The sequence below is a fragment of the Caballeronia hypogeia genome, from assembly GCF_001544875.2.
Taxonomy (GTDB): Bacteria; Pseudomonadota; Gammaproteobacteria; order Burkholderiales; family Burkholderiaceae; genus Caballeronia; species Caballeronia hypogeia.
In genome coordinates this window covers 1-57,671 of record NZ_FCOA02000031.1, presented here as the reverse complement: position 1 = coordinate 57,671, position 57,671 = coordinate 1, and the positions used below count along the sequence as shown (strand labels likewise).

49 protein-coding genes and 2 pseudogenes (1 of these 51 running past the window's edge) are annotated in these 57,671 nt (G+C 59.2%); 10 read left to right on the top strand and 41 right to left on the bottom strand.

Going from position 1 to position 57,671, the window contains the following annotated elements; genetic code table 11:
• The 26 genes from AWB79_RS30925 to AWB79_RS30805 form a co-directional block, all read right to left on the bottom strand.
• Positions 1-51, bottom strand: the 5' end (the start) of a protein-coding gene (locus AWB79_RS30925; protein WP_232471073.1) for an NAD(P)/FAD-dependent oxidoreductase. Its footprint begins 1,281 nt before the window's first position; the window shows 51 of its 1,332 coding nt (coding positions 1-51); the start codon lies at positions 49-51; its stop codon lies off the left edge, out of view.
• Positions 17-316: a hypothetical protein gene (locus tag AWB79_RS39785; RefSeq protein ID WP_157695887.1), complete on the bottom strand. Its 300-nt coding sequence runs from the start codon at positions 314-316 to the stop codon at positions 17-19. The genes AWB79_RS30925 and AWB79_RS39785 overlap by 35 nt, the downstream gene beginning before the upstream one ends.
• Positions 317-710: 394 nt before the next feature.
• Entirely contained in the window at positions 711-2,186 is a 1,476-nt protein-coding gene (locus AWB79_RS30920; protein WP_061171248.1) for an aldehyde dehydrogenase family protein, read from the bottom strand.
• 457 nt (positions 2,187-2,643) lie between these two features.
• The gene (locus AWB79_RS30915) at positions 2,644-2,994 is read right to left on the bottom strand and encodes a cupin domain-containing protein (protein WP_061171247.1); all 351 of its coding nucleotides are present in this window, start codon (positions 2,992-2,994) and stop codon (positions 2,644-2,646) included.
• Positions 2,995-3,007: 13 nt separating this feature from the next.
• A complete protein-coding gene (locus tag AWB79_RS30910; RefSeq protein ID WP_061171246.1) occupies positions 3,008-4,390 on the bottom strand; it encodes an NAD(P)/FAD-dependent oxidoreductase in 1,383 nt (460 codons plus the stop codon).
• A gap of 178 nt (positions 4,391-4,568) precedes the next feature.
• A complete protein-coding gene (locus AWB79_RS30905) occupies positions 4,569-6,041 on the bottom strand; it encodes an aldehyde dehydrogenase family protein (protein WP_061171245.1) in 1,473 nt (490 codons plus the stop codon).
• A gap of 103 nt (positions 6,042-6,144) precedes the next feature.
• On the bottom strand, positions 6,145-6,987 hold the full coding sequence (locus AWB79_RS30900) for an ABC transporter permease (RefSeq protein ID WP_061171244.1): 843 nt from the start codon (positions 6,985-6,987) through the stop codon (positions 6,145-6,147).
• A gap of 10 nt (positions 6,988-6,997) precedes the next feature.
• Complete coding sequence (locus AWB79_RS30895; protein ID WP_232471072.1) at positions 6,998-7,837, bottom strand: ABC transporter permease; 840 nt, start codon at positions 7,835-7,837, stop codon at positions 6,998-7,000.
• On the bottom strand, positions 7,837-8,937 hold the full coding sequence (locus AWB79_RS30890; protein WP_198399131.1) for a quaternary amine ABC transporter ATP-binding protein: 1,101 nt from the start codon (positions 8,935-8,937) through the stop codon (positions 7,837-7,839). The genes AWB79_RS30895 and AWB79_RS30890 overlap by 1 nt, the downstream gene beginning before the upstream one ends.
• 88 nt (positions 8,938-9,025) lie before the next feature.
• Positions 9,026-9,877: a glycine betaine ABC transporter substrate-binding protein gene (locus tag AWB79_RS30885; protein ID WP_061171274.1), complete on the bottom strand. Its 852-nt coding sequence runs from the start codon at positions 9,875-9,877 to the stop codon at positions 9,026-9,028.
• Positions 9,878-10,246: 369 nt separating this feature from the next.
• A complete protein-coding gene (locus AWB79_RS30880) occupies positions 10,247-11,392 on the bottom strand; it encodes a porin (protein ID WP_061171243.1) in 1,146 nt (381 codons plus the stop codon).
• A gap of 676 nt (positions 11,393-12,068) precedes the next feature.
• On the bottom strand, positions 12,069-12,674 hold the full coding sequence (locus AWB79_RS30875; RefSeq protein WP_061171242.1) for a short chain dehydrogenase: 606 nt from the start codon (positions 12,672-12,674) through the stop codon (positions 12,069-12,071).
• 117 nt (positions 12,675-12,791) lie between these two features.
• Entirely contained in the window at positions 12,792-13,400 is a 609-nt protein-coding gene (locus AWB79_RS30870) for a helix-turn-helix domain-containing protein (RefSeq protein WP_082862522.1), read from the bottom strand.
• A 1,524-nt stretch (positions 13,401-14,924) separates the two neighbouring features.
• Entirely contained in the window at positions 14,925-15,284 is a 360-nt protein-coding gene (locus AWB79_RS30865) for a cupin domain-containing protein (RefSeq protein WP_061171241.1), read from the bottom strand.
• Between the two features lie 39 nt (positions 15,285-15,323).
• On the bottom strand, positions 15,324-16,952 hold the full coding sequence (locus AWB79_RS30860) for a phytoene desaturase family protein (protein ID WP_061171240.1): 1,629 nt from the start codon (positions 16,950-16,952) through the stop codon (positions 15,324-15,326).
• A 76-nt stretch (positions 16,953-17,028) separates the two neighbouring features.
• The gene (locus AWB79_RS30855) at positions 17,029-18,204 is read right to left on the bottom strand and encodes a porin (protein ID WP_061171239.1); all 1,176 of its coding nucleotides are present in this window, start codon (positions 18,202-18,204) and stop codon (positions 17,029-17,031) included.
• Positions 18,205-18,328: 124 nt separating this feature from the next.
• Positions 18,329-19,765 carry an IS5 family transposase gene (locus AWB79_RS30850; protein WP_082862521.1) on the bottom strand — a complete coding sequence of 479 codons (1,437 nt, stop codon included), beginning with the start codon at positions 19,763-19,765 and terminating at the stop codon, positions 18,329-18,331.
• A gap of 241 nt (positions 19,766-20,006) precedes the next feature.
• The gene (locus tag AWB79_RS30845; RefSeq protein ID WP_374728577.1) at positions 20,007-20,597 is read right to left on the bottom strand and encodes a MarR family winged helix-turn-helix transcriptional regulator; all 591 of its coding nucleotides are present in this window, start codon (positions 20,595-20,597) and stop codon (positions 20,007-20,009) included.
• Between the two features lie 92 nt (positions 20,598-20,689).
• On the bottom strand, positions 20,690-21,508 hold the full coding sequence (locus AWB79_RS30840) for an ABC transporter permease (protein ID WP_061171237.1): 819 nt from the start codon (positions 21,506-21,508) through the stop codon (positions 20,690-20,692).
• Position 21,509: 1 nt separating this feature from the next.
• Complete coding sequence (locus tag AWB79_RS30835; protein WP_082862520.1) at positions 21,510-22,427, bottom strand: ABC transporter permease; 918 nt, start codon at positions 22,425-22,427, stop codon at positions 21,510-21,512.
• A 2-nt stretch (positions 22,428-22,429) separates the two neighbouring features.
• Positions 22,430-23,494, bottom strand: coding sequence for an ABC transporter ATP-binding protein (locus AWB79_RS30830; protein ID WP_061171236.1), 1,065 nt, complete (start codon positions 23,492-23,494; stop codon positions 22,430-22,432).
• 37 nt (positions 23,495-23,531) lie between these two features.
• Positions 23,532-24,590 carry an ABC transporter substrate-binding protein gene (locus AWB79_RS30825; RefSeq protein WP_061171235.1) on the bottom strand — a complete coding sequence of 353 codons (1,059 nt, stop codon included), beginning with the start codon at positions 24,588-24,590 and terminating at the stop codon, positions 23,532-23,534.
• Positions 24,591-24,660: 70 nt separating this feature from the next.
• A complete protein-coding gene (locus tag AWB79_RS30820) occupies positions 24,661-26,019 on the bottom strand; it encodes an aminotransferase (RefSeq protein ID WP_061171234.1) in 1,359 nt (452 codons plus the stop codon).
• Between the two features lie 257 nt (positions 26,020-26,276).
• Positions 26,277-27,710: an NAD-dependent succinate-semialdehyde dehydrogenase gene (locus AWB79_RS30815; protein ID WP_061171233.1), complete on the bottom strand. Its 1,434-nt coding sequence runs from the start codon at positions 27,708-27,710 to the stop codon at positions 26,277-26,279.
• Between the two features lie 18 nt (positions 27,711-27,728).
• Complete coding sequence (locus tag AWB79_RS30810) at positions 27,729-28,115, bottom strand: PaaI family thioesterase (RefSeq protein WP_061171232.1); 387 nt, start codon at positions 28,113-28,115, stop codon at positions 27,729-27,731.
• Positions 28,112-29,062 (bottom strand): hydroxymethylglutaryl-CoA lyase, encoded by a 951-nt coding sequence (locus tag AWB79_RS30805; RefSeq protein ID WP_061171231.1) that lies wholly within the window; start codon positions 29,060-29,062, stop codon positions 28,112-28,114. Before AWB79_RS30805 ends, AWB79_RS30810 begins: the two co-directional genes overlap by 4 nt.
• Positions 29,063-29,390: 328 nt before the next feature.
• Between AWB79_RS30805 and AWB79_RS30800 the strand changes: the two genes are divergently transcribed.
• The 5 genes from AWB79_RS30800 to AWB79_RS30780 are packed head-to-tail and all read left to right on the top strand — an operon-like array spanning position 29,391 to position 34,800.
• Complete coding sequence (locus AWB79_RS30800; protein WP_061171230.1) at positions 29,391-30,155, top strand: enoyl-CoA hydratase/isomerase family protein; 765 nt, start codon at positions 29,391-29,393, stop codon at positions 30,153-30,155.
• Complete coding sequence (locus AWB79_RS30795) at positions 30,152-31,360, top strand: CaiB/BaiF CoA transferase family protein (RefSeq protein ID WP_232471071.1); 1,209 nt, start codon at positions 30,152-30,154, stop codon at positions 31,358-31,360. Before AWB79_RS30800 ends, AWB79_RS30795 begins: the two co-directional genes overlap by 4 nt.
• 30 nt (positions 31,361-31,390) lie before the next feature.
• The gene (locus AWB79_RS30790; protein WP_061171229.1) at positions 31,391-32,179 is read left to right on the top strand and encodes an enoyl-CoA hydratase/isomerase family protein; all 789 of its coding nucleotides are present in this window, start codon (positions 31,391-31,393) and stop codon (positions 32,177-32,179) included.
• Entirely contained in the window at positions 32,172-33,836 is a 1,665-nt protein-coding gene (locus AWB79_RS30785) for an AMP-binding protein (RefSeq protein WP_061171228.1), read from the top strand. Before AWB79_RS30790 ends, AWB79_RS30785 begins: the two co-directional genes overlap by 8 nt.
• A 16-nt stretch (positions 33,837-33,852) precedes the next feature.
• Positions 33,853-34,800 carry an NAD(P)H-dependent flavin oxidoreductase gene (locus tag AWB79_RS30780; RefSeq protein ID WP_061171227.1) on the top strand — a complete coding sequence of 316 codons (948 nt, stop codon included), beginning with the start codon at positions 33,853-33,855 and terminating at the stop codon, positions 34,798-34,800.
• A gap of 114 nt (positions 34,801-34,914) precedes the next feature.
• Here the strand turns inward: AWB79_RS30780 and AWB79_RS30775 are convergent, their stop codons facing one another.
• The 8 genes from AWB79_RS30775 to AWB79_RS30740 form a co-directional block, all read right to left on the bottom strand.
• Entirely contained in the window at positions 34,915-35,724 is an 810-nt protein-coding gene (locus AWB79_RS30775; RefSeq protein ID WP_061171226.1) for a MoaF C-terminal domain-containing protein, read from the bottom strand.
• A 224-nt stretch (positions 35,725-35,948) separates the two neighbouring features.
• Positions 35,949-37,436: an aldehyde dehydrogenase family protein gene (locus AWB79_RS30770; protein ID WP_061171225.1), complete on the bottom strand. Its 1,488-nt coding sequence runs from the start codon at positions 37,434-37,436 to the stop codon at positions 35,949-35,951.
• 34 nt (positions 37,437-37,470) lie between these two features.
• A complete protein-coding gene (locus AWB79_RS30765; protein ID WP_061171224.1) occupies positions 37,471-38,772 on the bottom strand; it encodes an NAD(P)/FAD-dependent oxidoreductase in 1,302 nt (433 codons plus the stop codon).
• Positions 38,773-39,013: 241 nt separating this feature from the next.
• Positions 39,014-39,952, bottom strand: a complete 939-nt coding sequence (locus AWB79_RS30760) for a helix-turn-helix domain-containing protein (protein WP_061171223.1) — start codon at positions 39,950-39,952, stop codon at positions 39,014-39,016.
• A gap of 632 nt (positions 39,953-40,584) precedes the next feature.
• Complete coding sequence (locus AWB79_RS30750; RefSeq protein ID WP_063963589.1) at positions 40,585-41,796, bottom strand: porin; 1,212 nt, start codon at positions 41,794-41,796, stop codon at positions 40,585-40,587.
• On the bottom strand, positions 41,732-42,031 hold the full coding sequence (locus AWB79_RS39780; protein WP_157695885.1) for a hypothetical protein: 300 nt from the start codon (positions 42,029-42,031) through the stop codon (positions 41,732-41,734). Before AWB79_RS39780 ends, AWB79_RS30750 begins: the two co-directional genes overlap by 65 nt.
• Before the next feature lie 258 nt (positions 42,032-42,289).
• Positions 42,290-43,009, bottom strand: coding sequence for a helix-turn-helix transcriptional regulator (locus tag AWB79_RS30745; protein WP_061171220.1), 720 nt, complete (start codon positions 43,007-43,009; stop codon positions 42,290-42,292).
• Between the two features lie 5 nt (positions 43,010-43,014).
• Complete coding sequence (locus AWB79_RS30740) at positions 43,015-44,454, bottom strand: APC family permease (RefSeq protein WP_061171219.1); 1,440 nt, start codon at positions 44,452-44,454, stop codon at positions 43,015-43,017.
• Positions 44,455-44,921: 467 nt separating this feature from the next.
• Between AWB79_RS30740 and AWB79_RS30735 the strand changes: the two genes are divergently transcribed.
• Positions 44,922-45,281 carry a cupin domain-containing protein gene (locus AWB79_RS30735; protein ID WP_061171218.1) on the top strand — a complete coding sequence of 120 codons (360 nt, stop codon included), beginning with the start codon at positions 44,922-44,924 and terminating at the stop codon, positions 45,279-45,281.
• Between the two features lie 80 nt (positions 45,282-45,361).
• Here the strand turns inward: AWB79_RS30735 and AWB79_RS30730 are convergent, their stop codons facing one another.
• Complete coding sequence (locus AWB79_RS30730; RefSeq protein WP_061171217.1) at positions 45,362-46,708, bottom strand: MFS transporter; 1,347 nt, start codon at positions 46,706-46,708, stop codon at positions 45,362-45,364.
• A gap of 137 nt (positions 46,709-46,845) precedes the next feature.
• Positions 46,846-47,805 (bottom strand): MBL fold metallo-hydrolase, encoded by a 960-nt coding sequence (locus tag AWB79_RS30725; protein WP_061171216.1) that lies wholly within the window; start codon positions 47,803-47,805, stop codon positions 46,846-46,848.
• Between the two features lie 162 nt (positions 47,806-47,967).
• On the opposite strand from AWB79_RS30725, the pseudogene AWB79_RS30720 reads away from it, so the two are divergent.
• Positions 47,968-49,600, top strand: a pseudogene (locus tag AWB79_RS30720) (IclR family transcriptional regulator).
• 1 nt (position 49,601) lies between these two features.
• Here AWB79_RS30720 and maiA read toward each other — a convergent pair.
• The 5 genes from maiA to AWB79_RS30695 are packed head-to-tail and all read right to left on the bottom strand — an operon-like array spanning position 49,602 to position 54,832.
• A complete protein-coding gene (maiA, locus tag AWB79_RS30715; RefSeq protein ID WP_061171214.1) occupies positions 49,602-50,261 on the bottom strand; it encodes a maleylacetoacetate isomerase in 660 nt (219 codons plus the stop codon).
• Positions 50,258-51,547, bottom strand: coding sequence for a fumarylacetoacetase (fahA, locus tag AWB79_RS30710; RefSeq protein WP_061171213.1), 1,290 nt, complete (start codon positions 51,545-51,547; stop codon positions 50,258-50,260). The genes maiA and fahA overlap by 4 nt, the downstream gene beginning before the upstream one ends.
• Positions 51,548-51,549: 2 nt before the next feature.
• Positions 51,550-52,878, bottom strand: a complete 1,329-nt coding sequence (gene hmgA / locus AWB79_RS30705) for a homogentisate 1,2-dioxygenase (protein WP_061171212.1) — start codon at positions 52,876-52,878, stop codon at positions 51,550-51,552.
• Positions 52,879-52,903: 25 nt separating this feature from the next.
• Positions 52,904-53,128 (bottom strand): DUF2783 domain-containing protein, encoded by a 225-nt coding sequence (locus AWB79_RS30700; protein WP_061171211.1) that lies wholly within the window; start codon positions 53,126-53,128, stop codon positions 52,904-52,906.
• A 6-nt stretch (positions 53,129-53,134) separates the two neighbouring features.
• Positions 53,135-54,832 carry an FAD-dependent oxidoreductase gene (locus tag AWB79_RS30695; protein WP_061171210.1) on the bottom strand — a complete coding sequence of 566 codons (1,698 nt, stop codon included), beginning with the start codon at positions 54,830-54,832 and terminating at the stop codon, positions 53,135-53,137.
• Positions 54,833-55,364: 532 nt separating this feature from the next.
• Between AWB79_RS30695 and AWB79_RS40215 the strand changes: the two genes are divergently transcribed.
• The 3 genes and pseudogenes from AWB79_RS40215 to AWB79_RS30680 form a co-directional block, all read left to right on the top strand.
• On the top strand, positions 55,365-55,742 hold the full coding sequence (locus AWB79_RS40215) for a hypothetical protein (RefSeq protein WP_061171209.1): 378 nt from the start codon (positions 55,365-55,367) through the stop codon (positions 55,740-55,742).
• Positions 55,661-56,824 (top strand): ISKra4 family transposase, encoded by a 1,164-nt coding sequence (locus AWB79_RS30685; protein WP_232471070.1) that lies wholly within the window; start codon positions 55,661-55,663, stop codon positions 56,822-56,824. The genes AWB79_RS40215 and AWB79_RS30685 overlap by 82 nt, the downstream gene beginning before the upstream one ends.
• A gap of 29 nt (positions 56,825-56,853) precedes the next feature.
• Positions 56,854-57,597 (top strand): annotated as a pseudogene (locus AWB79_RS30680) (tyrosine-type recombinase/integrase); the annotation flags it as partial.
• Positions 57,598-57,671: the final 74 nt, after the last annotated feature.

Sequence of the window (57,671 nt, the reverse complement as noted above, 5' to 3'; positions counted from 1 at the left end):
GGACACTGTGGGCTCTTCATGCGGCGGATCGATCAGGATGCGCTCGCTCAACGCTCTTGCGGCCAACTCTTTTCTCCTTAAATAAACCTATTGCTTTAGTTTCGGCGCCGAACAGATCCATTTGTCCGGTAGGCCTTCTCCGCCGGGCGTCTCCGAGCGTCGATCCTGGTGTGAACCACAGTTCTGTGACTGCGAACTCATCGAAATCCTGCAGCGTGTTTCCACTATAAAATTCGGCCAAAATTTTTTCAAGAAAAATTCCGATTGTTTTTTTCTTTTCAAAGAAATTTTGGATTTGCGCGAATGGAGTACTCACATAGAACCGCGAGACGGCCAAATCTCGCAGGGAAAACCCTAGCCTTGATTAGGTTTGCGTAAGAGTTTCGCGCTGGGTTGGACGGTTTTCCTCTGTCTCGACAAAGGTTCTCGTGGAATGGGGATCTACATTCGAGGGATGGCCTGATTACGTCGCGCGAAGCCGTCGCAATCAGCGTAAAAGAGTCGCGTCGATATCGCGCGCTTGCGGAAATTCGCCCGAACAGCAACGGGCCCCGCCTCAGCGTTGCCCGAACCTTTCGAAGACGCAGTGCCCTCTAACTGAGGGGCGGGGGAATGCCTCCCTCAAATCAGTCAGACCAAGTCCTTGTGCAGCTACGAGACAGCGGCCTGGCCGCGGTCCCGCACCTTTTGATTTTCTTCATCGAGCTGGGTTATTTGATGTACCAGCCCCACGGTTCTTCGCTGACGAACTTGGTGACCTGCTTCGTTTCGAGATAGTTATCGAGTCCCCAGCGGCCAAGTTCGCGCCCGATACCCGATTGCTTGTACCCGCCCCACGGCGCTTCCGTGAACGTCGGTTGCGAGCAATTAATCCAGACGATACCGGCACGAAACGCGGCAGCGACACGCTCCGCCCGTGCGTCGTTCTTCGACATTACCGCGGCTGCCAGGCCGAAACGCGAGTCATTAGCGAGCTCCACGGCCTCTTCCTCAGTCTCGAACGGACGTACGCAGACAACAGGGCCAAAAATCTCTTCGACCCATGCATCGCTTTCAAGCGGAACATCCGTCAAAACCGTTGGGCGCAGATAGTAGCCCTTGTCGAACCCATCAGGACGTGTTCCACCCGCCGCGACCGTCGCACCCGCAGCCTTCGCTGCCTCGATGGCTGCAACGACCTGCTCGTGCTGGCGCTTCGAGACGAGCGGTCCGAGAAGCACACCGTCGTCCAGGCCGTTGCCAATCCTAATGCGATCCGTTTCTTCGACCAACCGCTGCAGCAACTTTTCGTAGATCCCTTTCTGCACGAGGACCCGCGAGGTAGCCGAGCAGACTTGCCCCTGGTTCCAGAAGATGCCGAACATGATCCATTCAACAGCCTTCTCGATGTCGGCATCGTCAAACACGACGAAAGGCGACTTGCCACCCAGCTCCAGGCTCACACGTTTGATGTCACGAGCAGCGGCCGCCATGATTTGCGAGCCGATCGGACCCGAGCCGGTGAAGGCGAGCTTATCCACACCCTTGTGGTCGATGATTGCCTGACCGGCTACCGAGCCAGAGCCAGTCAGAATGTTCAACACGCCCGCCGGCAGTTCAGCTTCATGTGCGATTGCTGCCAGCTCCAATGCCGTCAGCGACGTGATTTCAGCGGGCTTGAGGACGACAGTACAACCGGCTGCGAGGGCCGGCGCGACCTTCCATGCCGCCATGAGCAAGGGGTAGTTCCACGGAATGATTGCGCCCGCGACACCGATGGGTTCCTTGACGGCCTTCGAAGTGAATCGGCCGTCCGAGATTTCAATCTTCTCTTCCGGGTGGTCGTCCAGTTGCTCTGCGAGACCGGCATAGTATTCAAAGCACCCAGCCGCGTCGCCGACATCCCACATTGCTTCTGGAAACGGCTTGCCGTTATCGAGCGTTTCCAGGCGAGCGATGTCTTCCTGTCGATTGCGGATGCCTTTCGCGATCGCGCGAAGATATTTGGCGCGCTGCGCGCCGCTGAGTTTAGGCCAGCCATCCTGGTCGAACGCACGACGCGCGGCCTTGACGGCGATGTCCACGTCTTCAGCAGAGGCTGCACTGATGATCTGAAGGACTTCTTCCGTTGCCGGATTGATGACGTTGCGCGTCTCGCCGTTGACGGGCTTGACCCACTTGCCGTCGATGTAAAGGTCGTTTCGCATAATGTTTCCCTGTCGAATGTGTGAGTCGGTAAGAGATCGGTGCTGAAAACTGTTTGGCCAGCCTGTCGAAGTTGCAGCAGACGAGCGAACCATCAGAGTCGGGAGTGGATCGACGCGCTCGCGAGACAACGTCGACTGCCCGGCAATGCTCACCGAGCTTCGTCACTTAAGAGTCTGATGCGGCGCTCCCGCAGCGCACGCTGGCGTCGCGCGGAATCGTCGGCGCAATTGACGTTGACGAGAGATCGCGACGATGGATACGCCGTTCGCGTTCTTGAGGATGAGGTACTGGAACTGAGTCGTGCATTATCCGTGGGATTCGGAGCAGTATTTCACCCGCTCCCCACGGCCCGCACCGACCATGAATTGACGGGGTGCATGGAAAACCTGTCTGCTCGACCACACACAACGTGTCGAGCAGCAATTCATTCAGTAGATTCCCCCCCGTCCTGATCGCTTAATAGATCGCGTAAACCTTGCGAACCGGCTCCAAGATATCCCATCGCCCCGTCCACCCCGGCGGCAAGATAACGAGGTCACCGCCAGTGATCTCGACGACTTCACCCGTCGAGTCGTCTGTCAGATTGGCTCGGCCTGAGATGATGTAAGTGAACTCGGTGTCCGGACGATTGATAACCGGCCAGCCTCCTGGCTGGCATTCCCAAATGCCCAGGTTGCCAACTGCGTCGGGTGCAAGTTTCTTCACCGCGAGTTGGGGATCGCCGCTATCGGCTCCAGCTCTCTGGCCCGCCGCGGAAAGCTGAGCCGAAGCGATATCTGCGGCTTTGACAATGGTGAATCGGCCCACGTTCTACTCCTTTTCAATGAGCGCCAGTCAGCTTTTCCAACAGCTGTGCCGTGCGCGATGGATGGTTGGTTATCCGCTCTTCGAAATCACAGAATCCGGCCGCTGTCAGACCACCATTGATACCAAGCCATCGCAATGGCTCGTGTTCCCATGCAGGCGAGCGATGATTCACCACAGGCAGTCTGTTGATTTCGTCGTCTTGATCGAGGATCAGATTGCGCAGGATACGGCCGGCAAGATTGCTGGTTGCAACGCCATCGCCAACGTAGTTGCCAGCCCAGGCGATGCGCTTTTGCTTGTCCATGCTGACGGTGGGGCACCAGTCGCGTGCCACGCCCAGCGCTCCGCCCCAGCGATGGGTAATCTGAGCGTCTGCCAGGTCAGGAAAGAACTCGAGCAAAGCGGCGTAAATATTGGCGTGAACCTTGTCAACCAGATCGTCTTCGGGCGAGATCCTGGAGCCCAGGCGATAAGGTGCCCCGCGTCCGCCAAACACCAGCCGACCGTTCGCTGTCACCTGTCCGTAGACTCGAAGGTGGCGCATGTCGTTGAACGCAAGGCGATGGTCGAGACCCAGCCGTTGGCGCAACGCCTGCGGCAAGGGCTCCGTCGCCAGAACCAGCGAATAAAGCGGAATAACCGAGCGCCGAAACTCCGGCAACTGGCAGGAAAATGCCTCGGTCGCACGCACGACGGTTCGGGCTCTCACCTCACCCTGCAGCGTCCGTACATGTCCAGGGGCAATGCTGATGGCGGGCGATTTTTCGTAGATCCGCGCGCCCATCCGTTCCACCACCGCGGCAAGGCCTCGAACCAGCTTGCCTGGATGAATCAGCGCGCAGTGCTCGGTGTAGAGGCCGCCAAGCACATGATCGGCGCCAATCCGCGAGGAAGCTTCTGCTGCGTCCAACGCGCGCCATTGCTCCGGCAATCCGAAGCGAACCGAAGCGTCGACCGACGCCCGAATGCGATCAAACTGAGGACGGGTACGCGCGAGAGATAGAAAGCCCTGTTTGGCGTAATCCGCATCAATGCCTTCGCTGGAAAGCACGCGGCCGATTTCGTCCACTGTCTGGTTCATCGCTTGCTGCAGGTGCAGCGCGGCAGCATGCGAATACATCTCCGCAACACGTGACAACGAAATCGGGAAAATCGCGGAAGCCCACCCACCGTTGCGCCCGGAAGCGCCAAATCCGACCGTCTCCCGCTCCAGCAGCACGACCTTCAGGGAAGGTTGCGATTTGAGCAAATAGTATGCGGTCCAAAGCCCTGTATAGCCTGAGCCAATGATCGCGACATCGGCTTGTTCCGCTCCTGTCAGCGCATCGCGCGCAGGCGAGTCTTCATACCACAGTGGGCGGTTGGGAAGTTGTTTCAGATTCTGCAGGGACGGCATCCCGGTTCTCCATTCCAATCCATTTTTCAGCTCAAGTGTGCTTGTAGCGTGCGGTCGATAAGCGCGCGTGCTCGCGTATATCGACGTGTCGAACCGACCCGCGGGACGGCAGTGAGGCGGCGCCCTCTCCGAATGCGGTTCGCTCGCTTCGAGCGTCATGCCACGCGATGTTGTCGGATCACTTGATGTACCAGGCCCAGGGCTCGTCACTCACGTAGGCCGTAATCTGCTTGGTCTCGAGGTAGTTCTCAAAACCCCACCGTCCCAGTTCCCGGCCAATACCCGATTGCTTGTAGCCACCCCACGGCGCTTCCGTGAAGCCGGGCTGCGAACAGTTGATCCAGACGATGCCCGCCCGCAGCGCAGCGGCGACTCGCTCCGCACGTGCGTCGTCGCTCGTCATCAGTGCCGCCGCGAGCCCGAATCGCGTGTCGTTCGCAAGGGCGATCGCCTCCTCTTCCGAGGCAAACGCGCGCACGCAGACAACCGGGCCGAAGATCTCTTCCTTCCAGGCCTGACTGTCGAGCGGTACGTCAGTCAGTACCGTCGGTTCGACGAAATAGCCTTCGGCCAGGTGGGCCGGACGCCGACCGCCCGTCACAACGGTCGCGCCCTGCTCGCGCGCTTTCTCGATTGCGCCGACCACCCGCTCCAGTTGAATCTTCGACACCAGAGGACCGAGCAGCACACCGTCAGCCAGTCCATCACCGATCGTGATCTTCTGCGCCTCCTCAACGAGCCGCTCCAGAAACCGAGCATGAATACTCTCGTGCACGAGCACACGGGAGGTAGCCGAACACACCTGCCCCTGGTTCCAGAAGATGCCGAACATCACCCATTCGACAGCCTTCTCGATGTCGCAGTCGTCGAACACCAGAAATGGCGACTTACCGCCCAGTTCGAGACTGACCCGCTTGATCGACTTCGCGGCAGCAGCCATCAGCTTCGCACCAATCGCGCCTGAGCCGGTGAAAGCAAGCTTGTCGACCTCGGGATGATCGACAAGAGGCTGTCCAGCCTCCGAGCCAATACCGGTGATCACGTTCAGGACGCCGGGCGGAAGCTCGACTTCTTCCGCGATGGCGGCGAGCTCCAATGCAGTGAGCGACGTGGCTTCTGCAGGCTTGAGCACGATAGTGCAGCCAGCGGCCAGCGCCGGCGCGACCTTCCACGCCGCCATCAGAAGCGGATAGTTCCAGGGAATGATCGCGCCGACGACGCCCAGGGGTTCGCGAGCAACTTTTGACGTAAAGCGGGCATCCGGAAGGCAGATCGTTTCGACCCGGTTCTCGTCATATTCCTCGGCGAGACCGGCATAGAAGTCGAAGCAGCCAGCGGCGTCACCGATGTCCCATTTCGCTTCGGGCAAAGGCTTGCCATTGTCGAGCACCTCGAGTTCGGAGATCTCGTCGAGACGGTTCCGGATACGCGATGCAATCTTCCTCAAGTATTGCCCGCGCTGCGCGCCCGACATTTTCGGCCATTCGCCATTGAACGCACGCCGCGCCGCAGTCACAGCGTGATCAACGTCTTCCTCTGTGGCCGCCGAGATTTCGTGGAACACCTTGCCGGTTGCCGGATTGACGACATCCAGCTTGCCACCGAGCTTCGGTGAAACCCATTTTCCGTCAATGAAAAGACCAGTTCGCATCTTCGTTCCAACTTTACAGATTGATCGGTATAACTCTCTACCCTTCGTGCCGTATGGGCTCAACCGGGAACCGCGCGCCTCTCTAAACCCAGATCCACCCGGATCAAGCGAGCGTCAGATACTTCCTCGGGATTGCTCCCCGGAATACGCGGTCCAGGACAATCGCCAGGGCCACGATTGCGATACTTGCGCGCATCCCGAGGCCAAACTCCATCCGCGAGAGACCACGCGTGACCTCGGCTCCGAGCCCGCCTGCACCGACGAGTCCGGCGAGCACCACCATGCCCAATGAGAAGAGAACGCATTGGTTCACGCCCACCAGCAGCGTCGGCATTGCCGAGGGCAACTCGATCTTCCAGAAGATCGACCGTTTGCTGGCGCCAATGGCGTGGCCCAATTCCACACGGCTCTCGGGAATCTGACTCATTGCGAGAATGGTCAGTCTCACCATCGGCGGGATGCCATAGATGATCGTCGACAGCAACGCCGGAACGACGCCCAGTCCGAACAAGATGACCGCCGGAACCAGATACACCCAGGGCGGCAACGTCTGCATGACATCCAGCAAAGGACGAACCGCGACTTGCAGCCTTTCGCTTCGGGAAAGAACAACGCCAACAGGCAGGCCGACGACCACCGAGAACACGACTGCCAGCGCGATCACCGCGATGGTCTCGACCGTCGCGCTCCACATTCCCAGGCCGAGACAAAGCGCCAGCCCGGCGGCACAGAGCACGCCGCCCCGCCATCCGGCAACGATCAGCGAGATCAGTGCGAGTGCGCCGATGATCGCGGGCGGCGGTGCCAGTGAAAGTACGTGCACGATGGCGGAGATCAGGCTGCTGAAGAACGCCGACACCGCAACGAAACCATCGTGATGGTGGATATTCAGATACGACAGGACGGGTGCAACAACGGACCCAGGAGAAACGTGCATAAAATCCATCACTCGCTCCTTATCTCTGACCGAGCCGTTGCGAGAAACGGTCCAGTACGATGGTGACAACAACGATCGCGATGCCTGCGTTCACCGCCTTATCGATCTGGAGGGTGCGCACTGCGTCGTAGATCGCCTGACCCAGGCCGCCCGAACCTGCGATGCCGGCGATGACCACCATGCCGAAGCTCAGCATCAGGCTTTGATTGATCCCAGCAAAGATCGACGTGAGCGCCATTGGCACGCGAATCTTGAACAAATGGTCGAACACCGTCATACCCACGGCCGTTCCTAATTCCCTGAACTGGATCGGCGTCATGCGCACGCCGTGCGCGGTGAGGCGCAATGCAGGCGGGATTGCAACGATCCACGTGGCCCACATTGCGGTTGCCGGACCATAACCGAGCAGCGCGATACCTGGGAGCAGGTAGATATATGGCGGCATCGTCTGGAGAAAGTCTAGAACGACTTCAACACCCTTGATCGACCGCGAGCCCAGGCCGAGCACGATGCCCGCCGGGATCGCGACCGCAAGCGCAAGCAGCGTCGAACTGAACACGAGTGTCAACGTGCTCATGGTTTCGGCCCACAAACCCATCGCCTGACACAGCCACAGCCCGATCACAGCCGTGACGGCGAACGTGCGGCCGATGAAGCGCCAACCGCAAACTGCTGCAACCAGGATCAACATCCACCACGGCACGAACGTCAGACCCGCGTTGATACCGTTGAACGCTCCGTTGAGCGCGAAGCTCAGGCCGTTGAAGACGTTCGTGGCGTGATCGGTCAACCACGCGAGACTGTTATCTACAGCCGCATCAAAAACTTCCGTCATGCTTGCCATCGCATCACCATTCATCAATTGGTTGCAAGGGCGCCCGAACGCTCGCCTCGAACGTCGATGCCGCGCACGGCTTTCAGGATCGCTTCCCGAGACACGGTCCCGACAATGTTGCCGTGCTGGATCACGGTCAGGTTCTCGCTACCCTTGGCCAGCGACAGGTCGATCATTTCCTCCAGGTCCGAGTTGATGTCGACGCTCGCCTGCGATTGCGCAGGCTGCTGCCCGCCCGCGACCGGCTGCATGACCGAGTAGGCCTTAACCAGTTTGAGACGCGAAATCCCTTCCATGAAGCTGGCCACGTAGTCATCCACCGGCTTTAGCGCGATGTCCTCAGGCGTGCCGATCTGAACGATCTTTCCCTCTCGCATGATCGCGATCCGATCGCCAATCCGGATCGCCTCTTCGATGTCGTGCGTGATGAAGATGGTCGTTTTCTTGAGCTTGGTAGAGAGCTGCCGGAATTCGATCTGGAGCTGCTTGCGAATCAGCGGATCGAGCGCGCTGAATGGTTCGTCCATCAGCAACAGTTCAGGATTTGCCGCGAGCGCGCGTGCAATGCCGACGCGTTGCTGCATGCCACCGGACAATTCGCGCGGGTAACGATCCGCCCAACTGCCGAGCCCAACCGTGTCGAGCGCCGCCTGGCTCTTCTGCCGGCAATCGGAAGCTGACAGCCCCTGCACTTCGAGCGGAAGCATCACGTTCTGAAGGACAGTGCGGTAGGGCAGCAATGCCACTTGCTGAAACACCATGCCGATGCCGGTGGAGCGGAGCTTGCGCAATTCCGAATACGGCATCTTGCAGATGTTCTTGCCGCGTACGATCACCTCACCACTCGTCGGATCGATGAGCCGGTTGAAGTGGCGGATCAAGGTGGATTTGCCGCTTCCGGAAAGACCGATGATGCAGAACGTCTCTCCCTCGCCGATAGAAAAGGAGGCGTTAGCGACCGCGGCCACGCAGCCGAATTTCTTCAGCAATTCCTCTTTGTCGTACTGCCCGCTTCTGGCGGCTTCGAGTGCTGCCGCGCCCGGATTGCCAAAGATTTTCCAGACATCGCGACATTCGACGATGGTGGGCCGGGTGACGTGAGAAAGCTCGTTCATCATGTTCATACTTCCTTCCAGCAGTGAAAGAGATGTCGACGCGTGAGGAAGGCCGGGTTGCCACGCAATTGACGACGTTGGTCGCCCGGCCTGCCGGTCACTTACTGGAAATCGTCGCCCATTTGTCCAGAAGTACGGCGTTCTGCTTGGCCCAGTCGTCTACCGCCTGGTCCATCGTCTTTCCATCCTTGACTTCACCATTGATGCGAGTAATGTCTTCGATCGGGATGTATTCGCCCGCCAGGAGTTCGCGCAGGCGCGGATTTTCAGTTGAGAATCCTTTCTTGGCGATCCAGTAATAAGTCTGGGGCGGAGCAAAAACGTGCTTCGGATCGTTCAGGAATTTGACCTTGAATTTCTGCGTCATCCACGACGGAGTCCACAAAACAGTGACCATCGGCTGCTTGCGTTCGAGTGTCGACTGAAGCTGGGCAACCATCGCAGCCGTACTGCCATCGACGAGGGTGTAGTCCAGACCGTACTGCTTGATAGCCTCACGCGTTTCACGCATCAGCCCCGAGCCCGGTTCGATGCCAATGATCTTGCCGCCAACCTGTCCCTTGATGGAGTTCAGCTGATCGACAGAATCGATAGGCATGTAATCAGGCACAACGATGCCCTGCCGAAGACCGTGCGAGATGACCGACACCTTCTCGAGTCGCTCCTTGTTCTTCGTCCAGTAATCCGACGTGACGTAGTTGACCTGCGAAACCAGCAAATCGACGTCTCCACGCGCGAGGGCGCTGAATGCAATGCCCCACTCCGAGAAGTTGGTGACCTGAACCTTGTAGCCCTCTTTCTCGAGCAGTCGTTTGGTGATCAACGTCATCGGCGAGAGGTCTTCCCAACCCATCGTTCCGAGTTTGACCTGAGTCTTCTCCGCGGCGCCCGCCGTGCACGCGAAACAAAACAATGCTGCGAACGCAATCCGTCTCCACCACTTGTGCATGATTTGCACTCCTTTATATATGGATAATGTTTTACTTCGATATTTATTTCGCTTATTCGGGACGATAGGCCCAAAGGTCAGACCTAACGAGAGGCGAACGCCTCATTTTTTACTACAGAAAAACCGCACTGCCCTTCGTTACGGCGTGCATCAACTATAGAATCGTCGCAAAATTTTTTCAAGAAAAAAACTGGTAGATTTTTTTTGCGTAAGGGAAATTCCTAGCAGATCCTACATCTAGGACGTCGTTCCCCACTATTCGTACGGCTCAGCCAACGTGGTAAGTACATACACCATACGACACGTATTCAAGCAGGCGACGCAAGGTCTGTCTTTTGGTCGCCCTACTGTGCGGACGCGTTGCCTGGGTCAGAACTTATGCATGATTGCCCCACGTACCACCACCTGGTTACTGTTCGACGAGACGGCGGCAGCACCAGGGACGTAGGCGACGTCGAGAACTGAACCGTTCTTGTCGCCACCAGCGTGCTGATACGCTGCCTGCAGATAGACGTCAGTACGCTTGGAGAGCAAATAGTCGACCATTAGTCCGCCCTGCTGGTAGTTCGGGTGGGACTTTCCAGCCGTTGTATCGAAGTTCGTCCGCGTGTAGGTGTAAACCGCCCCCAAGGAGAAAGCCGGGGTGAACTGGTAACGGCCGTTGATTTCGAAGTTCTGGAAGCGCAGCGACGAAAGCGTGCCGGTTGCGGGCGTAATCGGGCCGACGTAGCCAGAACTGACCGGTTGGGCAATGTAGGTGTTGGTGTACACAAATCCCAGCGTCGCCGCCCCGAAGTTGTAGTTCACGCCCGCGCCGAAAATCTGGAGGCGTTGCGCGACGAAGTTTTCGTCACCCCCATTGTTGATCGCGCCGGTCGCAGTTGCGGACGGGTTGTTGGCGTGCAAATACGACGCCGCCAACAAGAGGCCACCTAGCGTGTACTGCGCCCCTACGCTGTATTGCCGGTTGTTCGCGAAGTTCGTATCGTTGCTGAAACTGTATGTGCCGCCGAACTTCAGGCCGGCAAACGTCGGACTCGTGTACTTTACTGTGTTGTTGACGCGGAAAGTGTTCGTCGCATTATCGTTATCGTACGGGTGAGCGAAGATGTAGCCTCCCCAACTTCCGGTCACGGTGGTTTGCGCAAGATAGTCGACCAGCGAATCATACTGCCGGCCAAGCGTCACACCGCCGAACTGATCGTTGACGAGACCAACGTACGCTTGGCGACCGAATCCAAGGCCGCCCTGTCCAAGCCCGCCGGTATTCACGTCAAATCCATTTTCGATTTGAAACGTCGCCTTGTAGCCGCCGCCTAAGTCCTCGGCTCCCTTGAGGCCCCATCGGCTTCCCGCGAGATACCCGCTCTGCATTTGATACGCCTGATGACCCTTGGCGTTATTAGTGAAGGTGAGACCTTCGTCGATCAGGCCATACAAGGTCACTGAACTCTGAGCCAGCGCCGGAACAGAAAAAACCAGCAAAACGGATGCTGCAATGTAATTCTTCTTCATCGCTTTCTCTCCAAACTGCCATTGTTTAGTTTCAATTTACTAACACGTCGCTGCCCTGTGATGACCGCACTCGCCACGCGTTAAAACGCTTCATGCTCACGGCACGGATTGCTCCAGTTAACCCTTACGATCGTTCGCGCTTTCATCAGTAGTACTACATTCCCGATTTGATTCAGGTCTACGGTACCTACGTCGTCGGCCTGGCGAGATGGAAGGCCCCTGCGTTCCAGCGCGTTCCACCCGAGGTCTGACGACGCCAACCATCAATCACCACGGATCAGGTTGCGCCACTATAGGAACACCGTAAAATTTCTGCAATAAAAATTTACCCCTATTCTTTTTTTACCAAGAAATTGAGGTGCAACCGTTTTTCGATGTAAGCAGGAGAATAGGGCGCCCTTTTGGGAGGCAAGCGGCAGCGCGTTGGGCCGCACGGGTCGGCCAGGCGAGGGGGAGGAGAGAAAGCAGATGACGGTAGCCTGACCGCGTGAGCAGCGGAGTCAGGCTGTTCGAGGCCGTAATGTTGTGTTGGCGAGTCGCCGCCCGGGTGCGGCGGCCCGGCGGCCCAGTGCGACGGAAGATTGTGAAAACTTCGGGAGCCTAAAGGCGCACCACGGAAACAGATTCGCCAGCAAGTGTCCGCAAGAAAGCGCCAGCTCCAAAGGTAATCAACGCGTCAATAACCGACGCGGAAGACTCGACCCGTATCGGGGCCTTCGACACAACGCAGATATGCGAGTCCCACGCGCTGGGAACTGACTGGCTCAAATCCGACAAAGTAATCCCCGAACACTGGCACGGACTCCTCCAAGATGGTCGGACTAACCAAATTTATGCGGATGCTTCGCGGCAGTTCGAGGGCCGCGCTCATCACAAAGCCCTGAAGCGCGAGGTTCACACACGACGCGTTGCTACCCTCGCGAACCGGCTCATGTGCGCTGATCCCGCTTGTGAGCGTGAACGATCCACCATCGTTCAACCAGGGCTGGGCCGCAAGCACGACGTTGATTTGCCCCATCAACTTGTCTCGCAGGCCCAGATCGAATTGCTCGGGAGTAGTCTCGGTCAACGGTCCAAAATGAACTCGTCCGGTCGTGGTGACCACGCCGTCAACCTTCCCAATCGTTTCGAAAAGTTTGCGCACGCTTTCGATGTTCGTTGCGTCGACACGATACGCACCGCGAGTTGAACCAACTTCGACGACGTCGTGGCGAGCGCTCAACGACGAGACGACAGCACGCCCGATCGTGCCGGTTGCTCCAATCACAACAATCTTGCCCATTCCGGCTCCTAAATAGATTTTGTACAACTAATCGAACATAAAACGCCTTGCTCAAGTTCGATCTGACTTCATCGAATGGTGTGTCTCGAGTCAATCCGCGTTCGCTTGAGATCGGCGTCAATAGGTAGGCGGAGAGATTATCCAGACAACGACAGCTTCGACCTCTCCACGATTCGCCCAACGGAATTCCTCGCGGGCTATCCGGAAGCTGTCCCCTGCCGCTACTTCGAAATGGTGACCGCCGATCCAGATGTCTAACTGGCCTCTAACGACGTAACCTTCCTCCTCCGTGTCGCGTGTCGTTGGTTCAACCAGAGACGCGCCTGCGGCAAACGTGCTGAGGAAAGACTCGAATGCCCCGCCGATGTTCGGGGAAAGCAGTTCTTCGACAAGGCCATCCGTCGCGCTTCCCAAACGTCGTCGAGCAGTCGCCCGCACAATGCGTCCGACCTCCTCAGTCGGCTTCGTATCCGACATGAAGAACCATCCGAGCGGAACACCGAGATTTTGAGCGACCCGTCGGAGATCAGAGATCGAAATCTCCGCCCGTCCGCGTTCCAACTGACTAATAAAGCTGATCGAACGACCGGTCGCCAGGGCCAGTTCCGCCAGCGTTTTCGATCGCGCCTTGCGAAGCTTGCGGATCTCGTTCCCGAGCGCAAACCGGTCCAGAGCAATATCGTCAATCGCGGACATGTCCCCGTTATCGCGCGCGAGCTCCATCATTTCAATCCCCGCTTCGTTGCTTGAAAAAAAACTTCCTCAAAATTTACCACAAAAAAAATCCGACGTCTTTTTCTGAGAGCGGAAAGCACTTTCCTTTAGCACCAATCTGGTGCGGCGACATCCTCGGATGTTTTAAGGACCGTCAGAAGCCGCGGGGCTCAGCCGTCGTTCGCTACTACCCATTCGCCCTGCTCTGTCCGAATCTCCGTCCACAACTCCGGCGGTCGACCCCTCGCAAGCATTGCTGCCTCAAAGTATGTTGGCTTCCCTGTATCGTTAGAAAAATGACGCAGCCCTTCTGATCCACCATTCGTCGGCCGCTTTCAGGACTCGAAGCGCCTCTCGGACGTCGATCATTTGGCGTGAATCAACGACCTATATTTAGTGGACTGGCCCTGCGACACGGGCAGTCACCAGGCCCGCCGGCGAAATAGTCGTCGTCAGTCACCCGCAATGACACACATCCTCGCTGAGTCCGGGCAAGGCTGGGGCTTAGTCGGCAAAGTCCGACGCCGATCTTGCGCTCATCTTTTCGTTCTTCGTTTTCTCTTAAAAAGATCAAGTCGGCAAGCCGTTCATTTGCAATGACACGATATAAGGGTCACAACACTCGTTGTCGGATTTGACGAGTGCTAGTTAAGAATTATCTGTGCAACGATATATCGTTTCAGTTCGCGCTATGCCGGTCGCTCATGGCATCTGCCAGCACGCGCAACAGCTGTTCAATGACTGAGCCGACGTTCAACCCATGCTTTTTTGACCTTCTGCCTGTTCCCTCCTTTCGACCGACGCGCGACTTGGGGCACTAACCGGCCATGAATTACGCCGCTCGGCACATTATCTAAGTGCGAGCTTTCGGCCCTCGCCATTTTTCTGGCGGCTGCATTACGAACTGCTCGCATTCTCGACGGACTGGATTCGGCCGTGGGCACGCGCCGCGCGGAGGGCCGGGCCGCCCCGCGCATGGACTTCAACCGTTCTTGAAGTGTTTGAGGGGTCGCTTCGAGCGCGTCGAGCTTGCCCTTGGGCCGCCCGGTCTGATGACGAGCGTCGCCCTATTGCTCAAGTAAGCGCCTCAAAGTGCGCCGATGCTCGGCCTCTCGCTTCTCTGCCCGTTTGGCGGTGTCCGCCTGGGGCGGGAGCGACGATGCCAAGATGTCGAAAATCTTCCACGATGGAGCCACCCGAATCATGCCGTCGCTCATCGTAGGCAACTGGCCCATTCTGCGGCGCGCCTCGAATTGAGCACGGCTGATTTCTTGCGTGGCGGAGGGCGGTGACGCGCATGGGAGCGTCTCTTGTTTAGCGTCGAACCGACGGCGCAACGACCCGAAGCAACGAATCGCGACCTACTGTTATTGACCGAAGGCGGCGTTCGCCTCTGAAGCGCCAGCGACCCATGTTGCATGGGACAAGTTGAGATCGACGTCGCCAAGGAAGCATCTAAACATCATATTCGGACGGTCTGCGCGCTGCCCCTCTCCATGCTGACGGCGCAGCGCATCGCGTATTAAGCGATCAGACTCAGATCCGCACGACAAAGTGCTTCGTCATCGTCTCGACGACTTCCCAAGTGCCCTTCAGCCCCTTGCGGCAGACGAAGCCGTCACCTGCTTTCAGTTCGACGGCTTCGCGCCCTTCCTCCCGGATGATGCAGCGCCCAGCAATGATGTGGCAAAACTCCCACACGGGGTAATCCATCGCGAAGGTACCCTCGGTCGCTTCCCAGATTCCCGCAAGAAACCCCTGTTCCCTGCTGCCTTCGTTGACCCAGGTCCGGGTCTGCGGATCGCCCTGAACTGTTCCGGCGAAGAACGGTGCGTTGATCTTCGGTTCGACGGAAGCAGCGTCGAGAATCACCAGGTTCGACACGTTATCTTTCATGCTCTGACCTCATCAATAAGTATGGGTTGGTTTGGTTGCTCAGTGGAAAAGCTTTCGGAAGCCCGACTTGAAATCGCGCGCCACTTCGAACGCTGCATTGCGACCCGGCGCACCCGTGACGCCGCCGCCCGGATGCGTCCCCGACCCGCAGTTGTAGAGTTTCTTGATTGGCGTTCTGTAGTCCGCATAGCCCGGCGCGGGGCGCATGGAGAAAAGCTGGTCGAGGTGGAGCGCACCGTGGAAAATGTCGCCGCCGATCATGCCGAGATCACGTTCGATATCCAACGGTGACTTTATCTGCCGCGCGACGATTGCGCGTCTGAAATTGGGCGCGAACTTCGTGTAATGACCGATGATGTGATCCGCGATCTCGTCCTTGATGTCATCCCAGGAACGACCATCGGATTGATGCGGGTGGAAGTACTGGCAAAACATGCTTGCGACGTGCTGCCCCGGCGGTGCCAACGTGCTGTCCTGAATCGACGGAATCTGCAATTCGATGATCGGTTCCTTCGAATAGGCGCCGTGCTTGGCGTCGTCGTAGGCTTGCTCGAGGTACTGCAGCGACGGCGCGATCACTACGGATGCCGCCCGATAGCTCGCCGGATCATTACCAGGCGCACAGGTGAAATCGGGCAATTCGCTCAGGGCCACATTCATACGGAACACACCCGATATGCAACGCCATGTCTCCATGCGGCGGTGAAAATCCTCAGGTTGGGCGGCTCTGTCGACCAGTTTCGTGAACAGCAGCCGTGGATTGAGGTTCGACACAACCGATGCCGCACGAATCACCTGGCCATCGTCGAGCCTTACTCCGACCGCACGGTCCTGCTCAAGCAGCACCTCCGTCACGCCTTTGCCCGTCACCATCTTCACGCCGAGCTCGCCGGCGGAGCTCGCGATAGCTTGGGTGATCGCTCCCATGCCGCCAATGGCCTGCCCCCATTGGCCCTTCTTTCCGTTCAGTTCCCCGAAAACGTGGTGCAGCAACACATACGCCGAACCCGCCGAGTACGGACTTTGCATGTTTCCCACTGCGGCGCTGTAGCCATACAAGCCCTTGATCGCATCGTCATTGAAGAGCGTGTTCAGGTAGTCGCCCACGCTCATTGTCATGAGCTTGACCAATTCGGCCCGGCCCTGCATGTCGAGCTTCCTGAGCTTGCTTCCAGTTGATAGCGCTCGGACGATCGAACCAAAATCCCCTTGCAGATTTGGCGGTGTTTCAAGAACCAGGGAGCGCAATACGTCGGCCGCCAGCGCGAGCCGTCGATTAAGCTCTTTGAACGCCGCGCCGTCGCCTTTCGAACGGGCATCGAGTGCGAGTGCCGACTGCTCAGGGTCTGCGGACAGCGCGAGGAATCCGCCATCAGCCATCGGGCTGAACCGCTTCCACCCGTTCACGCTTAGCGGGATCAGCTTAAGTCCATGACGATGGAGTTCCAGTTCCGCTATCACGCGCGGATTCAGGAGGCTCACGGCGTACGAATACACCGAGTTGCGAAACCCCGGCGCGAACTCTTCGGTCAGGGCTGCGCCGCCCACAACCGCGCGCTTTTCGACCACGCAGACCTTCAAGCCCTGGCGCGCCAGGTAGGCACTGCAAACCAGCCCGTTGTGCCCGCCGCCAATGACGACGACATCGTATTGCTCATCCTTTTTCACTATCGATGACCCTCAAACGTTGATACCGGCATGCAACGGCTTCGATGCCTACTGGATGCGCCAGGACCCTCTGGCCTTAAAACTTATGACGGATCGCGACGCGAGCCATCATTTGCCGATTCGTGGATGACGGACCGGCCGTATCCGGATTGGACGCCACTTCCAGCCCGGTTCCCGTCGCGGCACTTGCGTCCGCAACCTGAATATAGGCCGCCTGCGCGTAAACGTCCGTACGCTTGGAGAGCAGGTAGTCAGCCATCAACCCAAACTGGTGATACTTCGGTTTCGTACTCTGACCTGTGCTACCCGCATAGGTCATCTGCGTGTACGTGTACATGCCGCCGACGAAGAACGCCGGCGTGAACTGATAGCGCGCGTTGATCTCGAAATTATTGAAGCGCAAATCCGATGCTGTCCCGAGTGCCGCATTGCCTGCCAAATTCGCGTACTGCGTGGCGGTCGGCTGGTTGAGGTCCGTTCGCGTGTAGGCGAAGCCCAGCGTCGTTGCGCCGATCGTGTAGTTGATCCCCGCGCCATAAATGCGTTGCCTACGCGCGGTCCAGCTGCCGTCGCCACTCCCGTTTGGCCCGATCGATACCGCGCCTGCCGTATTCGCGTTGGGATTGTCGATATTGAGGTATGCGGCGGCAACCGTGAGCGGGCCGTTGCTATATTGCGCGCCCGCACTCACCGCACGATTCAGACCGAAGTTCGTATCATTGCTGAAGGCATACATACCCCCGAAAGAAAACCCGTGGTAGTCGATGCTCGCGTACTTCACCGCATTGTTTATGCGAAACGTATCATCGGTATTGTCGTTGTCGTAGGGATGGGAGAACATGCCGCCGCCCCAGCTACCGTTAGCCGTGAGCGCCGTCAGATAGTCTGTTACGGAATCGTACTGACGCCCAAACGTGAACGTGCCGTACTGGTTGCTCGCCAGACCGACATAGGCCTGCCGTCCGAACCCGCGCCCTTGCTGACCAAGCCGCCCGTTGTTCACATTGAAGCCGGATTCGAGCTTGAAGACCGCCGCGAGGCCGCCGCCCAGATCTTCTGATCCACGCAGGCCCCACCGGCTTCCTTGCACATCGCCGCTCGAAAGCGCGTAAAGCGGATGACCACCGACATTGTTCGTATAGTTGAAGCCTTCATCGATCAGCCCGAAGAGCGTCACGCTGCTTTGAGCGAACGCAGTTCCCGCCGTCAACGATATTGTCGACATACCCGCCATGAACACCCACTTCTTCATTTTCTGTCTCCTGAAAAGGAGAGTTGCATTTTTTTCGTTTTCCTAAATAGTCCCACCTGCAAAATTCGGATTGCTTCGCGGACGCCTCCGGGTGCTCGATCGGGTGCCCTTGCACTTTCCGAACTCAGGCAGTTGTACGAGGTGCGAGCAAGGTTTCTCGCGAGACTTTGTGGAGGCTGCGCAGCCACTCGAGAACAAAAAATACGGGCGCAAGCCCCAGGCGAACAATAGCGCGCAACAACCAGCGAAGGTTATAGCCCACCGCGCATAGCACCGTATGTAAGGCGTCGCCGGTTTGCCCTTTGAGCCAGCAACGCTGCATGCCGTGGTCCTGCTTCACATGCCCGATGATCGGTTCTATCGCTTGGCGGCGTTTTAACCATCGTCGTTGTGTACTGCTTAGCGACTTGTGTTTACCTCGGTGAATCAACTGTACCGGCGCGAGATCGGCATCCACACCGCGATACCCGAGGTCCGCCAGCACGGTCTTCGGCTTTGACACGCCCGGCAGATCCTGAAGCAAGATGGTTGTTTGTTCAAGTTGTCCGGCCAAGGTATGTCCGTCATAAGGGTTGCCCACAAACGAGCGTGCACCGACAATGAGGCCTTGCTTCTCCGTGATTGCGAGACTCACCTTGACGCCAAACTCATACGGCTGGCGAGCCTTGCCTTTCGAGATGCACTCCACTTCTGGCGCGTGAAGCGCATAGAGCTTGTGCTTATCCTTCGCACGCTGGCGGCAGATACGCCAGGCGCGCTCAAGCCAGATGTGCAAGGATGCCTGCTGCTCAGTAGAGGTGCCCGATAACTTTCTCTCGATGTCACGCAGCAATCGTCCGAGTATCGTGCGCTGACGCTTGAGCACCCGGCGCAGTCGCTTGAACTGTTTCGCATGCGCATAGCCACCGGCGCGGCGACGCAATTGTTTCCCCTCTCGCTCGTATGTCTGCTTCAGTGTCAGTCCGGCACGTTGCGCGAGCCTTGCGAGCTTGCCTCGTGCAACCTCTAGCAAACGGCTGTCAGTCGGATAGGCAATCGCTTTCTGTTGGACCGTCGTATCGACAATCACCCGCTCGAACTCGGCCGGCCTCACTGCTTTCATTTGCACGGCCGCTGCAATTGTCGTCGCCAGCAACTCCTCGACACCGGCTTCGCCCAGCGCCTGCCGAAAGCGCACGAGGTTGGTCGGATCGCACGGCATGTGCGGCTGAAAATACTCCTCGCCGCAGAAAAACTGGAAGTACACGTCTTGTGCCCAGCGCTCACAAACCGAATCATCACTTTCGTTGTACGCGTGCTTCAGGTAGAGCAGCCCGACCATTAGCCGGATCGACAGGCGCGGACGCCCGGCAGCGCTGAGGCCCGCACCTGCCAGTTTCGGTGCCATGCCGAATAGATCAATCTCCGCGCTGGTCCGGCCTTCGCGAGCACGTCGCTCGAAGATTGGTGTCAACGTCGCTTCTATCGACGTCCATGGCATCCGATTGGCCAATACCGCCAGCGGATGCCGCAAATCAATCATCGCGTCCAGGCGGCTGCGGAAGAAATCCGGCGTGCTCATCGGCGCTTCTCACTCCCAGAAGATAGGCCAATTTCATATTGAAACTGGGAGTTTCGCAACCCCTTATGTGCACCTATTCGCACGCTGCGCTTGGCTTCGCGCGATTCTGCAAGACCGACTAAATACATTATTCGGGACCGAGACGAGTTGAGTCCCGCGCCACTACAGAGGCACGTTGGTCAAGAGTCTGATGGGTCAGAGAGGGGCGTCCGCGCGTCGCCCCTCGGCACACGATAAAAAATCAGGCAGACAGACGGTCGTCTTCGCCTGCGTTCTGATCGTGCGGTTCGCCGCCATCCAGTTGCGCTTCCTCGCGCTCCTGATCGAGCATCGCGCGCGCCTGATGCGTGAGCTTTTCCAGGATGCCCGGCAGCATGTCGCGCTCCGCACGCGTGAGACATGACAAGAGGCGCGTGTTCCGCTCTTCCGCAATCGGGAACACTTGCGACACGAGCGCCCTTCCCTGCGCCGTCAACGTGATGATCACACCGCGTCCGTCCGTGGCATCGGCTTCCCGCGCGATCAGGCCGCGCTCCTCGAGGCCGCGCACCGTGCGGCTCGCCAGTCCGCGATCGAACTGTGCGTGCTCCGCGAGACGATTCATGGACATTCCGCGCTTGCCGTGCAACAGCGCGATGCAACGCCACTCATTCATCGTCAGGTTGAAACTGCGTTCGTAGGCGCTCGATGAACCCTTCGTATAAATGTTCGAAAGCTGCCGCAACTGAAACGAGACGAGGTCTCTCAGATCGCCAAACTCTGGTGCGTCCGACCGCTCAGCTGGACCACGCTCGGCCAATGCAGCCTTCCCTTTCTTTACCGTCGTTCCCACAATTTCCTCCTGTGGCTCGATCTATCGGGCCGCATCGAAATTTACATGACATCGTCACACATTTTAGCAGATGGATTTGACGAGTACGGGGGTCATACGTCCCGGGCACGCCGCCTCGAACCAAGCCATTGCAACACGAGCAGCGAAATTACAGAGATCGAAATCAGCAGCGTCGAAATGGCCGTGATAGTGGGATCGAGCTGGTCACGAATGTCTTCGAACATGAGGCGCGTGAGCGTCGCATTGTCGCCGCCAGAAACGAACAGCGCGACCACAACTTCGTCGAACGAGGTCATGAAGGCGAAGAACGCCGCCGCGAAAATCGAAAGCTTGATCTGAGGCAATGTCACTGTTACGAACGCCTTCAACCGCGACGCGCCAAGACTGCGTGCCACCAACTCCTGATTCGCGTCGTAGGTCTCGAGCCCGCTGTTCACTGAAATGATGACGAACGGCAATGCGAGCATGCAATGCGCGATGACGAGTCCTGTCACGGTATTGTTCAGCCCGGCGCGCGCATAAACGAAGAACGTGCCGATCGCGACCAGGATGAGCGGGACCATCATCGGCAGCATCAGGAACGTGCGCAGCGCGCGCGTCCACTTCGTCTCGATTGCGCGCAGCGCATATGACGCCGCCGTGCCGAATCCGAGCGCGAGCACCGTGCTCGACAAGGCCACGCGCAACGACACCATCGTTGCCGCTCGCCATTCGTCCGATGCGAAGTACGTGTGATACCAGCGCACGCCCCACTCGCGCGGCGGAAACTCAAGATAGCTCGCATTGGAGAACGACATGGGCACGACGATGGCACAGGGAACGATGAGAAACAGCATCACCAGTGCACAGAAGACGTAGAGCCAGAGCCGTTGTCCATGCGTGATCTGCGTATCGGTTGCGTATCCGAGCATTTCATTTGCCTCCGTACATGCGTTCGAGGCCGAAGAGCCGGCCGATCGCCGCGAGCACGATCATCGTCAAGATCACCAGCACGACACCGAGCGCGCTCGCCGCGCCGGGATTACCGGACATGGCAACATCGTTCTGAATCTGCATCGAGAGCATGTTGATGCGTCCACCGCCGAGAAGCGCCGGCGTAACATAAAAGCCCAAGCACAGCACGAACACGAGCACCACGCCGGCGGAGAGCCCCGGCAGAGTCATCGGGAAGTACGCTTGCCAGAAGGCCTGAACGGGGGTTGCGCCACAGTTGGCGGCGGCGCGCATGTAGACCGGATCGACCGCTTTCATCGCGCTATAGAGCGGGAGCACGAGACAGGGCAGCATCACATGCGTCATGCCGATCGCCGTGCCGGTGAAGTTGTTCACCAGTTGCAGCGGATGATCGATCAGATGCAGGTTGATCAGCCAAGTATTGACAAGTCCGGTACGCTGAAGCAAGACCATCCATGCATATGTGCGTACGAGCGTCGAAGTCCAGAACGGCAGCACGACGAAGACCATGCAAGCCGATGCGACACGCGCCGGAAGTTGCGACAGCATGTACGCGAGCGGATAACCCAGCAGCAGCACCAGCACCGTGACGAGTGCCGACATCTGAAACGTCGAGAAGAACGCGTTGCGGTAGACCGGCGTTGCGAGGCGGGCGTAGTTTTCGAACGAGAGTGCCCCCGACAGATCGAACGCCGATTGCCACGCGAGCCATGCAATCGGCGCGACCAGTACGACGAGCACCAGCACAAGCGCGGGTACCAGCAATGCGCCAAGGCGCAACTGTTCGAAAACGAGACCGCGCGCGAGCGCCGTTTGGTTTTCCGGCAGCGCCGATTGCAGCGCCTCGCCGGGCATTTGAACAGATACGTTTCTCATGATCAGTCTCGCACCACCACGCTGTCTTCGGCGCGCACGCCGACGGTAATGCGATCCCCTTCTGCGATGACGCGGCTTTGGGCAAAATCGCCGCCCGTGCCGCGCCGGATCATGATTTCGTGTCCTTGCGGCAGCGTGACATAGAAGAGGTTCGAGTCGCCCTGATACACACGCTGCTTGACGACACCCGGCAAGCAATTGAGCGTATCGACCGGCGCGTCGAGCAGGATCGCGCGGTCCGGCCGCAGCGCGAGCCACGGCTTTCCGGCGCCATCGGGCACCGTACCCGACGTGTGAAAGCGGTTGCCGAACGCGGTGAATTCGCCGCGCGCTTCATCGAGCGGAACGAACGCCGTCTCGCCGATGAAGTCCGCCACGAACTTGCTCGCCGGGCGCTCGTAAATGACCTCGGGCGTATCGAACTGCGCGAGCTTCCCCTTGTTGATGATCGCGATGCGGTCCGACATGGTGAGCGCTTCAGTTTGATCGTGCGTGACGTAGATGGTCGTCATTCCGAGCCGGTCGTGCAAACGGCGAATCTCGATTTGCATGTGTTCGCGCAGTTGCTTGTCGAGCGCTGACAGCGGTTCGTCCATCAGCATGATCGACGGTTCGAACACAATGGCGCGCGCCAGCGCAACGCGCTGGCGCTGGCCGCCCGACAGATGCGCGATATTGCGCTCGCCAAGATCTTCAAGCCGCACGACAGAGAGTGCATGCCGCACTTTCTCCGCTATTTCCCCGCGATTGACCTTACGCAGCCGCAACGGATAACCGACATTCTGCGCGACCGTCATATGCGGAAACAGCGCGTAGTTCTGGAACACCATGCCGATGCCGCGCTTGTGCGGTGGCGCGAGCAGCAACTCCGCGCCGTTCACCTTCACGCTGCCGGAACTGGCGCGCACGAAACCGGCGAGCACCATCAGCAAGGTGGTCTTGCCCGAACCGGACGGTCCGAGCAACGTGACGAATTCACCCGCGTTGATGTCGAGCGAAACGTCCTGCAACGCCGTGAAGTTCTCGTAGGTCTTGCAGACGTTCCTGATCGTAACCTGCGATGCCATATGTCACCTCCATTTCCCTTTGGCGCGCCGCCAAGGCTCACTGATTGATAAGCGCGCGAAGGCTTTCGTTGCCCTTTTGCAGGTTCTGATCCATGCCCCACCAGGCGCCGTTCATCGGTACTTGCTGGGCACGGTTCTGCGGCGAAGAGTTCGCTTTTGCGAGCACGTCCGGCGAGAACTTGCGAATGTCGAACGCCTTGCTGTTGACCGGTCCGTAGAACGGCATCACCTCGGGGATGTTTGCCTGAATTGACGGCGTCACCACGTCCGCGATCAGCTTGCGCGCTTCAGCGACATGCTTTGCGCCCTTCGGGATCGCGAGACATGCGTACGCGAGCAGGCCCTGATTAAACGTAAAATTAACGGGCGCGCCCGACTGGAGCACGGGCGCAATGCGGCTGCCCCAAATCGCTTCCATGTCCACTTCGCCATCGCGCAACAGTTGCGCCGATTGCGCGCCCGACGTCCACCACGCGCTGACGTTCGGCTTGATGCGTTCGAGCGATTTGATCGCGCGCTTCTGATCGAGCGGATATAGCTTGTCGGGAGTCACGCCATCGGCCAGCAGCGCGATTTCCATCGTCTCTTGCGGTGCCAGCGCGAGCGAGCGCTTGCCGGGAAACTTCTTCACGTCCCAGAAGTCCGCCCAGGTTTTCGGCGGATTGTCCTTGTACTTGTCTGTGCGATAGGCAAGAACGACCGAATAGTAGTTGCTCGCGATCCAGTCCGAGCCCTTCGCTTCGGCCGGAATGCCGTCCGTGTTGATGAGCTTGTAGTCGAGCTTTTCGAAGAGGCCTTGCGTGCTGCCGGTGGCGCATTCCTCCGCGCCCAACTGCACGACATCCCATGCAGGCTTGCCCGACGCCACCTGCACGCGCACCGTCGCAAGCCCGTCGTGGCTTTCGGTGCGCAGATCGAGGTTCTCCTTTTCGGCGGCGGGCTTGATCAACGCCTTGACGATATTCTTCTGGTAGTCACCACCATAGCCTGCAAACGTAATGGTTTCGCCCGCGATGGCTTGCGTCGCCGCGAACCCGCACAAGGCGAGCGTTACCGATAAAACGCGCGCGCGCGGCGCGATGCTGAACGTGCTCATGTCTTCTCCTGTGTCCCGCTGGATCTGATTTTGGGGTAGATCGCGCCGCCTCTGATCGGCGGCGCCGGGCTCAAGCCATTTTCAACGCCTGCGCAAGCGCGGTGTCGAGCCGCTCGAACAGCAAGTCGATCTCCGCTTCCGTGATGATGACCGGCGGCGCGATACACACCGCATCTCCGAGCGGACGCACGTTGAGCTGCGCCTGCGCCGCGAATTGCGCGACGTTCGCGGCCATCTTGCGATCGAGGGGGAATGGCTCGCGCGTTTTCTTGTCCCCGACGATTTCAAGCGCACCCATCAGGCCGAGACCACGCGCTTCGCCGACGAGCGGATGCTCCGCGCGATCGTTCAGCTTGCGCTGGAAGTAATCCCCGACACGTTTTGCATGCGCGATGAGGTCGCGTTCGCGGTAGATGTTGAACACTTCATTGGCGACCGCCGCGCACACCGGATGCCCGCCGTACGTGTAGCCATGACCGAAGAGCCCGATCTTCGCGGTCTGCTCCTTGAGCACGCGATACACACGGTCGTTGATGAGCAGCGCGGAAATCGGCAGATACGCCGACGACAGCCCTTTTGCGCTTACCAGCATGTCCGGCTGCAGCGCGTATTGCTCCGAACCCCACCAGTGACCGGTGCGTCCCATGCCGGTGATGACTTCATCGACGATGAAGAGAATGTCGTACTTGCGCAGCACCGCCTGCACGCCTTCGAAGTAGCCCTTTGGCGGCACGACCACGCCGCCCGTACCCATCACCGGTTCCGCGATGAAGCCGCCGACCGTATCGGGCCCTTCGCGCAAAATCGTTTCCTCGAGTTCCGCGACGAGGCGCGCCGAAAATTGCGCTTCGGTTTCGTCAGCGACAGTCGTGCGGTAGAAATGCGGGCAGCTTACGTGCACCACGCCCTGGATCGGCAGATTGAAATCGCGATGAATGTGCGGCAGGCCCGTCAGGCTGCCCGTGGCGACGGAGGTGCCATGGTACGAGCGCTGACGACTGATGATCTTGCGCTTGTCCGGCTTGCCGACACCGTGATGGTAGTACCACACGAGCTTCATCGCGGTATCGTTGGCTTCCGAGCCCGAGCTCTGGAACAGCACCTTCGACATCGGCGCGGGTGCGTGGCGGATCAGATTCTCGGCCAGCTCGATAGCCGGCTCGGTCGCCTTGTTTGCAAAGTTCTGGTAGTACGGCAGACGCGCAAACTGGCGCGCCGCGGCTTCAGCCAGGCGCGGCTCCGAGAAGCCCAGGTTCGTGCACCACAGACCCGACATGCCTTCGAGATATTCCTTGCCCGTAGAGTCCGTGACGAACACGCCGCGACCTTGTGCGATAACGACCGGTCCCGCCGATTCATGCGCGCCGAAGTTCGTGTGCGGGTGGATTTGATAAGCGATGTCACGCTCGCGCAATGAAGTTTGATCCATGCTTTTCTGAGCCTCGTATCGAGAAAGTCTTCCGTTGCCGGCGGGCGTTTGAACAACGTGACGCAGCCGCTGTCGTTAAAATCAAGAGTAATTGACAATGTCACGCATGTCAAACAAACGGGGTGCTTATGTGACTAGGGTTCTACCCGCATATGACGTTAAAGCGGAAGATCTCGACCCCGTCTTTGCGTGATAGACACAACGATTATGCAAAACGTGCGCGGCACGCTCCCGCGGTTGACGTCGCACGCCGCACATCAGATATCGAGCTGCGACACATACTTGAGATTCAAATACGCGTCGATCGCCTCAGCGCCCCCTTCGGTGCCGTAACCGCTGTCCTTGACGCCGCCGAACGGCACTTCCGGAAACGCGATGGCGATCTGGTTGATTGTCAACATGCCGGTTTCCACTTCAGCCGCGATGCGATGCGCCTGCTTCGCCGAGCGCGTGTACGCGAACGCGCAGAGGCCGTAAGGCAGGCGGTTGGCTTCCGCAATCATGTCGTCAAGCGAATCGAATGCGTTCACGACCGCGATAGGACCGAATGGCTCCTCGCTCATGATGCGGGCCGGTCCGGGTACGTCGGTCAACACGGTCGGTTCGAAAAAATAGCCGCGCTCGCCAATGCGCTTTCCGCCCAGGCGCAGCGTGCCGCCGCAAGACTGCGCGTCATCGACGAGGCTTTGCATCGCGCGCAGGCGGCGCACGTTGGCAAGCGGCCCCATCGTCACGCCTTCTTCGAGGCCGTCGCCCACGCGTACTTTCGACATCGCAGCGACCAGCTTGTCGATGAAAGATTCATACACCGCGCGCTGCACGAGAAAGCGCGTCGGCGACGTGCAGACCTGACCCGCGTTGCGCAGCTTGAATGCACCGAGCTGCGCAGCGGCCGTGTCGATGTCGGCGTCATCGCAAATCAGCACCGGACCGTGGCCGCCGAGTTCCATCGTTGCTTTCTTCATATGACGGCCAGCGAGTTCGGCTAGATGTTTGCCGACGGGCGTCGAACCCGTAAACGAAATCTTGCGGATCGCCGGATGCGGCACGAGGTATTCGGAGATCTCGGCCGGCACGCCGTACACGAGATTGACGACACCGCGCGGCACGCCAGCATCCGCGAACGCGCGAATCAGCGCGGCGGGCGCAGCGGGCGTTTCTTCGGGCGCCTTTACGATGATCGAGCACCCCGCCGCGAGCGCCGCCGACAGCTTGCGCACGACCTGATTAATCGGGAAATTCCACGGCGAGAAGGCTGCGACCGGACCGACCGGCTCCTTCATCACGAGTTGATATGAGCCGGGGATACGCGACGGCACCATGCGCCCATACGCGCGTCGCCCTTCGTCCGCGAACCAGTCGATGAGATCGGCGGCAGACATGGCTTCGCCCTTCGCTTCCGCGAACGGCTTGCCTTGTTCGAGGGTCATCAGGCGCGCGATACCTTCCGCGCGTTCGCGCAGCAGGTTCGCCGCGCGGCGCATGATGTTGGCGCGCTCGTACGCGTTCATGCGCTTCCATGTGTCGAAGCCCGCTTGCACGGCGGCGACGGCGGCATCGAGATCGGAGTTCTCCGCGTGCGCCACCCGGCCGATCACCGCTTCGGTGGCCGGATTGACGATGTCGATGGTGCGCGCCTGCGCGCCCGCTTTCCATTCGCCGTCGATAAAAAGTTGAATATCTTCGTACATGCGTTGCTTCTCCTGTTTTCATTGGGCAATCGGCGCGACCGCGAACACGGCGCTCGCAGTCGCGACGGCGTCGCCATCGGTGTTCCGGGCTTCGGCCTCGCAGAAAGCAAGTGTCCGGCCGCAGCGGCGCATCTGCGCATGCACGACGACGCGTCCACGCGCGGGCTTCAGGTAGTTCACGGTGAGGCTCGCCGTGCCGAGGTTGTCCACGCGCGCGCCGCTGCGTGTGGCGAGTCCCATCGATGTATCGAGCAGCGCCGCGAGCAGGCCGCCGTGCGCATTTCCATGACGGTTCGAATGGCGCGACTTCACATCGCAGGCGAGCGTCGCCCAGCCATCGCCGTGATCGATCAGCTCGAAACCCTGCTCGATACAGAATTCCGATTCGATGGCGAGCGCGTTCATATGGCGCTCACCGCGGCGGCGCGGTCCGTAAGCATAGGATTGAGACCCGTGCGCGCCACGCGGCTTGCGAGCGTTCGTCCGAGCGCTTCTTCGCAGGCGAGCGATGCACCCATCATCGCCGACAGATCGATGCCGGTATCCACTCCCATCGTTTCGAGCACGTTCACGAAGTCTTCGGTGCAGACGTTGCCCGTCACGCCGCCGCCGTACTTCACTTTCGCCGGATGGCCGCCGACGCCGCCGAACGCCACGTCGAAATGTCGCACCCCCGCGTCAAGCGCGGCGAGGTAGTTGACGATGCCCGTGCCGCGCGTGTCATGGAAATGCGCGATGGCATCGACTTCCGGAAGCGCGCGCAGCATCCCGCGAAAAAGGCGTTGCGTGGACGCTTGTGTCGCCACGCCGATGGTGTCGCCGAGCGTCACATGACGCACGCCAAGCGTGGCGAAACGTTCGACGTCGGCAAGCACGCTGGCTTCGTCGATCGCACCTTCGAACGGACACCCAAACGCGACTGAGATCGTGCCAATCAGACGAAAGCGCCCTTGCGCGGCATGCGCCATCGCTTCTACGCGCGCCCATTGTTCCGCGCGCGATGCCTTGAGATTGCGCGTCGAATGGGCTTCGCTCGCGGAAACCAGAAGGCTGATTTCGTTCGCGCCGATTCCCACGTCGAGGTCCGCAAGCGCGCGTTCGACCGCGCGCACGTTCGCGCAGGTCGCCTTGTAATGGACGCCGTCGACGCGCGGCAGGCGTTTCAGCACGTCGGTCGCATCGGCGAATTGAGGCACGACCGCCGGATTCGAGTAAGAGGTGGCCTCGACGCGCGCGAAACCAGCGCGCGCAAAGCGGTCGATGAGCGCGGCCTTCGTCTCCGTTTCGATGAAGTCGGTCTCGTGCTGTAACCCGTCGCGTGCGAAGCACTCGCACAGAGTGAGATCGGACATTGTTTGGGCTGTTCCAGAAATGGTTGACTGTCGAACGCATCAAAACATCGATGTGATTCATTGTCAACTAAATATAAAACCCGTTCCCACTCGCTATTAACCGAGCAAGATCGGCTCTTATAGCCTAAAAACGGGCCTCATAGCGAACTGTAACCGTAAGAATATTGTCGCGCGATCTGCTCGAATGCGGGTTAACACGCATGATTTAACGTTGTACTGCGTGCGTGAATCAATCATTTTTAGTTGACTTCATCACACATCGACTCTAATCTTGGTTCATGCGCCGCATTTGGCGGCACCGTTCACCGCGCCAAGGACCCGACCGCTCATGACTCCAACCGACAGCCTCCTCATCGAAGACCGCGCCTCGGTGCGCGTGCTCACGATGAATCGCCCCGACAAGCGCAACGCGCTTAATAACGAACTCACGCAAGCCCTGGTCGATGCGCTGCACGCTGCCGAGCGCGATGCAAGCGTCAAGTCCATCGTGCTCACGGGCGCGGGCAAAGCGTTCTGTGCAGGGGCGGATGTCAACGAATTTGGAGGCTTCGTCCAGCAAGGAGATGCGGCAAACGCTGCACAAGCCGCGCTGGATCGCGCGCATCTCACGACCGGGCTGCATCGCACGTTCTCGCAGATCGGCAAGCCGGTAATCGGCGCGGCGCACGGCTATGCGATGGGCGGCGGCGCAGGTCTCGCGCTCGCGTGCGACATGCTCGTTGTGGGCGAGAGCCTTAAACTCGGCTATCCGGAGCTGAAGCACGGCATCGTCGCGGCCATCGTCATGGCGAACCTCGTGCGCCAGGTCGGACGCAAGACCGCATTCGAAATGGTGTCGCTCGGCGAAGCGGTGGACGCGTCGCGCGCGCTGTCGCTGGGACTTGCGAACCGCGTAGTATCGGACGAAACGATGCTTGATTCCGCCGTTGCCATTGCGGAACGGCTTGGAGCTTTCAACGCGCCGGCCATGTCCGCGACCAAGCGGCTCTTTCATCGCGTCGCGGATCTGCCGCTGCAACAGGCGCTCGATGCATCGCTCGACACCAACATGATGATGCGCAGCTTCCGCCAGCCGCAGACGAACGACAAATGAACGCATTCAGCACGTCACCTGTGAAGCCGCTCGCCAACGTCACCGTAATCGAACTCGCGCGCGTGCTCGCTTGCCCATTCGCGGACATGATCCTGGCCGAACTCGGCGCGAACGTCATCAAGATCGAACAACCCGGCACGGGCGATGAAACACGCAGCTTCGAGCCGCCCGTTGGCGATGAATCCGCGTATTTCTTCGCGTGCAATCGCGGCAAGCAATCGGTCACCGCGAATCTTAAGACCGATGCGGGACGGCGCATCGTGCGCGAACTCGCGGCGGGCGCCGACATCGTCATCGAAAACTTTCCGGTGGGCACGCTCAAGCGTTACGGGCTAGATCACGAAGTGCTGCGCACGGAAAATGAACGGCTCATCTATGTGTCGTGCACGGGCTTCGGGCAGACCGGTCCGTACGCGAAACGCAAAGGCTACGACACGGTGTTCCAGGCGATGGGCGGGCTCATGAGTCTGACCGGCGAGCGTGGTGGCGGTCCGGTCAAACCGGGCTTGCCGATCGCCGATCTGACCTCGGGCATGTGGATCGCAATCGGCCTGTTGTCCGCGCTCAATGGCCGTTCCTTGACGGGAAAAGGCTGCCACATCGATTTCTCGATGCTCGACGGACAGGTGAGTTTGCTCACGCTTGCCGCCGGCCGATACTTCGCGCTGAACGAAGTGCCGCCGCGTCTGGGCACCGAACATCCCGGGCGCGTGCCCTCGGCCACGTTCGCATGCAGCGATGGCGCCTTCGTGCATATCACGTGCAGCGATCAGCACTGGCTGCCGCTATGCGAACTGCTCAAACTCGATGTCCTCGCCGCGGATCTCGATTTGATGACCAACGCGGGGCGCGTCGCACGCCGCGAGCGCGTGATGAGCGCGCTTTCAAAGGCGATTTCCGGATGGACGCGCACGGCACTGTGTGAAGCGTGCGATGCCGTAGGCGTGCCCGCCGGCCCGATCAACGACATCGCCGAGGTGCTTGCCGATCCGCATGTGCGCGTACGCGGCATGGTCGGTTCCTTCGAGCATCCGACGGTCGGCATCTTCGGCGCTCTGCCGCTGCCGTTCAAGTTCGACGGTTTCGCCGATCCCGAAGTCGTGCGCCCGCCTCTACTCGGCGAACACACGGAAAAAGTCCTGAGCGAACGACTCGGTTACGACGCGCAGCATATCGCCGCGCTGCGTCGCGACGGCGCGATCTGAACGCATCATAGAGACACACCGGAAGACACCATGACAAGTAACGACACGCTTATCGTCGAGCGGCGTGAACACGTCGCCGAGATCGTGCTGAACCGGCCCGAGCAACGCAATGCGCTCAACGGGCCCATGTGCGATGCCTTGCGTGCCGCCGCCATCGAATTGCGCACTGACGAATCGGTTCATTGCGTGATTGTGCGCGCGAACGGTGCTGTGTTTTGTGCGGGGGCGGATCTGAAGGAGCGCAAAGGCATGTCCATTGATGACGTGCGCGCCCGCAGGCTGAAGGCCTTCGCCGCCTATGACGCGCTCGAGCAGATCGGCAAGCCGTGCATTGCTCTCGTCGAAGGCCCGGCGGTCGGCTCAGGTGGCGAGATCGCAATGGCGTGCGATTTCATCGTCGCGACCCGCGACGCGAGTTTTCGCACGCCAGAAGCGTTGTGGGGCACGGTCGGTGCGACGCAGCGCCTGCCACGTATCGTCGGCAAACGGCTCGCGAAGGACATGGCGTACACGGGGCGCGCGTTATCCGCGCAGGAAGCGCAGCAGGTCGGACTCGTGTCGCGCATCATCCCGCACGACGACGCGTTGACCCTTGTGCGTCAGATGGCCGACGATATTGCTGCCGCGCCGGCACTCGCTATGCGCCTGACGCGCGATTGCATCGATCGCGGGGTGGAAACGGACCCGGCAGGCGCGCTCGCCATTGAAATGCTTGCGATCGACACACTTCTTCAGACCTCGGACTGGAAGCAATCCATTGCTTCGTTCGGTCAAACCAGCGAAACCGCCAATCAACCTCGGGAAAACGGCCATGCATGACGCGAACACGGACTACGCCGCCTATGCGGCGCAATTCGGCCTCACCGGCGCCGTCACGTTGCCCGCGATTCTCGCACGGCGCGCCGCCGATACGCCGGATGCCGAAGCGCTTGTCATCGATAACGTGCGCATCGACTATCGAACGCTGCATGAGCGTGTGCAAAGCGCCGCCGCGCGCATGCTCGCGGCTGGCGTAGAGCACGGCGAGCACGTCGGCATTCTGATGGGCAACTCAGTCGACTGGGTCGTGCTGTTCTATGCTGCAGCGTCGATCGGCGCGGTGACAGTGCCAGTCAACACGCGCTTCAAGGTCGACGAACTGAACTATTGCCTGAAGCAAGGCGACGTCCGTGTGCTGTTCTATGTCGATACGTTCCTCAACATCGACTACACGCAATTGTTGCGCGACGTCGAACCGGCGTTCGATACGACACTGCCCGGCGACGCGTTGCCGATTCTGCGTCGGGCGATCATGGTCGGTGACTCCGCTCGCACCGTGCCCGCAGGCGTGGAACGCTTCGATGGCCTGGCTGACACGCCCGAACTGCGTACCGAAGCCGCCGCACGAGCACAACGCGTCAGCCCCGACGATATTCTGCTGATCCAATACACCTCGGGCACGACTTCATTTCCGAAGGGCGTTCTTCTGCGCCATCGCAACATGTTGATGAATGCGGCCGCGTCCGCGCTGCGCATCGGGGTGCGCGGCGACGACCGTTATTTCAGCGTACGGCCGTTCTTCCATGTTGCGGGCACGACGCTCTCGCTGCTCGTCGCACTCGTCACGGGTGCATGCCTTTTGTCGGTGCCGTCGTTCGATGTATCGAACGTTCTCACGATTCTTGACGAAGAGCGTTGCACGCTCACATCCGGAAACGACACCATCTTTCTAATGCTGATGGGCCACCCCGAGTTCGCGCGCGAACGTATTCATCTGCGTGGTGGCTGGGCGGCGGCCGGTCCCGAGATCATGCAGAAGATCTATGACGTAATGGGCGTGAAATATATGGTCGGCGCGTATGGGCAATCGGAAGCGTCGCCCAACGTCGTGCTCAACGATTGGCGTGATCCGCTCGAGATTCGCGTCGCGGGCTGGGCATCGCCGCATCCGGGCATCGAGATTCGCACGGTATCGACGGAATCGGGCGAAGTGCAGTCCACGAACACGCCCGGCGAAATCCAGGTGCGCGGCTGGAGCGTGATGAAGGGTTACTACAACAAGCCCGAGGAAACCGCGAATGCATTCAGCGAAGATGGCTGGCTGCGCACCGGCGATCTCGGCGTGATTGATGCCGATGGACGCCTGCGCATGCTTGGCCGCCTGAAGGACGTGTTTCGCGTCGGCGGCGAAAACGTCGCGCCCGCCGAAGTTGAGGAAACGCTGTTCTCGCATCCGGCCGTGCAACTCGCGCAGGTCGTCGGCGTGCCCGATGCGCGCCTGGGCGAAGTCGCCGCGGCATTCGTCGTGCTGCGACCTGGCACCGATGCGACGAGCGAAGAGCTGATCGCCTTCTGTAAGGGTCGGTGTGCGAACTTCAAGGTCCCGCGCTATCTAGAGCTGGTCCATTCGTTCGATGACATCGGCATGACGGGAAGCTCGAAGGTGCAGAAGAACAAGCTGCGCGACTATGCAATCAGGCAATTCGGGCTCGCGTAAGCACACGGAAATCACCATGATCCAGACACGACTAACCCGGATGCTGAACATCCGCTATCCGATCATTCAGGCGGGCATGAGCTGGGCGTCATCGAACGCCGCGTTGCCCGCCGCCGTCAGCAAAGCGGGAGGCCTCGGCGTGATCGCCGCTGGCCCTATGTATCTCGACGCCTTCCGCGATGCCGTTCGCGAAGTCAAAGCAGCCGTGAATGGCCACGCGTTCGGCGTGAACCTGCCGCTCTACCGCCCGCAAGCCGAACTGTTTCTCGACGTCATCGAAGAGGAGCGCGTGCCCGTCGTGTTCGCATCTCAAGGCGGCGCGAAGGCGCATCTAGAACGCTTTCGCAGCATCGGCACGCGCTGGATTCACGTTGTGTCCACGCTTGAACACGCGCGTAAGGCGACAAGCGCGGGCGTCGATGCGCTCGTCGTGGTCGGCGCGGAGGCAGGCGGGCATCCTCCAGCCAACGGGGTGAGCACACTGATCGCGGTGCGACGCGCCGTGCAGGAATTCTCCGTGCCGATCGTTGCGGGCGGCGGCGTCGCCGATGGCTATGGCGTCGCTGCCTTGCTCGCGCTCGGTGCAGACGCCGTACAGCTTGGCACGCGCTTCATTGCGACGCGCGAGTCTGGAGTGCACGAGAATTACAAGCATGCGGTGCTCGATACCGAGATCGACGACACCGTGCTCGTCGGCGTGCGCAAGCTGCCGGTCCGCATGACGAAGAACGCTTTCGCACACGACGTGCTGCATGCAGACAAACACGAAGCCGACGATTCCGCTTACGACGCGCTGTTCGCGAGCAGCACGCTACGTCAGGCTGCGCTCGATGGCGATATCGAACGTGGCAAGGTCGAACTCGGCCAGTCGGCGGGTTTGATTCGCGATCTTCCGGGCGCGGCGGAAGTCGTCGAGCGGATCGTCGGAGAGTATCGCGACGCCATCGCGCGGCTGGTGGGATAAGTCGGAGAGACGGCGCGATCGCGCCTCATCCGAAGCACGACTGTCCGTCCCATGTCGAGACCTTTCATGCGGTATGTCGACGTGGCGAAGAACTGCGCCCGCGATGGTCAAAACTTACTCTGAATATCGCGTTTCGTTCAAGACCTGAAGGTGCGCGCCCACCGGAAAATTCGACAGCTTTCCAAAGTCCGTACCCTCATATCCGACGAGCTTGCCGTCGGTCTTGCGCCGCTCGAAATCGATCAGGATGATACCCACGGTCGGGATGATCTTCTCGCACCAGATGAACAAATAGAGTTGCTCTGCGATGGCAATGTAATAGCACTGATCGACGTCTGCAAGTTCCGCTTCGACCCCGCTCAGGCAATGCCAGGCGTAGAGGTTCCTGTTGAGATAGACGTGCTCGTACCTTTCAGTAGCGGAGTAGTCGTACAGGACCCGCTTGCCAATCAAGTCGTCTGTCGGAGCGTGAAGCGGCGTTTCAAGATGCATGCCGTCGGTGAGGATTCTGCCATGGCGAATCCTCACCGACACAGAAGTCAACGGCAATCCCCGTTCTACGCGAGCAATGGCATCGATACGCGCTTCAGACTCGGATGGAAGCAGCCCGACGACCGATGTTACGAGGCCTTTCCCCATATCGAGGACTAAACTCGTCGTCGCAGAAGGGCGTGTATCACCGCCGCCGATGAAGTCGACAAAATAGACGCTCGACCGCAACGATGTGACGCGGCACGAGAAGTCGCTTTCGCCGAAGCGAATCCGTTCGACCCCAGGAAAACTCAGCGTTTCGAGCGTTCCGCCTCCAAAGTCCAACTGGATCGTGCGCCCTGCGAGATCACTGACAGAAGCAAGAATATTGCTCTCAGGAGCAAAGCCCTCGGCGAGAGCACCGACGGGAATGAAAGGGGGCTGGGTCGACATGACAGCATCTCCGTTTGATTTGAATACGCGAAAGCGACTGAACAGCAGTTTTTGATCGCCACGCTGGGAAATACTGTAGCCACGCTGGCATCTGCGGGGAATCAACTAAAAGGATGATTCTTCGCAACTCATTCGTCGCTCGCCGATCTCGATGGCGGGCGGTGACTTTTCGGCCGTTGCCATCGAGACCGCTCATGAGCGTTCCGTCTGCGAGATTTGACGCGTCAGTGACGAATGAATACCGATTTAAGTTCCGTATAGTCCTCGATGAACGCTGAACCGAACTCTCGCCCTATCCCTGATTGCTTCACGCCACCGAATGGCACGGCGGGGTCCAGAAAGGTATGCATGTTCACCCAGACTGTCCCAGCTTCGATTCGCGGAACGTAACCAAAGGCTTTGCTGAGGTCGTTCGTCCAAAGGCTAGCGGAAAGCCCGAAGGGAGTGTCATTGAATAGGCTCAGAAGCTCCTCCTCTTCGTCATAAGCCAGGAGCGTTGCGATGGGACCGAAAGTCTCCTCGGTAAGCAAGGGGGCATTTGCATCGCTTACCAAGATTGCCGTGGGTTTCACGAAATATCCGGGACGGTCGAGAGACTCGGCCCCATACACGATCGTGCTGCCATCACTTCGTGCCTGCGAAAAGAATGACTGAATCTTCGCAAAATGGGCCTCGTTCGAAAGAGGACCGAACTGCGTCGCCTCGTCCATAGGATCGCCAATCCTGAACGACGCTAGCGCCTTCGAGAGTTTCTCGAGAGTTTCGTCGATCCTCGACCGGTGAACGAAAAATCGCTCGCCCGCAGCACAGATTTGACCTTGGTGCACAAATCCGGCCTCGAGGATGCCAGCTACCGTTCGATCTGCATCCACATCCTTAAGAAAACCGACGGAGTTCTTGCCACCCAATTCCAGCGTCGCCCTAGTGAGCTTTGACTGCATTGCGACGCTACCCACCGCCATTCCAGTTTGCACGGATCCCGTAAAGCTGACCTTGGCAGTGTCTTTGTGCTCGATAAGGCGACGCCCGGCCTCTCCGCCTCCGCTGACCACGTTGAGTGCACCCGCAGGCAATCCAGCCTCTGTCGCAAGTTCGGCGATTCGCAAAAGAGTGAGAGGCGTAAATTGACTGGGTTTGATGACACTCGTGCAGCCGGTTGCCAAAGCTGAAGCGAATTTCCATACTGCGATCATGATCGAGAAGTTCCAGGGAACAATCCCGACCACAACGCCAACCGGTTCGCGACGCGTAAAAGCAGTGTATTTTTCGCCGTTGAAAGACGGCAAAGACGGTGTGATCGTCTCACCATGAATGCGAGTCGCCGCGCCAGCGTAGTGACGCAGAAAGTTCGCTGCCTGATCGACCTCGAATGCGCGGGCGATCTGGATGATTTTTCCAGATTGAATGGTCTCGAGTTGAGCAAGCTCCTCGCGATGTACAAGCAGCAGATCGGCCAAACGAAGCAGGACATTCGCGCGTTCTGCCGGCGTAGTATTAGCCCAGGAACCGCGGAATGCTTCGAGGCTCGACAGAACCGCGGCATCGACGTCATCTTGTGTAGCATCAGCGACGCTCGCGACGACTTCACCGTTCGCAGGGCTGACAATATCGATGCGCGGCCCTTCTCCGCTGATCAAATGACCGTGAATGTAATGACCGTGCTTTCGCTCAAGGAAAGCTTTGACTTCTGGAAGCAGGGAAACGAGTGACATGGTGTAAATTGTCCTGACTGTTTGACCGAAAGAGCTATCGTCGACCGTGCCAATAGCCCGATGTCTGATGCATGATTTTGCCGAGCGTGACCAGAGTAGCGCGGTACTGATCTTTGAGCGCAATAGACTGACGCGGAATGGAACTCAGCAAACGGTATCGCTCGGATCCACCCAATATTCCTTCGGCGAGGATCTTGCAGATGATTTGGCTGGGTGTCACGCCGAATCCGCTGTATCCCTGAACAAAGAACACGTTCGAGTGTTCCTTTAACGTCCCGAGCTGGGGGAAAAGATTGCGCGTTGCCGCCATTGGGCCGCCCCAGGCGAGGTCGATCTTGACGCTGTTGAGGTAAGGAAAAACCTCTGCCATCAGCTTGTGATTCCATGCCTTTAGGTTCGCAGGAATATGCTCGATGATCGACGTGGAAGAACCGAACATCAACCTGTTGTCGTTGGTCACCCGAAAATAGTTGATGACGGGCCTGATGTCGCTGTAGGCACCGCGAATCGGACTAATGCGCTCGATCAGCTCCTCGCTCAACGGCTCCGTGACAGAGTTAAACGCCCACACGTTGATAGTAGTGGCGTGAAGTTCCGGCTCGAGCCGATTAATGAAACCGTCGCAGGCCCACACAAGCTTCTTCGCGCTAACGCTGCCATTTGCGGTTCGGACGCGAACCCGATCTCCATAGGTCACTTCGACCGCCGGGCTAAACTCGAAAATGCGAACTCCGTAGATCTCGGCCGCCGCTTTGGCTTCGCCAAGCAACAGATTGAGAGAATGCACGTGCCCACCACCCATATGCATCAAGCCAGCATGGTAGACGTCGGACCCTACAAGCTTCCTGACATCCGTTCCCTCGACGTACTGAATTTGGTCACGCCCACCCAGAGCCTTGAATTCTTTTTCCCACGCTTGCAGGGTCTTGGCCTGGCGTTTGTTGTAGGCAAGGTAGCCGTAGCCGTTTCGAAAATCGGCATCGATGTTGTAGCGGGTAATGCGCTCACGCATGATCTTGGGCCCGAGATCACTCAAGGCAAAAATCGCCTGGACGCCCTCTTCCCCGATATCGCGCTTCACCGCGTCGAGATCATGGCCAATCCCAGCCATGACCTGCCCCCCGTTCCGCGAGGTTCCACCATAGCCGAGATGCTTTGCTTCAAGTACCACGACGTCGGTAAGTCCATTCTCCGCTAGTTCGAGAGCCGTATGAATTCCCGAAAAACCGCCACCAATGATCACGACCTCTGCTTCGAGCTCTTCCTCGAGCTTTGGAAAGCGAAGATCGTACTTCTTGGTAGCCGTGTAGTAAGTTGCCGTCTCATCAGTATGCATTGCCGTCTCGACCTTGCTGCAAGCGTTGATCACAGTTTCGTCGCTATCGAGGGCCTCGGCGCAGCGCTCTGGTGCACAGCTCCATCGATGACGACCTGAGCTCAACTTTACGAAGATGCGCAGTGTTGCAATAAGCACATTTCGGCAATCCATGACGGCCCACGGGTAAACAAGGACATCAGCCAGCCCCCCAAGTCACGTACGACAAGCACAAACCCGATCCGACGGACTCTAAAAGTCTTCAGGACTGCCTTGCCGTCTGAGACGGGAGTTCACCGAAAAGGCTGCGGTACTCTCGCGCAAAATAGCTCGCGTGAGTAAATCCCCACTTCGCTGCAGCGTCCCCCACGCCCAACTCATTCTGACTCGTGCTTCTCAAAAGCCGTCGAACGCCGTTGAGCCGCATCATGCGCAGGTACTCAACGGGTGACACATTTGCGACCCGTTGGAAGCTCGTCTGCAATGTCCTCCTGCTGCAACGCAATGCAACACAGAGATCAAGCACCGTGACTGCGGCATCTGAGTCCGCTTGCAAGAGCTTTTCGCTCCTACGGACGATATCGGCATAGGTGGTATGTGTCAGGTCTCGCTCGACCCGGTTTCCTGGAACGAGAAGATCGAGCAGCACACTCAGCATTTCATCGCGAATTCGCTTGAGCAAAACCGGATTTTGAAGCATCCCGGGGGTCCGCTCGACTTGGGCGAAGCAGGACAAAAGGCGGCCACTCGTCTCCGTTCCTTGAGAAAGCTTCAGAGAGTGCACACTACTTCTCGACGAGAATTCCATTTCGCCATCGGTGACGGCGCTCGATAGCATGCTTATCACATCGGAAGGAAGGCTCACTCCGCAGTAATGGAATGCCTCCGACGTATGCATCCGAAACTCCTCTTCCTCACCGAGCAGCAGAAGAGCGAACCCGTCGAAACGAAGTCCCTGGAATGTTCCGGACGCACCGGCCTCCAACGGAACGGCGATCGACGAGAAGTGACCCGGTGTCACTCCTGTCTGGCACACTCGCCGGCTCGTCTTCTCTCGAAAGAACTGGAACTCGGACGTCTCTGCCTGTACGGCAACGCCGGAGAAGAACCCTGGTGACATCTGCCGATAGACCTGTTCCCAACCTCGCATTCCGACAGACAGGTCATTGACATCTTTCAACGGACGTATTCTGAACTCCACGACGTCTCTCCTTTCACACTATCGCGCGACCAGTCAAGTTCTCGCGGACTACGATTTCATGCTGAATTGAATCCCTGCGCATGCGCTCACAAACGCCCTGTCTGGTCGAGATAGCAGAGACAGTCTTCGAAAGTCGATGCAGCCCCGAATAGACGTTGCGGCATCAGCGCTGCTTCAGGCGAGTTAACCAGCATGAGAAGAACGTGTCGGCCACCGTCATTTCGCCCCACGATCGCGCTGGATCGCCGGTCGATGCTATATCGGAATCGTGGGTCCACGGACACGATGTCTGGATCGTCGTGGAGCCCGACGAACTTTACGGGCTCCAGGACAGTCCAGTCTTGCGGCAAGCGCAATAAGACATCAGGCACATCTTCGTGCCTGGAGATGATCGAGGCGACACCATTAGTCGAGCGATGGAACCATCCACCCGCCTTCGCGGGACGAACAGGAAGGGCAGCCACCGCGTATAAGAGCAGCATTCCGTCGACTGGATCTTCGTAGCTCTTTGACATTGTCGCCCCGTACTCTAAGCACATCTCAAACCTCTCGATTCCGGGAATTATGTCCGTTCGGGCATCGCATAGAAATGAGCGGTCCTCTCGACGATTCCAACACCGATGCGAACCTTCCTAGAAATTGTGTTTGATTCCGATCGAAACCGCCACTTGGGACGAGGAATTTGACGTCCCCGTGTAAGCGAGCTGCGCATAGTTTTCTGGGCTTCCGGTTATGGGATTGATCGCCAACCCGTCTCCCGTCATCTTCTCGAAGTTGACGGTTCCATAGAGCGCGGTTCGCTTGGAGAGGTTGTACACGGTGCCAAGGCTGACCTTATGAATGTTGCTCCGTGAATCGATGGCAGAGATCGTCGCCCGCGTATAGCTGTACGCAATGCCGGCTTGCAGCGTGCTGGTCAAGTAGTACGAGGCATTGACCTCGCCTGTGTCGAAACGAATGTCGCTTTTCGGGCCATTCGAAGCAGTTAGATATTGGCTTCCGACGAGCTTTGAACTCGTCACAACTGCATTCACCGTGAGCTCATTCAGTGAATAACCCGCGCCGAAGCCGAAGGTTCTCAGTTCATCGCTGTTCTGCATTTGGCAATAGCTCACCGGCGTTTGGCCGCAACTGAGTTCACCGACGTATGTCGTGTCACCGTGCAAGACTGAATTGAAAGGGTTCCGCACGGACAGATATCCACCGGCAGCAGAGAAAGGACCGTTGCTGTAATTAACCGCAAGCGCCCATGCTCGATTCGTCGCGAAGGCACCCGCCTGGTTCCCGAAACTGAACGTGCCGCTCAATGCAAAGCCGCCAAAGTTCGGGCTCACGTATTTGACAGCGTTGTTCACGTTAAAGGCAGCGTTGAGGTTGTCGATGTCGCCGAAGTGCGCACCTGCGGGGCCAGCCCACGCGTTGCTTACGGCGAAGGGGGCCAGCGCATCGGTGTAGGAATCGAACTGACGGCCAAGCGTCAACGTGCCGAAAGCGTCGGACTTGAGACCGACCATCGCCGTTGCGTCGAAGAGACTATTGGGCTCGAACAGCGCACCATTGTTAGAAAGGAAGTAGCTTCTCAGATCAAAGATTGCAGCCGTGCCGCCGCCCAGATCCTCCACGCCTTTCAGGCCAAACGTTGCAGGAGCGACGTTCCCGGAGGTCATGGACCATGCACTCTTTCCTTCGATACCGCCGGACGGAGTTGTTACCTGTTGATTGTTGACGTAGGTCAATCCCGTGTCGATGATCCCGTACAGCGTGACGCTGCTTTGTGCCCTAGCGAGCAGCGGCATCGCTGCCGCGCTCATGGCAACCATCACCGCGGCGAAGTGCTTCGGCATTTTCGCGTTCGAAGTCCGCCTTGAGGCGCCGTGCTTCGATCCCGCACGCGCCGACGCGCATGCAATGAACTGCGTCCTTCTCATTCACTTGTCTCCGATCTAGTTCCGCTTCTTCTTTTGCGCTACGCGTTGGTGTCAGGTAGCTGAAGAATTTCAGATGGGTCCGATAACGCGAGCGGCTATCTGCAGCCGCACCTTTCATCTCAAATCCAGCGAGGCGACGAATGGAATCCATTTTTGCGTTCGCGGGCGGCCGCGAAAATCAACCTTTTGGCTGATTTCACAAGCAGATCGGGTAAACGTGGACTTTCAGGAGTCTCGGAGCAAGACTGCTATTGCCCAGTCGCAGCCCGCGTGGTTTTGGCAGAAAGGGGGAGGAGATGGAGGGGGGACGGATCTATTGACGCAACGGGCCCATCGGCAGGACGGACCTAGACGCGTGTCTAACGTTGCACGGTTCGCAAGCGAGGTTGATTTTCGCTGCCTTTCAGGCTTAGTGAAAGCCGTAATCAGACATTCTGGATATCAAGGTCGAGCGATTGGGAACGCCTACCTTATTGAAAATCTTCAAGACGTGGGTTTTGACTGTAGCGATACTGATGTTAAGCGACTCGGCAATTTCGTTGTTTGTCGTTCCGAGCATTAACAAACTGACTACGTCGATCTCTCTCGACGAAAGTAAGAACCGTTGTGCCGCTTCGGCTCGGCTCATGGACCTGTCCCTACCGACCGTACGGCGCAGGTTGAATTCGACGTACGGTTGCACGCCTTCCATCATCGACAGTACACGCTCCTGGCTGTCCTGCTCACGAAGAAGAAGGGACAGTCCGCCGATCAACCGGTCTTCGTCTCGGAACACGGTTTCCACAACGTCCGAATAGCCGTGCGCCCGAAGAAACCGGACATAGTGTTGATCCTCGGGACAATGGTTAGCGATTCCTGACAGCAAGCCAAACCGAATATCCCGACATACGACCCGTTGCGGACCTAGGGGGTCGTATTGCTCCATCACCGTCTCATACTGACGATGGAAGGTATCCGAAACGCGATGGCGTTGAAAATCACATCGGCCGGTCTTGTCGTTCACAAGGTAGAACGCGATGGGCCCTACGCCTGTCAGCTTGCCGACGAATTCGATGGTCTCTTCAGCAAAGCGCGAGTCTGCTACCAACTGCTCGTGTGAGCATGAATTTTGAAACTCGCGCTTTTGCATTGCGATTAGACCTCGTTTAGTAATCGGCCAAGATTTGCGTAAAGCATCGGCTTGGACCGTCGGAGCCAAAGTGCGAAACATGCACCGAATATGGCTACCGACAGCGTCATCCAAGGTACCAGTCGACCGACGGGAGACTCACTGCCACTCAGAACGTCAACGTGAGTAATGATCTGCCAGAGACAAAAAAACAGTCCAATGGAAGCCAAGGCCGGGGCGACTATCCGCTGCCAAACGGACACGCCTCGTGCATTCTTCCAGAAAAATCCGAGCACTGCTATTGACGCGAACCCTTGAACAGCCACGATTCCGACCGATGCGACAACACTCGACCAAGGCAAGACGCCCAGCAAGGGGTCGATCCCCTTGAAGCCGCAGACCGCAAGCACGATAAGCGCACAGATCGTCTGCAAGCTACTGGCAACGTACGGGGTCTGTTGCGTGGGATGGGTTCGGGCCAGGCCTTTCCAGATCACGCCCTCTCGAGCCAGCGAGAAGAAATACCGCGATACGGTGTTATGAAAGCTGATCAAGGCTGCAAGCAGACTGGTAATCATCAACACGCCCATGGCATCCGCGGCCCATGATCCAATGAGTTGCGACGTCATCAGGAACCACATATTGCCCGGATCCTTCGTCGCCTGCGCCACTGCGGCCGCAGGACCATACGCGGTGATAATTAGCCATACCGACACCGCGTACAAGCACATGATGATGGTTATTGCGCAGTAAGTCGCCCGAGGAATTGTCTTCGCAGGGTTGCGTGCCTCTTCGGAATAAATCGCCGTGGTCTCGAAGCCCATGTAGGACCCCACGACGAACACCAGTGAAGGTCCGAAACCTGAACTAAGTACATGAGACGGACTGAATGAAGCGGCGGAGAATCCATTCGGTCCCCCCTTCAGCGCGGCTGCCACGTCGAAAATCAAAATGATCGCAATCTCACAGGCCATCAGAAGGCACAGAAATCTGCCGCTGAACTCGACATTTCTGTAGCCGAAATAATGGACGACCAATGTGACTCCGATTGCACAGCCCCACCACGATGCCACGAGGCCAAAGGTCGATGCAAAGAACTGGCTAAGGAAGAAGCCCACGAGCGCGTAACACGCCAGCTGCATCGCATTGTAGGCAACTAGTGCGAGAAATGCGCCGCCCACGCCTGCGGGCCGCCCGAGTCCTGTCGCGATGTACGCATAAAACGCGCCGGCATTCTTGACGTAGCGGCTCATTGCGGCGTAACCGACGCTGAAGAGCAAGTAAATGAGGCCGGCGAGTACAAACGTACCCGGAACGCCCACACCATTCCCTAGGCTAATGCTGACCGGCACCGCACCTACCAGCGCCGTGAGCGGACCGTTGGTCGCGATGACCAAAAAAACAATTGACATCATCCCCAGTGCGTTTTTCCGCAGTGAGGGTCTGCTCTGCTCATCTCCGATCATTTCAACTGTCTCCTGAACTCGTGGCCTTCTATGGGTGAGGTCACGTCCAGATCGATTCTTCAAAAACCGACGACGCCCGGCAATCAACCCTTCGGTTGATGTTTTCTTTCATATTCATTGCGACGCATATGCGCGAAAGGCAATCCAGTCCAATGGCATGGCGGAACGGCCAGTGGGTGGGCGTTTCCCCAAAAGCCCTTTTGTTTCTTAGTAAGGAATCCATCGTAGCTAGATCGATTCGACAAGTGCATTGCATGGTTTCCCCTAGTCGGACATCTCGTTCCGTTTGCCGATTTGTGCTGCAGGCCGACACCCAACATCTCATAGAGTAGCGCCAGTGAGAGGCGTCTTTGATTAATTCGGAAGCGCTTTAGATGTCTCTTGCTGCGCGCGGCCTCCGCCCATCCGTTGGCAAGTGCGTTCGTGCCACCTTATCCATCTCAACCTGCAACGCCGAGGATCAACGCATGCACAGCATCAAATTGGGAGCCCCGGTCCCGAAACTGGATTCCTGGGGAACGGTCGCTGACCTGGGTTCAACCATCCTGGAGGGCGAAATCACCGCTCAGGGACACGTCCACTTCGGTACGCCCACGTCTCCACTTAGCGCGGGTTACTTCGCCTGCTCGAAGGGCAAGTTCGATATGGAATATCCATTCCATGAACATGCCACCGTCTTAGAGGGCGAAGTCACTCTCCGCAACCGGAATACCGGCGAATCAATGCGGTACAAAGCGGGTGACAGCTGGTTCATCGAAAAGGGAACGCCCATCTCATGGGAGATTCATACCGACCGCTTTGCAAAGCATTACTTTGCGGTGGTCTGAACTCTCGACGATATCCAACATGAACGGCCATAGTCCGTCGACGCGCGTCGACGGACTATGGCCGGGACGAGGACGGAATATCAGGAACGCGCGTCTTGCAGTTGCGTACTCATAGGCTTGACGCCCGTCAGCAAGGCAAACCCGCTAAGGACGAGCAATGCCGCTAGCAGATACACGGCCAGATCCATATTGCCCGTGCTGGTGCGAATCTGGCCGATCACCCACGGACTGATGATTCCGCTCGTGATGCCAATACTGCTGATCAACGCAATGCCCGATGCCGCCGAATTGCCCGAAAGATGCGTTGGTGGCACCGACCAGAAGATCGGCAGCGCAGCGAAGATCAGGACCGCAGCGGCGGACAAGATCGCCAGCATAGCGGGAAGGCTACTCAGGTGCAGCGTCAACGCAACAAGTGCTGCGCCGCCACCGAAAGTACAAAATGCAAAGTGCCGTCGCCGCTCGCGCAGCCGGTCGGATCTGCGTGCGATGAGCACCAGGCCTACCGCACCGATCGCATTCGGAATCACCGTATAAAGACTGACCTGCATCACGTCTGTAATGCCGAAGTCGCGAATCATCAGCGGCATCCAGAAATTCAGGGTGAGCGACGCACACGTCAGCGAGAAATAGATGAACGCAAACAGATAGACCCTTGGATTGGCGAGCGCCGCAAGAAAGCTGCGGGCATCGTGAGCAGAATGAGACATCGGGCCTGCATTGTCAGCGCACAATGCAGCAAGGCGAGACTTTTCTTCGTCACCCAGCCATCTTGCATCGGCCGGCTTGTCGGTCAGGTAGAACCAGGCGAAGAATGCCAGCAGGACGGCCGGCGCTCCCTCCAGCGCGAACATCCATTGCCAACCGTAAAGCCCCCTCACCCCACCCATGTCCCGCATGATCCACCCGGACAACAATCCGCCAAGCACGCCCGCCACCGCTACGCCCGCGAAAAATACGGACATCACGGCGGCCCGTCGGTTGGCCGGAAACCAATAGGTGACATAAAGCACGATGCCGGGAAAGAAACCCGCCTCGAAGATGCCAAGCAGGAAGCGCAGCACATAGAAGTGCACGGGCTTCGAGACGAACATCATGCCGACCGAGGCCAATCCCCAGAGCAGCATGATGCGCGTAAAGGTCTTACGCGCGCCGAATTTGGCAAGGAGCATGTTGCTCGGCACTTCGCACAGCACGTAGCCCACATAAAACACCGCTGCGCCGAGTCCGTACATCGCATCGGAGAAGCCGAGGTCGTGCTTCATCTGTAGTTGCGCGAAGCCGATGTTGATGCGGTCCAGAAAGGAGACCACATAACAGAGAAACAAGAATGGAATGATGCGCCATCCGACCTTCGCGATCAGGCGATCGTCGCTCGCCGCGCGACTCGAAAGCGGGGATGATTCGATCTCGACAGAGTTTTGCATTGTCTCTCTCCAAGCGCGCCGCCTCCGCTCATGGACGCGCACGCGCAGACCGGACGTCTCGCGCGTCCTGATCGATGTTTCGAACGGTTTGGGTGATTCAGAAAAAGGGCCCATCCGGGCCCTTTCGTGTAACGGTGTCAGTCCTGCAGAGCCGCCCACATATCCTTGTCGCGCTGAGCCGTCCAGATGCGCGGATGCTTGATGCCGCTCGCTTCGTCATACGCGCGCGAGACATCGAACGGCAGGCAATGCTCGTAGATGAAGACGTGACCGAATTTCGGGTCCATCGACTTGCGGGTGTGCGCCATCGAGCCCTTCAGGTCGAGCTTGTCGGCGACGGCTTCGCGGCCCGCCTGCAAAAGCGTGGTGACGAAATCCTTCGTGTAGTCGAGGCCCTTGTCGACTTCCGCCGGCGACAGCAGCGCGGGGCCGCGTCCCGGCACCAGCTTCTCGGCCTTCAGCGTGCGCAGCGCTTCGAGCGTCGCGGGCCATTCTTCCAGTTGAGCGTCGCCGCAATAGCAGGCAGCGTCGTACTCGACCAGATCGCCCGAAAACAGCACCTTCTGCGAAGGCAACCAGACCACCGTGTCGCCCTTCGTGTGACCCGAGCCCAGATGCGCGATCTTCACTTCGAGCTTGCCGAGCCACAGCGTGATTTCCTTTTCGAACACGAGCGTGGGCCAGGTCAGACCCGGCACCGTCTCGACGCCCGCGAACAGACGCGGAAAACGCTCGATTTCCGATTTCATGTCCTGCTCGCCGCGCTCGACGATCATTTCATACGTGCCGCGGCTCGCGATCACCTGCTGCGCGCCTTCCTCCAAATACGCCGACGCGCCGAGCACGCGCACTGCGTGGTAATGCGACAGCACGACGTATTTGATCGGCTTGTCGGTGACGCTGCGGATCTTCGCGATGAGGTCCTGCGCCATTGCGGGCGTGGCCGTCGTATCGACGATCATCACGCCGTCGTCGCCGATGATGACGCCCGAATTCGGATCGCCTTCTGCCGTGTACGCGTACGCGTTCTCGGAAAGTTGCGTGAAGGTGATCTTCTTCTCTTCCAGATCGGCCTGCGATGCGAATGCCTTTGCCATGTGTCTTTTCTCCGTGAATCGTGAGGATGATGCATGGTCGCGCCGCAGTTATAATTTGTCAATAGCAAACCTACTTGCCAATGGCAAATTACGGGAAAACCCCAGTTCGATCCCGCGTTTACGGATGCGTTAGCATCGAACGCTCAAACGATCCGGCAAAGAGTGAATCGCACATTGAAAGAAGCAGCAGAAAAAACGCAACGCGGCATTCAGAGCGTGGAAGTCGCCGGCCGCATTCTCGACGCGCTGGCGCGGCGGCGCGCGCCGGTCGCGCTGAGCGAGCTGGCGGGCGCGGCGGCGTTATCGACCGCGCAGGCGCACACCTATCTCGTCAGTCTGACGAAACTCGGTTTGGTCAAACGCGACGCGCTGACCGGCTACTACGAGCCAGGACCCCTCTCGCTGCGTCTCGGCCTGATGTTCATCGAGCAGCAGGTGGCATATCGGGTGGCTGCGCCATACGCGGCGCAGCTCGCCGAGCGAATCGGGTGCAGCGTGGCGGTGTGCGTCGCGGGGGCGCAAGGACCGATGATTGTGCGGTATGAACGAGGCGGCTCCCCGCTGCACGTCAATCTGCATATCGGCACGGTCATGTCGCTGCAGACCACCGCGACAGGCCGTGTATTCAGCGCGTTTCTCGCGCCCGTTGAACTGGCATCGATGTTGCAAAATCAAGGCTTCGACCGACCGCGTGTTGGCACCGACGATCCCGCGTCACCCGATAGCCCGGACTGGCAGGCGAGCCTCGACGACGCGCGCCTCCGCGGCATGGCGCGTAGCGTTGATACGCCGAGCCCCGGCGTCAGCAGTCTGAGCGCGCCCGTGCTCGACGCCGAAGGCCGCCTGCAACTGGCGCTGACGGTCATCGGACCATCCGGCACCATGGACGTCGCCTGGAACGGCGACACCGCGCGTGCTTTGCGCGAAGTCGCGCAAAGCATCACAGAAGCGCTCACTCAGCCGTCCCAGACTCATGCCCTCTGATATCTCCAACGACCTCAACGGCAACGAAGGCAAAGCGCAGCGCGGCATCAATGCGCTCGACAGCACGGGTGAACTACTGCAAGCGCTTTCCGCATCCGGCCACCCGATGAACTTGCGCGACCTCGCCGCCGCCGCGGGCATGCCGCCCGCCAAAGCGTTTCCCCACCTCGTCAGCCTGCAGAAGATCGGCCTGCTATCGCGCGATGACGCCGGCTGTTTCTCAGCCGGCGCGCTCGGCTTCGAACTGGGGCTGGTCGCATTGCAACGCCTCTCCCCGACTCGCGAAGCCGAATCGGAGATCGTGTCGCTCGCCGCTACGACGCAACTGAGCGTCGCTGCGGCCACGATGGGACCGCTCGGTCCGACGATCATCCGGCTGGAAGAATCCGCGCGGCCGCAGCACATCAGCCTGCGTGTCGGGACTGTAATGTCGCTTATCCACACCGCGATTGGCCGGGTGTTTGCTGCTCATATGTCGGAGGACATGCTGGAGGGACTGCTCGCGCAAGAGCCGATCAGGCTTGCCGGAACGAGTTCGAAGCCGCCGGCGCGTGATTACCGCGCGCGCCTGGCGCGGATCCGCGAAAGTTGCATCGACGAGGCATTCGACGCGCCGGTGCCCGGCATCGGCACGTTTGCCGCGCCGGTCTTCGACCACACGAACAGTATTCGTTTGGTGATCGCCGTGATCGGGCCGTCGGGCAGCGTAGGTCGAGATCCACAAGGCCCGGCGGCACGCGCGCTGATCGCGGCGGCCCAGCGCTTGTCATGGCGCTTCGGTTCCCACGGCGACGCATCGCGCGAGGCTTAGTTCACGTGCTCGCGTCGGGCTGGCGGGCGGGATCGGCAGCGGCGAAGGCATCGTGCTGCATCGCGTGGTCGGCAATACGCACGATAGTCGGATAGTCCGAGAGCGGAATCGCAAAGCGCCGCGCGTTCCACACCTGCGGCACAAGGCAGATGTCCGCTAGCGTCGGTGCATCGCCAAAAACAAATGAACCAACGCGCGAATCCGACGCCAGCCGCGCTTCCAGCGAAGCGAAACCGAGATGGATCCAATGGGAATACCACGCATCCTTTTGTGCTTCTGATGCGCCGAGTTCCTGTTTCAGATACTTGAGCACGCGCAGATTATCGAGCGGATGAATCTCGCACGCGATCTGTAACGCCGCTGCACGTACGAACGCACGATCCGCCGCCAACCCGGGCAACAAAGCTGGAGTCGGATATCGCTCTTCCAGATACTCGATGATCGCAAGCGACTGCGTGAGCACGCTGCCGTCGTCGCAGGTCAACGCTGGCACGAGCGCATCCGGATTGAGCGCGCGGAACGCCGCCTGCAACTGCTCGCCGCCGTCACGGACAAGATGCACCGGCGCCTGGTCGTACGCAACGCCCTTCAGGTTCAGCGCAATACGCACGCGGAACGACGCCGAACTCCTGAAATAGCCATGCAGCGTGAATCCGCTCATGCCGCCTCCCGCGCTGCGAGCACTTGCCCCGCGCACACGCCGAAGCCGATGCGATATCCCTCCCCCTGACACCAGCCGCGCAGAACGAGTTCGTCTCCGTCCTGAATGAACGCACGGGTTTCGCCCGAAGCGAGGTGCAGCGGACGCTGCCCGTTCCACGTTGATTCGAGCAGTGAGCCGCACGAATCCGGCGTTGGGCCGCTGATCGTGCCTGAGCCCATCAGATCCCCGATGCGCACGTTGCAGCCACCGCTCGTGTGGTGCGCGAGTTGCTGTGCCATCGTCCAGTACATGTAGCGGAAATTCGTCCGCGAAATCGTCTGTGCTGCCTCGGCGCCAGCAGCGCGCAGATCGACTTCGAGCGCGATATCAAACGCATGCTCGCCCCCGTGACATAGATAGGGCAACGGCTGCGGCGATTGCACCGGCTGCGCACAGCGGAACGGTTCAAGTGCGTCGAGCGTGACGATCCACGGTGAGATCGTCGTCGCAAAGCCCTTCGAATTGAACGGACCCAGCGGAACGTACTCCCACTGCTGAATATCGCGCGCGCTCCAGTCGTTGAGCAGCACCATGCCGAAGATATGCGCTTCGGCGTCTTCGCAGGAGATCGCGTCACCAAGCGCGCTCGGCGTGCCGATGATGAAGCCCATCTCCAGTTCGATATCCAGCTTGCGGCAAGCGGCAAACACGGGCCGCTCCACATCCGGCAGCTTGATTTGCCCTTTCGGACGGCGCACCGGAGTGCCGCTCACGACCACAGACGATGCACGCCCGTTGTACCCGATAGGAATTTCGAGCCAGTTCGGCAGCAGCGCGTTCTTCGGATCGCGGAACATCGACCCGACATTCGTCGCGTGTTCCTTCGACGAATAAAAATCTGTGTAACCGGGAATATCGACCGGAAGATGCAATTGCGCTTCGGCCTGCTTGATCAGCGCTCGTCCGCGCACGGCCGAGTTGTCGCGCAACTCCCCATTGCTCGTTTCAAGCAGCGTGGAAAGACGCAGACGCACCGCGCGCCATTGCGCCCTGCCCGCCGCGATGAACGCGTTGAGTGACGCTTGAACGAACAGCGCCGAATCCTGTTCGAGGAAGCCTGCGCGTGCCAGCACGCTCAGATCGACGATCGAATCCCCGATGGCCACGCCGACGCGCGGCGATGAGTTCGCCCCGTCGCTGAAGACGCCGAACGGCAGGTTCTGAATCGGAAAATCGCTGTCGGGCGCGTTGGCCGATTCGATCCAGCTTTTAAGCTTCGGATCATTGGTCTGATGCCAACCCATAATCAATGCTCCTTCACGAAGTTGTTTTTCAGACCCTGCCAGCATTCGAAATATTCCGCCTGCAATTGAGAGGTCTTCAGCGCGAATTCAGTCGGACGGATGACGAGCGGCGTCTCGAACATGAAAGCCATCGTGTCGTCGACTTTGTGCGGCTTGCTCGTGTCGCTCTCCGACGCCTTTCGGAAGGTGTCTGCGTCCGGCCCGTGACCCGACATGCAGTTGTGCAGACTCGCGCCGCCGGGCACGAAACCCTCTTCTTTCGCGTCATACGCGCCGTGAATAAGGCCCATGAACTCGCTCGCGACATTGCGATGGAACCACGGCGGGCGGAACGTGTTCTCGCCGACGAGCCAGCGCGGCGGGAAGATCACGAAGTCGAGCGAATGCACGCCTTCGACGGCGCCCGGCGATTGCAGCACCAGAAAGATCGACGGGTCCGGATGGTCGAAGCTAATCGAGCCGATCGTATTGAAGCGCCTCAGATCGTACTTGTATGGCGCGTAATTGCCATGCCACGCGACGACATCTAGCGGCGAATGGTCGATCTGTGCGCGCCACAATTCGCCGCCGAACTTCGCGACAAGCTCGAACTCTCCCGTGCGGTCCTCGAATGCGGCCACTGGCGTAAGAAAGTCGCGCGGATTGGCAAGACCGTTCGAGCCGATTGGGCCGAGATCAGGCAATTCGAGTAGCGCGCCGAAGTTTTCGCAAACGTAGCCGCGCGCGCGTCCATCCGGCAAGGCGACGGAAAAGCGCACACCGCGCGGAACCACCGCGATCTCGAATGGCTCGACGTCGATCACGCCCAATTCCGTTGCGAGCGTCAGGCGCCCTTCCTGCGGCACGATCAGCAATTCGCCGTCGGCGGAATAGAAGTAGCGGTTTTGCATCGAGCGCGTAGCCGCATAGAGATGGATCGCGCAGCCGGTCATCGACTGCGCCGAACCGTTGCCGCCCATCGTCACGAGCGAATCGACGAAATCGACCGGCGCATCGGCGAACGGCAACGGGTCCCAGCGCAACTGATCCGGCGGCGTCTTCGGCACAGTTGAAAAGTCGCTGACCAGACGGCCGTCGCCCATCGCCCGAAACGGCCGATGCACGGCAGCCGGACGAATGCGATAGAGCCACGAGCGGCGATTGTGCTTGCGGGGCGCGGTAAAAGCCGTGCCCGACAACTGCTCGGCGTAAAGGCCATGAGCGACGCGCTGCGGCGAATTGCGCCCGATTGGCAGCGTATCGGCGATCGCTTCGGTCGCGAACTCATTGGCAAAGCCCGATTGATAGGCCGCGCCCGGTGCGAGCGTCAGTCCGTGGTGCAATTCAGACATGGTCGTTCCTTAGAAGGATGGCGGTTCACTGCACGTCGCCACATGGCACTTCGGCGGCGAGTCCGAGACGTGCCTTGGCGAACGCCTGCGTCAGCACGTCCATGTCGCCGATGTGATTCGCCAGCAGCAGCACGAGTTTGGCGTTGACCATCTGGCTATCGGCTTCGGAGAGACCGTTGTGCGTATCGATGAGACGCTCGTAGAACGCGTCCATGTCCGCGATGTTCGGTTCGAGATTCAGGTGACTCATGGTCGTTCATCCGTTCAGTTGGGCATTGCAGGTGGCGCGATTCACAGCGGTGATGACCGACGCGACATCGAGTGCGCGCCAGCGTGCGCATACGTGCTGATCCGGGCGCAACAGATAGAAGGTGCCGGGGCGTGCGTCGAAGCGAAGTGTGACGATGCCTTCCAGATCCTCGACGACGGTGACGCCGGGAATCGCAGGCACGTTCATGCCGCGAGGCGCGACGATCAACGGGCGTACCCCGACGGGAAGTTCTGCGAACGCGGCAAACCGCTGCGCCATGTCGCCGATATCGTCGTGCAGACCGCAGAAGTAGACGCCGGTGAACTGCCCGCCCGAGATCCGATGAAGGAACCACGCCGCCTTGCCATCGACCGCGACGGGCGCATCCGTGCAGACCGCGCCGGGCACCATTGCGCAGGAGAACGCGTCGGCGGGATCATCGGGTGTGTTCAGCGGCGAGTTCGACAGTACGGCCGGAACCGACAAGCGCCCGCTATTGACGATGCGGCGCGCGAACGCGCAATCCTTCGCAAGCTTCAGTGCGGCGTCGCGGAACACGCGCGAAACTGCACTCTTGGGTGTGATGAAATCGGTGGCGCGCGTCGAGTTGAGGATGTTCTCGTCGGCGGCGTATTCGCGTTCGGACGCGTAGGTGTCGAGCAACGCGGGCGGCGCGTCACCATTGACGACGAGCCGTAGTTTCCATGCGAGATTGTCCGAGTCCTGCACACCGCTGTTTGCGCCGCGCGCGCCGAACGGCGACACGCCATGCGCCGAATCGCCCGCGAACAGCACGCGGCCGTGGCGGAACGAGTCCATTCGTAGACACGAGAACGTGTAGACACTCACCCATTCCAGTTCGAATTCGACGTCTTCGCCGAGCAGGGCTTTCACGCGCGGAATGACGCGCTCCGGTGTCTTTTCGGCGACCGGATCGGCGTCCCAGCCAAGCTGAAAGTCGATGCGCCACACGTTATCCGGTTGACGATGCAGCAGCACCGACTGATTGCGATGAAACGGCGGATCGAACCAGAACCAACGTTCGGTCGGAAAGGACGCCTTCATCTTCACGTCAGCGATCAGAAAGCGGTCCTTGAAAGTGCGGCCGCGGCTGTCGAGGCCGAGCATGCCGCGCATCGGACTGCGCGCGCCATCAGCTGCGACAACGTATTGCGCACGCAGCGGGTAAATGCCATCGGGCGTCTCGATCTGCAACTCGACGTGATCGTCATGCTGCGTGACGCCGACCACATTGCTCTTCCAGCGAATCTGGAGGTTGTCGAGCTGCATCGCGCGATCGGCGAGGAAGCCCTCGACGTAATACTGCTGGAGATTAATGAAAGCAGGCCGCGCATGGCCGGCTTCCGGCAGCAAGTTGAACGTGTAGATCAGTTCGTCCTGCAGGAACACCTTGCCGACGTTCCAGCTCACCCCTTTCTCGACCATGCGATCGCCGCAGCCAAGGCGATCGAAGATCTCCAGTGTGCGTTTGGCGAAGCAAATGGCGCGCGAACCGCTTGAGAGTGTGTCGTCGTTATCGACGAGGACCACCTTGACGCCCTGCTGCACGAGGTCGATCGCGGCGGACAGCCCAACCGGCCCCGCCCCCACAATCACCACTGGGTGGACGGTGGCACTTGACGCGTCGTCGTGTTCGGCGGCTCGAACGTAGTCGAACCGCAACTTTTGGTAATCCGTCTGCATTCGTTTCTCCCGGCATTTGCGATTTGTCTATAGCAAGCTCGTTTGCTATATATAAATTATCGGCAATTGTAGGGAAGAGGTGCAGATTGGGAATTTGTGTAAACCCTAATATGGCGGCAATCGGCGATTCGGTGGCCCGCACATGCGACCTCGCGCGTCAGGGTGAAGGACCGGACTGCCTCGACGCCCTGGTTGCAAGTTGGGGCGTCGACGACAGGACAACGTAGTGGCCCCGAAAGCGATCCCGAGGTCACTAACCGATGACCGGCAGTCGGACGCCACATCGAGATGCGGGGGTGAGCTGTCGAGGGACGTAGATAAAAATAAATATGTCACCGTTTGGAGAGTGATCCAAACCGTGGGAGGCAAATTCCGTCGACTTGACCAACGTCATCGACGGCGTGACGGCGTAGCACCCAATCGGATATGGCGCTTTGTATCTGAAGTTCCGGCGAAAAGAGCTCAGCGAGCCCGCCCGGCGCGCTGGCCGTTTCAGCTACGCTGGCGACGTTGCCAACCGATCGGAGGTGCTATGCGACTGATCATCGAGGCCCGCGTAGAGGGCGGAGAAGCGCGTGCGACTGATGCGAGGGTTGTTGCTGTGGTGGAACGAAAAGATCGCAGCCTCGCCGACCTGGGGCTCACACTTGCCGAAGGTCGTGCCTTGCTCGCCGAGGTTCAAGCGTTTCTTGTGCCGGAGCAGACTGCCGGATGGATGAAGAGCCGCATGGCTTGTCACCGGTGCGGCTCGATGCTGGCCCACAAGGACGCCCGATCGATCGTGCTGCGAACCGTGTTTGGCAAGGTCGACGTGCCGAGTCCGAGGCTGTGGGCGTGCAGCTGTGCTGCAGAGCAAGGGCAACCGCGCCGCTCTTTGAGCCCGCTGTGCAAGGCCGTCACCAGCGTGTGACGCCGGAATTGGCGTACCTGCAGGCCAAGTGGGCCGCCCATCTACCGTACCATCAGGCCACTGAGCTGCTTCGAGAGGTCCTTCCACTGGACAAAGGGATTTCTTTCGGTAGTACTCGCCGTCGAATCCTCGCCGTCGGCAGCGCGCTGGACGCGCAGTTCAACCGCGATATCGCGTCTGGACCAAAACCGGTCAGCGGAGAGCAGGTTCGCGAATCGACCACCGTCGGCTGCGTGAGCGTCGACTCGGCGTGGCTGAGCTTCAGCAGCAGCCCCAAGAGTCGCAAGGCCGCGCGCGACCTTGCGGAGCTTAAATCGCCTTGGTCGCAGAACTTGCCGCGGGATCGACACGTCAACATCGTTGCGGGGCGTGCAACTCTCGCTGATCGCGACCCGCGTCTCTACGCGTACGTTCATAAGCTGGTGCCATCGGCGCCCGCGCGGCTGGACCAATTTCTCCTTGCAAGCGGCGTGGCTCCGAACGAGCGAGTCACCGTGATCAGCGATGACGCTGGCGAATTCGGCAAGGCTGTGGACGGCAGCCAGCTCGCCAGGGGAAGGATCCTGGACTGGTTTCACATCGCGATGAAGTTCAAGACTGCCAAGAACTCGGTGTTTGGAAGCCAGACGGTGGAACCTCACGAGCGAATCTCTGTAGAGACAGAGATCGATCACGCGAAGTGGCTGGTTTGGCATGGAAAGGGCCGGCAATCGGTGTCCCGTATCAAGGCCCTGGATGCCACGCTGTTGGCGAAGGAGGGCTACGAGTACTCGACGTTGTACTGGAACCTGCGCCGCCTGTACTTCTACATCGAGAACAACGCAGGTACGCTCGTGAACTATGGCATGCGTTATTACAAGGGGCTACCGATCAGTAGCAGCATTGCCGAGTCCGCGGTGAACCTGGTGGTCAGCCATCGCATGGCGAAGAAGCAGCAAATGCGATGGACGGACGAGGGGGCGCACTGTCTGGCACAGGTCAGAGTTGCTGTCCTCAACGAAGAATTTTCGGTTGAGCAACTCGCCGTGTTGACCATGACCTCTGCAACTGCAAATTCGACGAGTGCGCGCCGAGCGGCGTGAATTGACCTCCCACGGTTTGGTTCACTCCCCGTCAGGCCGTGGTGATCCTGAACGCGCTATTCTCGTGGCTGGTTCAGGCCGGCTATCTGGCGGGCAATCCGCTCTCGCTTTCACGACAGCGCGCCAAACACGCGGCGCCACGCATTACCCGGTATCTCGAGCCCAGCGTCTGGCAGGAAGTGAAGGACTTCATTGCGACGATGCCGCGGGACACGGATCGAGCAACGGCCCATGCGGTCCGGGTGAGATGGCTTTTTACCCTCCTCTATCTGGGCGGACTGCGCATCGCGGAGGTCGGCGCCAACACGATGGGACAGTTCTTTGTCCGGCGCGATGCGGATGGCAAGACGCGATGGTGGCTCACCGTGCATGGCAAAGGTGACAAGGAACGGTTGGTGCCGGCCACCCAGGAATTGATGACGGAACTCTCGCGATACCGACAGTACCTCGGGCTGAGCGCACTCCCCTCGCCCAATGAAGATACGCCACTGGTTCTGCCGATTAGCGCCACGGCAGCCAACGGGGGCACGCAGACGTGCGCGCCTTTAACGCGCGCCGCCCTGCATGCGATCGTCAAGGAGGTGTTTGCTGGGGCCGCCGCTCGACTTCGTGAGCGCGATGAAATGTCTGCGGCGCGTGCCGACCTGCTGGAAAAAGCTTCGGCTCACTGGCTGCGGCACAGCGCGGGATCGCACATGGCCGATCGACAGGTCGACTTGCGCATGGTGCGTGACACGCTCGGACATGCCTCGCTCACAACGACCAGTTTATATTATCGGCTGAAAGTTTTTATGCACAGTAGCCAAGGTAAAGGCTTCCTAGGCGAGGCTCCAGCGTTGGTTTTCTG

What these genes read in the sequence shown, in the direction of transcription:
- AWB79_RS30920 (WP_061171248.1), bottom strand. Translation starts at nt 2,186, where the DNA reads ATGCGAAACGACCTTTACATCGACGGCAAGTGGGTCAAGCCCGTCAAC.
- AWB79_RS30910 (WP_061171246.1), bottom strand. Translation starts at nt 4,390, where the DNA reads ATGCCGTCCCTGCAGAATCTGAAACAACTTCCCAACCGCCCACTGTGG.
- AWB79_RS30905 (WP_061171245.1), bottom strand. Translation starts at nt 6,041, where the DNA reads ATGCGAACTGGTCTTTTCATTGACGGAAAATGGGTTTCACCGAAGCTC.
- AWB79_RS30900 (WP_061171244.1), bottom strand. Translation starts at nt 6,987, where the DNA reads ATGGATTTTATGCACGTTTCTCCTGGGTCCGTTGTTGCACCCGTCCTG.
- AWB79_RS30895 (WP_232471072.1), bottom strand. Translation starts at nt 7,837, where the DNA reads ATGAATGGTGATGCGATGGCAAGCATGACGGAAGTTTTTGATGCGGCT.
- AWB79_RS30890 (WP_198399131.1), bottom strand. Translation starts at nt 8,937, where the DNA reads ATGAACATGATGAACGAGCTTTCTCACGTCACCCGGCCCACCATCGTC.
- AWB79_RS30885 (WP_061171274.1), bottom strand. Translation starts at nt 9,877, where the DNA reads ATGCACAAGTGGTGGAGACGGATTGCGTTCGCAGCATTGTTTTGTTTC.
- AWB79_RS30880 (WP_061171243.1), bottom strand. Translation starts at nt 11,392, where the DNA reads ATGAAGAAGAATTACATTGCAGCATCCGTTTTGCTGGTTTTTTCTGTT.
- AWB79_RS30875 (WP_061171242.1), bottom strand. Translation starts at nt 12,674, where the DNA reads ATGGGCAAGATTGTTGTGATTGGAGCAACCGGCACGATCGGGCGTGCT.
- AWB79_RS30870 (WP_082862522.1), bottom strand. Translation starts at nt 13,400, where the DNA reads ATGATGGAGCTCGCGCGCGATAACGGGGACATGTCCGCGATTGACGAT.
- AWB79_RS30865 (WP_061171241.1), bottom strand. Translation starts at nt 15,284, where the DNA reads ATGAAAGATAACGTGTCGAACCTGGTGATTCTCGACGCTGCTTCCGTC.
- AWB79_RS30855 (WP_061171239.1), bottom strand. Translation starts at nt 18,204, where the DNA reads ATGAAGAAGTGGGTGTTCATGGCGGGTATGTCGACAATATCGTTGACG.
- AWB79_RS30850 (WP_082862521.1), bottom strand. Translation starts at nt 19,765, where the DNA reads ATGAGCACGCCGGATTTCTTCCGCAGCCGCCTGGACGCGATGATTGAT.
- AWB79_RS30840 (WP_061171237.1), bottom strand. Translation starts at nt 21,508, where the DNA reads ATGCTCGGATACGCAACCGATACGCAGATCACGCATGGACAACGGCTC.
- AWB79_RS30835 (WP_082862520.1), bottom strand. Translation starts at nt 22,427, where the DNA reads ATGAGAAACGTATCTGTTCAAATGCCCGGCGAGGCGCTGCAATCGGCG.
- AWB79_RS30830 (WP_061171236.1), bottom strand. Translation starts at nt 23,494, where the DNA reads ATGGCATCGCAGGTTACGATCAGGAACGTCTGCAAGACCTACGAGAAC.
- AWB79_RS30825 (WP_061171235.1), bottom strand. Translation starts at nt 24,590, where the DNA reads ATGAGCACGTTCAGCATCGCGCCGCGCGCGCGCGTTTTATCGGTAACG.
- AWB79_RS30820 (WP_061171234.1), bottom strand. Translation starts at nt 26,019, where the DNA reads ATGGATCAAACTTCATTGCGCGAGCGTGACATCGCTTATCAAATCCAC.
- AWB79_RS30815 (WP_061171233.1), bottom strand. Translation starts at nt 27,710, where the DNA reads ATGTACGAAGATATTCAACTTTTTATCGACGGCGAATGGAAAGCGGGC.
- AWB79_RS30810 (WP_061171232.1), bottom strand. Translation starts at nt 28,115, where the DNA reads ATGAACGCGCTCGCCATCGAATCGGAATTCTGTATCGAGCAGGGTTTC.
- AWB79_RS30805 (WP_061171231.1), bottom strand. Translation starts at nt 29,062, where the DNA reads ATGTCCGATCTCACTCTGTGCGAGTGCTTCGCACGCGACGGGTTACAG.
- AWB79_RS30800 (WP_061171230.1), top strand. Translation starts at nt 29,391, where the DNA reads ATGACTCCAACCGACAGCCTCCTCATCGAAGACCGCGCCTCGGTGCGC.
- AWB79_RS30795 (WP_232471071.1), top strand. Translation starts at nt 30,152, where the DNA reads ATGAACGCATTCAGCACGTCACCTGTGAAGCCGCTCGCCAACGTCACC.
- AWB79_RS30790 (WP_061171229.1), top strand. Translation starts at nt 31,391, where the DNA reads ATGACAAGTAACGACACGCTTATCGTCGAGCGGCGTGAACACGTCGCC.
- AWB79_RS30785 (WP_061171228.1), top strand. Translation starts at nt 32,172, where the DNA reads ATGCATGACGCGAACACGGACTACGCCGCCTATGCGGCGCAATTCGGC.
- AWB79_RS30780 (WP_061171227.1), top strand. Translation starts at nt 33,853, where the DNA reads ATGATCCAGACACGACTAACCCGGATGCTGAACATCCGCTATCCGATC.
- AWB79_RS30775 (WP_061171226.1), bottom strand. Translation starts at nt 35,724, where the DNA reads ATGTCGACCCAGCCCCCTTTCATTCCCGTCGGTGCTCTCGCCGAGGGC.
- AWB79_RS30770 (WP_061171225.1), bottom strand. Translation starts at nt 37,436, where the DNA reads ATGTCACTCGTTTCCCTGCTTCCAGAAGTCAAAGCTTTCCTTGAGCGA.
- AWB79_RS30765 (WP_061171224.1), bottom strand. Translation starts at nt 38,772, where the DNA reads ATGCATACTGATGAGACGGCAACTTACTACACGGCTACCAAGAAGTAC.
- AWB79_RS30750 (WP_063963589.1), bottom strand. Translation starts at nt 41,796, where the DNA reads ATGCCGAAGCACTTCGCCGCGGTGATGGTTGCCATGAGCGCGGCAGCG.
- AWB79_RS39780 (WP_157695885.1), bottom strand. Translation starts at nt 42,031, where the DNA reads ATGGATTCCATTCGTCGCCTCGCTGGATTTGAGATGAAAGGTGCGGCT.
- AWB79_RS30745 (WP_061171220.1), bottom strand. Translation starts at nt 43,009, where the DNA reads ATGCAAAAGCGCGAGTTTCAAAATTCATGCTCACACGAGCAGTTGGTA.
- AWB79_RS30740 (WP_061171219.1), bottom strand. Translation starts at nt 44,454, where the DNA reads ATGATCGGAGATGAGCAGAGCAGACCCTCACTGCGGAAAAACGCACTG.
- AWB79_RS30735 (WP_061171218.1), top strand. Translation starts at nt 44,922, where the DNA reads ATGCACAGCATCAAATTGGGAGCCCCGGTCCCGAAACTGGATTCCTGG.
- AWB79_RS30730 (WP_061171217.1), bottom strand. Translation starts at nt 46,708, where the DNA reads ATGCAAAACTCTGTCGAGATCGAATCATCCCCGCTTTCGAGTCGCGCG.
- AWB79_RS30725 (WP_061171216.1), bottom strand. Translation starts at nt 47,805, where the DNA reads ATGGCAAAGGCATTCGCATCGCAGGCCGATCTGGAAGAGAAGAAGATC.
- maiA (WP_061171214.1), bottom strand. Translation starts at nt 50,261, where the DNA reads ATGAGCGGATTCACGCTGCATGGCTATTTCAGGAGTTCGGCGTCGTTC.
- fahA (WP_061171213.1), bottom strand. Translation starts at nt 51,547, where the DNA reads ATGGGTTGGCATCAGACCAATGATCCGAAGCTTAAAAGCTGGATCGAA.
- hmgA (WP_061171212.1), bottom strand. Translation starts at nt 52,878, where the DNA reads ATGTCTGAATTGCACCACGGACTGACGCTCGCACCGGGCGCGGCCTAT.
- AWB79_RS30700 (WP_061171211.1), bottom strand. Translation starts at nt 53,128, where the DNA reads ATGAGTCACCTGAATCTCGAACCGAACATCGCGGACATGGACGCGTTC.
- AWB79_RS30695 (WP_061171210.1), bottom strand. Translation starts at nt 54,832, where the DNA reads ATGCAGACGGATTACCAAAAGTTGCGGTTCGACTACGTTCGAGCCGCC.
- AWB79_RS40215 (WP_061171209.1), top strand. Translation starts at nt 55,365, where the DNA reads ATGCGACTGATCATCGAGGCCCGCGTAGAGGGCGGAGAAGCGCGTGCG.